Genomic DNA, 56,137 nt, shown 5'->3' with positions numbered 1-56,137 from the left:
CCCTGCGAAGCGGGGGGAGGTCGGGAGGGGGGCACCGCCGCAACCACTCACCCCACCCCACCCGTCGATCCCCGCGCCACGCAGGTCCCCGACAGCACCACCTTGCGCGTCGCCCGCTCCGGATCGTCGAGCCGTTCGAACAGCAGAGTCATCGCCGCCCGCCCGATCTCGTGGACCGGCTGTTCGATCACCGTCAGGCCGGGGCCGACCAGCTCCGTCCACGGCTCGTTGTCGAAGCCGGCGACCGCAAGATCGCCGGGAATCGTCAGCCCCAGCGTCCGCGTCGCCTTCACCACCCCCATCAGCAGCAGGCTGTTGCTGACCATCACCGCGTCCGGCATAGCGCCGGACCGCCGCGCCTCCGCCAGCCAGCGGGCGATCTCCGCCTCCGCCGCCTCGGCGGTCGGCGGGACGAAGCGGGCCTCCGCGTGCAGCCCGTGGGCGGCCAGCGCCGCCTGATAGCCGGCGTGGCGCTCCACCGCCGTGGTGCTGGTGTTGCCGAACAGGCCGGCGATGCGGCGGTAGCCCCGCGCGTGCAAATGATCGACCAGCAGGGCGGCGGCCTGCGGGTTGTCCAGCACCACCGAATCGAACCGCCCGGCGGGCGCGCTGCGGTCGATCAGCACCACCGGGAAGTCGAGGTCGGCCCGGTCGAGCTGGGCCAGCGTCGCGCGGGTCGGCGCGAAGATCAGGCCGGTCACCCGCTCCTCCTGCATCAGCCGCAGGTACATGGCCTCCCGCTCCGGGTTCTCGTCGGTGTTGCACAGGATCACCCGCATCCCGGCCTGGAAGGCGGCATCCTCCACCGCGCGGCTGACCGCGGTGAAGAAAGGGTTGCGGATGTCCGAGACGATCAGCCCGATGGTCTGGGAATGTTGCGAGCGCAGCCGCCGCGCCGACAGGTTCGGGCGGTAGCCGGTGGCCCGCACCGCGTCCTCCACCCGCGCGCGCAGCGCGTCGCTGACCGGGCCGTTGCTGAGCACCCGCGACACCGTGGCGACCGAGACGCCGGCCTCGCGGGCGACGTCTTTGATTCCGATGGCTTTGACGCTGTCGCCCATGATGATCCGGTCACCGATCCGTCGTGAAACTGTTTTTGAAATCGTTTCCATCCCTTAGGGCCAATCTACCGCCCCATACGACACAGTCTGCCCGAAGGAGTCGGCGGATTCAATGCAAACTCCGTTGACAGTGGCTGATGTAATCGTTTTCAATAACAGCGCTGCAAGGACGACACCCAAGACCGCCCGGCACCAAACCGAACGGAGGAGACGGACCCGCCATGGCACCCGACACCAACACCGCCATTATGCCCACCGGCCTGCCTCCTGACTTGCTTCGGCTGAACGCCAGCCCGGCCGGCAAGGAGGAGGCGATCCGCGAGGCCGCCCAGCTGCTGATCGCCGCGGGCTGCATCGATCCGGCCTACGCCGCCAGCATGCTGCGCCGGGAAGCGGTGGCGAACACCTTCCTCGGCCATGGCGTCGCCATCCCCCACGGCATGGTCGAGGACCGCGGCATGGTCCGCCGCAACGGCATCGCCGTTCTCCAGGTGCCGGGCGGCGTCGAGTGGAATCCCGGCCAGACGGCCCATCTGGTGGTCGCCATCGCCGCCCAGTCCGACGCCCACATCGCCGTGCTGCGCCGCCTGACCCGGCTGATGCAGGACGAGGCGCGGCTGACCGCCCTGTTCACCGTCACCGACCCCGCCGCCCTCGCCGCCGCCCTCGGCGAGGACGCGCCGGCGACCGCCCCCACCACGCCGGGCGGCGATCTGGCGGAGCGGTTCGACTGGGTGGTCGATTACCCCACCGGCCTGCACGCCCGCCCGGCCACCGCCTGGGTGGAGACGGCGCGCGCCTCGGCCGCCCGCATCCAGGTCCGCCACGGCGATCTGTTGGCCGACGCCAAGGCGCTGGTGGCTCTGCTCCAGCTCGGCCTGCGCGCCGGCGACAGCGTGGTCGTCTCGGCGGAGGGCGACGACGCCGTGGCGGCGCTCGCCCGCATGAAGGCGACCATCACCCGCCTGACCGCGCGCGAGAAGGCGGACGCCGCCGCCGCGGCGCAGAAGTCCCGCGCGCCCGCGCGCGGCTGGACGCCGCCGAACCCGCTGCCCGCCGTTCCGGGAATCGCCGCCAGCCCCGGCCTCGCCATCGGGCCGGTGCATGTGCTGCCGCGCGCCGTCGTCTCCGTTCCCGACGAGCCGGTCTCGCTGATCGAGGGCGGCGACCGCCTGCACGAGGCGCTGAGCCTGACCCGCCAGACCCTGAAGGCGCTGGCCGACGACACCGCCCGCCGCCTCGGGCCGTCGGAGGCGGCGATCTTCACCGCCCAGGCGGAGATCCTGAACGACACCGACCTCGTGACGCTGGCCTGCCAGCTGATGGTCGAGGGGCACGGCGTCGCCTGGTCCTGGCATCAGGCGGTGGAGCGCACCGCCGCCGGGCTGGCCGCGCTCGACAACCCGGTCCTGGCCGGGCGCGCCGCCGACCTGCGCGACGTCGGCCAGCGCGTCCTGGCGCGGATCGACCCGGCGCTGCGCACCGGCGGCGCGCCGGACCTGCCGGACACCCCCTGCATCCTGATCGCCGAGGACCTGTCGCCCTCCGACACGGCGGCGCTGGACATGGCGCGGGTGATCGGGCTGGCGACGGCGCAGGGCGGCCCGACCTCGCACACCGCCATCCTGGCGCGCACGCTGGGCCTGCCGGCCATGGTGGCGGGCGGCGCGGCGCTGATGGAGCTGGCGAACGGCACCCCGGCCATCCTCGACGGCCAGACCGGACGCCTGCACCTGTCCCCCGCCGAGGCCGACACCGCCGACGCCCGCGCCTGGATCGCGCGGGAGGAGGCCCGCAAGGCCGAGGAGGAGGCCCGGCGCGGCCTGCCCGCCCGCACCCGCGATGGCCACGAGGTGGAGATCGGCGCCAACGTCAACCGCCCCGATCAGGTGGCGGTCGCCCTGTCGCAGGGGGCGGAGAGCGTCGGCCTGATGCGCACCGAGTTCCTGTTCCTGGAGCGCGGCGACGCCCCCGGCGAGGACGAGCAGTACGAAACCTACCGCGGCATGCTGACCGCGCTGGAGGGCCGGCCGCTGATCGTCCGCGCGCTCGACATCGGCGGCGACAAGCAGGTGCCGCACCTCCAGCTCCCCCACGAGGAGAATCCCTTCCTCGGCGTGCGCGGCGCCCGCCTGCTGCTGCGCAGGCCCGAGCTTCTGGAGACTCAGCTCCGCGCCCTCTACCGCGCCGCCAAGGACGCCAAGGGCAAGGACGGAGGGGCCCTGTCGATCATGTTCCCGATGATCACGGCGCTGGGCGAGGTGCAGGTCCTGCGCGCCGCCTGCGACCGCATCCGGGCGGAGTTGGACGCCCCGGCCGTGCCGCTGGGCATCATGGTCGAGGTTCCGGCGGCGGCCATTCAGGCCGACGTGCTGGCCCGCCACGTCGACTTCTTCTCCATCGGCACCAACGACCTGACGCAGTACGCGCTGGCCATCGACCGCCAGCACCCCGAACTGGCGGCGGAGGCCGACAGCCTGCACCCCGCCGTCCTGCGGCTGATCCGCCTGACGGTGGAGGGGGCGGAGCGGCACGGGCGCTGGGTCGGCGTCTGCGGCGGCATCGCCGGCGACCCCTTCGGCGCGGCCCTGCTGACCGGGCTCGGCGTGAGCGAGCTGTCGATGACGCCACGCGACATTCCCGCCGTGAAGGACCGGCTGCGCGGCAGCGACCTGTCCGCCCTGAAGGACGCCGCGCAACGGGCGCTGGACTGCGAGACCGCCGACGCGGTGCGCGCGCTCGACGGAGACGAGGCATGAGCAGGCCCGAAGAGGACATCCGGCCCGTCGTCACCGTCACGCTGAACCCGGCCATCGACCAGACCATCACGGTGGAGGCGCTGCGCCCCGGCCATGTCCACCGGGCCGGCGCCGTGCGGCGCAACGCCGGGGGCAAGGGGGTGAACGTGGCGAGCTGCCTCGCCGACTGGGGCACGCCGGTCATCGCCACCGGCCTGCTGGGCGACGGCAACGCCGCGGCTTTCGAGGCGCTGTTCGCCGCCAAGGGCATCGCCGACCGCTTCGTCCGGCTGCCCGGCGAGACGCGCGTCAACGTCAAGATCGCCGACCTCGCCGCCGCCGACACCACCGACCTCAACCTGCCCGGCCTGACCGCCGACGCCGACGCGCTCGACCGCGTGCGCCGCACTTTGCGGGAGCTGGTCCTGCCGGGCACGCCGGTCCTGCTGGCGGGAAGCCTGCCGGACGGATTGCCAGCGGACAGCTACGCGACGCTGACCGCAGACCTGCGCGCCCAGGGCGCCCGCGTGGTTCTGGACAGCAGCGGCCCGCCCCTGGCGGCGGCGCTGGCCGCCCCGGACCTGCCCTTCTGCATCAAGCCGAACCGGCACGAGCTGGAAGCCTGGGCCGGAAGGCCCCTTCCCGCCACCGCCGACCTGCTGGAGGCGGCGCGCGGCCTGCATCGCAGCGGCGTCGCGGTGGTGGTGGTCTCGCTGGGGGCGGATGGCGCGCTGTTCGTGGCCGACGGCCCGGCGCTGCACGCACGCCTGCCGGCGGTCGACGCGCTGAGCACGGTGGGGGCCGGCGACGCCATGGTGGCGGGGCTGATCGCCGCCTTTGGAGCCGAGCTGCCACTGGAGGGCATCGCCCGCCTGTCCGTGGCCTTCGCCACGGCGAAGCTCGGCTGCTTCGGACCCAACCTGCCGGGGGCGGACGCGGTCCGCGCGCTGGCCGGACAGGTCGAACTCTCAACGCTTTAATGAACGGGGAGCGGGCGACCGCTCGGGAGGAAACCATGGCGAACATGCTGGCCGTGATCGCGGCGGGCGATCTCAGCACCCAGGCCGTCCTGGCCGCCGAAGCGCTGCGCAAGGCCGCGGCGGCGCTCGGTCACACCATCCAGGTGGAGGTGCGCTCCAGCCTCGGCGTGCGCAACACGCTGCCCGCCGGGGCAGCGCAGGGCGCGCAGGGGGTCATTCTCGTCGGCTCCGGCGATCTGGGCGAGGAGCGCTTCGCCGGGCTGAAGCGCAGCGCCGCGGCGCTCGACGCCGTGCTGCGCGACGCGCGGGCCGTGCTGGAGCAGGCTCTGGCACCCGCCCAGGCCCCGGCCCAAGCTCCGGCGCAAACGGGCACGAAGAAGATCGTCGCCATCACCTCCTGCCCCACCGGCATCGCCCACACCTTCATGGCGGCAGAGGGCATCCAGCAGGCCGCCCAGGCGCTGGGCCACACCGTGCGGGTGGAGACGCAGGGCTCGGTCGGGGCGCGCGACACGCTGACCGAGCAGGAGATCCGCGAGGCCGACGTCGTGCTGATCGCCGCCGACACGCAGGTGGACCTCGCCCGCTTCGCCGGCAAGCGCGTCTTCAAGAGCGGCACCAAGCCCGCCATCAACGACGGGCGCGCCCTGGTCGAACGCGCGCTGGCCGAGGCGCAGCCCCACGGCGCCGCCCCGGCGCGCGCCGACGGCGTGGCGGCGGGCAAGGCGGAGCCGGCGGCAGCGCAGCGCAGCGGCCCCTACAAGCATCTGATGACCGGCGTGTCCTTCATGCTGCCCTTCGTGGTGACCGGCGGCCTGCTGATCGCCATCGCCTTCGCGCTCGGCGGCATCTACGTGTTCGAGGACAGCCAGCAGGGCACGCTGGGCAACGCGCTGTTCCAGATCGGGGCCAAGGGCGCCTTCGCGCTGATGGTTCCGGCGCTGGCCGGCTACATCGCCTTCTCCATCGCCGACCGTCCGGGCATCACGCCGGGCATGGTGGGCGGCATCCTGGCCGCCAACCTCGGCGCCGGCTTCCTCGGCGGCATCGTCGCGGGCTTCATCGCCGGCTACGCCACCAGCTTCCTCAACCGCAACATCCGGCTGCACAAGAATCTGGAAGGGCTGAAGCCGGTGCTGATCCTGCCGCTGCTCGGCTCGCTGGTCACCGGCCTCGCCATGATCTATGTGGTCGGCGCCCCGGTGGCGGAGGCCCTGGCGACGCTCAGCGCCTGGCTGAAGGGCATGCAGGGCAGCAGCGCGATCCTGCTCGGCCTGCTGATCGGCGCCATGATGGCCTTCGACATGGGCGGGCCGGTCAACAAGGCCGCCTATGCCTTCTCCACCGGCCTGATCGCGTCCCAGGTCTACACCCCGATGGCCGCCGCCATGGCCGCCGGCATGGTGCCGCCGTTGGGCCTGGCGCTCGCCACCAAGCTGTTCGCCGACCGCTTCACTCGGGAGGAGCGGGAGGCCGGCAACGCCGCGGGCATCCTGGGCATCGCCTTCATCACCGAGGGCGCCATCCCCTTCGCCGCCCGCGACCCGCTGCGCGTCATCCCGGCGCTGGTGCTCGGCGCGGCGCTGACCGGCGCCATTTCCATGGGTATCGGGGCGGAGCTGAAGGTCCCGCACGGCGGCATCTTCGTCCTGCCCATCCCCAACGCCGTCACCCATCTGGCTGGCTACGTCGTCGCTCTGGTCGCCGGGACCGTCACCACGGCGGTCGCACTGCGCGTCCTGAAGCGTTCGGTCAGTACCGTGGTGACGGCGTAACAGCGCTGCGAAAACGTCGCCGAGATGAAAACGTTTACATAACCCCTGGACAGAACGCCTCGTCAGCCCTATCTTTCTTTTGCTGCCTCGGCAGCACGCTCTATAGGGCGTTTCCTCCCTAGACTCAGGCCACGCATGGTTTCCATGCGTGGCTTTTTTTCTGTCTGCTGTTCCATCCGGGGCCGGTCCCAAATCTCTCCCTTGCCCGGACCGGGCGAACCTGAGAAGCCGGAGACGAAACGCACGAGGACCCGAATGCCCCGCAACAGACCGATCATCGCAGCGCTGGCGGCCACCGCGGCCCTGGCCGCCGGATGCACCGATGTGAAGGAAAGCCTTCCGTCCCGGACCGCCACCGAACAGCTTCTGATCTCCAGCGCCGCCGACAACGCTGCCGACCGCCTGCGGCTGAATCTTCCGGCGGACAAGCGGGCCTTTCTGGACACCGGAAACTTCGACGGCACCGATTCCAAATACGCCGCCAGCGCAATCAAGGAATCGCTGCTGCGCCAGGGCATCCGCCTCGTCAACGATCGCGCCGCCGCCGACACGATCATCGAGATCCGGCTGGGCGCCCTGTCGGTGAACCAGAGCAAGACGGTGCTGGGCATCCCCCCGATCACTCTGCCCGGCACGATCACCCTGCCGGAGGCGTCGGTCTACAGCTCCACCGAGAACCAGGCGGTCGCAAAATTCTCCGCCTTCGCCTACGACAACCAGAGCGGCGCCCTGGTCGCCTCGACGGAGCCGGCCTACGGCCTGTCGGGCGAGCAGAGCTACCGGGCGATGACGCTGTTCTCCTGGCGCACCTCACCCCCCTACCCCGAAGACACCAACTGACGACACCAATTGACGCGGGCATTTCCGCGCAAATTTTGCGTCCAACCAAAGCCATAGCCGCATTCCCTGGCGCGGCTGGAGGTGGACGCGTAACATCCTGCGGCCCCGAGGGGCCACAGCATCAGGCGCAGAGGCAAAGGCATCGTGGACGACCACAGGGCGGGGGAGGACAGCGGCGTCCGACGATCGGAACGGCTGCTGTTCGCCCAGAACACCGCCCTGGGGCGGGCGATCGGCGGCGCCGGGCTGGACGAGGTGCTGGCCCTGCTGGTGCGGGCGGGCGCCGATCCGCTCGGCGCGCGGGCGGCCATCTTCCTGGTGAACGAAGGCGGCCTCACCCTGCGCTTCGCCGTGGCGGCGGGCCTGCCGGACTCCTTCACACAGGTGGTGGACGGGTTGGAGATCGGCCCGCAAGCCCCCTCCTGCGGTCTGGCCGCCCACAGCGGGGAACGGGTGGTCGTCGAGAATGTCGCCCTGGACCCGCGCTGGGCGCCCCACCACGCGCTGACGCGGGAGCATGGCATCGCCGCCTGCTGGTCCACCCCGATCCGCGCGGTCGGCGGCGCGATCCTGGGCGTCTTCACCATCTTCCACGCCGCCCCCTGCGTCCCCGGCCCGCTGGATCTGGAGACGGTGGATCGGCTGACCCACACCGCCGCCCTGTTGATCGAGCGGGACCGGACGGAGCGGGAGCGCCAGTCCAGCGAGGCGCTGCTGTCCTCGGTTCTGGAGCATCTGCCGGTCGGCGTCGCCGTCTACGACGCGCAGGGGCGCACCACCCGCAACAACCGGCTGATGCGCGACTACACCAACGGCTCCTTGCCATCCGCCGACGACCGGGAGGCTCCGCGTTGGCGCGCCTACCACCTCGACGGGCGGCCGGTCGAGCGCGAGGATTTCGCGGGCGCACGCGCCCTGCGCGGCGAGATCGTGGTGCCCGGCATGGACTTCCTGCACCGCGCCACCGACGGGACGGAGCATTGGACGCGCGTGTCGGCGGCCCCGTTGCGCGACGGCGGCGGGCGGATCACCGGCGTGCTCGCCGTGGTCAGCGACATTGACGCCGAGAAGCGGGCGGCGCAGGGCTTGGCCGCGGCGCTGGAGGAGGCCCGCCGCAGCGAGCTGGTGGCCCACGAGATGAGCCACCGCATCATGAACAGCTTCCAGCTTCTGCACGGGCTGGTGTCGATGCAGACCGCCACGGTCACCGACCCGGCGGCGCGCAAGGCGGTGGAGCAGGCCTTTTCCCGCATCCAGGCGATGGCGCTGGTGCAGCGCCGCCTGTTCGAGGCGACGCGCAACGACCTCGCCACGCTCGACGCGGCCGACTATCTGCAGCGGTTGGGGGAAAGCCTGACCGGCGCCTTCATCGATTCGGACCGCTGCACCCTGGTCATCGACGCCGCGCACGGAATCCCGATGCCCGCCGCGCAGGCCTCGTCCATGGGGCTTATCGTGACGGAACTGGTGCTGAACGCCCTGAAGCACGCCTTCGGCGCCCAGCAGCGGGGAACGGTGACGGTCCGCTTCGAAGCCTGCGGAGACGACCGCCGGCTGACGGTGACCGACGACGGAACCGGCCTGCCGGACGGTGCCGGCACGGTGAAGCCCGCCGGTTCGGGGCAGGGCATGGGCATGACGCTGGTGCACGGGCTGGTGCGCCAACTGGGCGGAAGGCTGGAGATCGACCGCCCCGATCGGGGCGGCCGCCCCGGAACCCGCTTCGTTCTGACTTCTCCAGCCTGACCCGTCCAGCGTGTCAGGCGTCGAAGCCACGGGGTTCCGGGATGGCGCGGCGTCCTGATCCTTAGGCGACGGCTTCCATCGGCTTTTCGACCTTGCCGCCGAACCCGTTCTCCAGCGCCCAGATCGCCGCCTGGGTGCGGTTGGAGGCGTTGATCTTGCGCAGCAGGCTCTTCAGGTGAACCTTCACCGTCGCTTCGGTGATGTTCAGATGATTGGCGATCATCTTGTTGCTGTCACCCTGCAGCAGGCGCTCCAGGATCTGCGTCTCGCGCTGCGACAGGCCCTTGGCCGCGGTCGGGCCGTTGGCGCTGCTGTTGGCGCCGGCCTTGCCGGTGATGAGAAGGGCGGCGAGATGGGTCGGGAAGACCTTTTCGCCGATCATCACCAGACGCAGCGACTGCGCCAGCGCGGCCGGGGAGATGTCCTTCATCAGGAAAGCGTCGGCGCCGGCCTGGATGGCGTTGGCCATTTCCTGGGCGTCGAGGTGGCTGGCCAGAAGGACGAGCCGCGCGGTCGGATACTGCTCCCGCAGGACGGTCACGGCCTGCACCGTGCCGTTGGCGGAAGCCGGGTCCATCATGATCAGTTCGGGCATGTCGCCCTCCATCATGCCCGGCGGCGGTACGTCGCTGAAACTGGCGGCCTCTTTCGTGATACGGAACTCCCCTTCCGAGAAGAGGGCCTTCATGCCTTCGCGGAAAAGTTTGTTGGCGTCGATCAGAAAGATGGAGACCGATTGCATCGTCCAGTCACTCTCGAAGGTGATTGAGATGAGTCACCCTACCCTATCGTTGGCGGGCCGGCTACCCGTCCGTTAGTAGAATATTAACCAATGAAGTCCGAGGCACGTCCTCCCATCGGGCATATGCCCCCCTCGGAAAGCCGGTCCAGGACGCTCCCGGATGCCCGGAAACCCAAAAAATCATGCCTGAACAGGCCACTACCCACTTTGCGCGGGAATCGGACGCCGTCTCGTTAATATCACGGCAACCATAATCGGCCATTGGTACAGTCATCGTAATTCATCGCTTGGATGGGTGCCCGATATGCCGATGGTGTCCATGTGGACGAAGATCAGTCCGTGTCACTTCGTGATGCAGGACTGTCACCGCCAGATCGAGATCCGTTACCACGCCACCGGCTCGCAGAGCGGCTGGGGCGTGTATGCCGACGGAACTCTGGTGCAGCAGCGCGCCGCCTTCACCGAAGCGCGCGGCATTGCCATGGGGCTGGCGACCGGTTCCTGAAACAGGTCTTGCCCGCCTGATGTCACAGCGCGGACGTCGGGCGGTTAACCGGCTCTTGAGACTGTTCCGCGCAGGATGGCCTTCGTCGCAGGAGGCCGTCATGACGTTCCGCCCACTTCCCCTTGCTTGGCGCCGGTTCGCGCTCTGCGCCCTTCTCGGCCTCATGGGGATCGCTTTCTGGGCTGCGCTGCAACCGCAGTTGGCGCCCAGCGGCCTTTACGGCTTCGACAAGCTGGTGCACGCTGGGGCCTTCGGGCTCTTGGCTCTTCTCGGCATCCTGGCCAGCGCCAGCCGCCGCGCCGCCGTCCTCGCGGTGCTGGCCGTCTTCATGCTCGGCGCCGCCATCGAGGTGGCGCAATCCTTCGTCCCGGGACGCGAGGCCAGCCTGTCCGATCTGGCCGGGGACGCCGTGGGAGTCGCGCTGGGAATCATGACCGTCCGGCTGGGACATCGGACCGCCGAACGCGCGCGCCGCGCGCGCCATGGAATAGTCACGCAGCCCACGGCGTTCGCGTCCTTATCGGAGTGAGGGGACGCAAGGTCCTGACCGGCAATCCCGAGCAGCTTCCTCCGTTTTTGGTTTTGTTCGTCTACCAAACCATGCTATGCCGAAAGGCAGAACATCTGGAGTAACGCTTATGGACTGGCATAACGAAAAGGCTAAGACCGGCGCGCGCGCCCTGGAATCCGCGTTCGGCGTGATGCTGACGGTCTGCGAGGCCACCGACGGCTGGTGGAACTGGCACGCGGAGCATGAGGGGCTGAGCTGGACCCCCGACGCCCGCTGGTTCGCCACCCGCCGCGAGGCGCAGGACGCGGCGGAGGAGTGGGCCTCCACCCTGGCGCCGCAGCATCTGGGCTTCCTCCACCGCGCGGCCTGACGCCGCAAGCCGGCACGATCGGGGCGGTGCCGTTGACCCGCCCCGCGTCCGCTTCCACAATGGCGACCGTGCCAAGGCGACGGGAAGCGGCTGCGATCATCCCTTGGGACTGTTCATCAGCCCCATCGCGGTGACGAGATGCAGCACGAGACGCCTCCCCTTCCCGGACTTCCGCTTCAAAAAGCCTTCCTGCCGCCCGAGGCGACTCTGGTGGCGGTCGGAACCGGTGCCGGGCGTTGGACCGACGCCGCCGCCGGCCGGAGATGCGTCGCCCTTCCGTCCTCCCTATCCAGCCTCGACGCGTGGTGCGGTCCGGTCGGGCCGCGCCACATCGACTGGCTGGTGCTGGACGGCTGCGGCGACACCCCGGCGGTGCTCGACGGCGCCGCCGATCTGCTGCGCCTGCGCCGCATCGACTTCCTCCAGTTCGAGGAGGCTGGGGCCGGCGACCAGCTGGCCGCGCTGTACGCGCGCCTGCAGGCCAACGGCTATTCGCTGTTCCGCTTCGCCGACCGCAATCTGGAGTTCCGCGCCTCTCCGCCGGAGGACGGGCGCGGCGGCACGCACATGGCGGTCGCCCCCCGGCACTGGAGCCGGCTGTTCGCGCGCAGCCAGGGCATGTTCCATTACAAGGACCTGTTTCCCCGCCACGGCGTCGCGCCGCGCGGCATCATCCATGTCGGCGCCCATGAGGGCGAGGAATACGTCAACTACCGGGAAGCTGGTTGCTCCCGCGTCCTGTTCGTCGAGGCGGACCCGGCGACCTTCGCCACGCTCCAGGCCCGTTTCGCCGGCAACGGCGACGTCGTCTGTCTGAACGCCGCGGTGTCCGACCGGGCCGGGCGGGCACGCTTTTCCCGCATGTCGAGCCGCCAGTCCAGCTCCCTCCTGGAGCCGACCGGCCATCTGACCGTCTATCCCCACATCACCGTCGACGAGGTCATAGAGGTGGAGACCCGGACCCTGCCGGACCTGCTGGCATCCCATGGCCTCGCGCCCGAGGGGTTCAACGTGCTGGCGATCGACGCGCAGGGGTCGGAATGCCGGATTCTCAACGGCTGCCGCAGCCTGCTGCCCCGGTTCGACGCAGTGGTGACCGAGGTGAGCTACGCGGAATTGTATGAGGGCTCGGGCCTCGCCGCCGATGTGGACGACATCCTGTTCGCCCACGGCTTCGACCGCGTCGCCGAAACCAGCCCCTACCATCACAGCTGGGGCGACGCGCTCTACGTCCGCCGTCCCCGCTGACGCCGGTCAGGGAAGCAGGACCGGGCCGTTCCAGGGATCGAAGGGCACCAGCCCCGCCGTCTTGCGGTCGGGGCGCAGGGCGGTGCGCAGCGCCGGGTTCAGCATCGCCGCCGTCACCGAGAAGGAGCTGTTGGACACGGCGACCCGGTCGGCCCGCGACAGAATCCAATGGTCGGTGAAGAATTCCGCCCCCGGCAGCGGCGCCCCCAGATCGCCGGCGAGGACGGGGCGGTAGCGGGCGAAGTGGTCCGCCAGTTCCGGCGCGTCGGTGGCGAGGTAGAGCACCGGCTGGTCCAGGCTGGGCCACACCCCGGCCAGCCAGTCGAGATACCAACCCTCCGGCGCGATCCAGAACCGGTCGTTCCGGCCGAAATCGCCGCGGCGCAGATGGATCGCCACCAGGGTCCGCCCACGCGCCCGCAACCCGTCCAGCGCCGCCGCGGCGCGCTCCGCCACTGCCCCGACCGGCGTGAAGAGAGTGCGGAACCGCGCGCGGTGCGGCATCAGGGGCGTGGTGTCGCCGCAGAAATAACCGACCACGTCGTGACCGCCCGCGCCCGACAGCGCCCGCCCGTCCAGCAGCGCCGGAACGCCGCAGTCCTCCTCGTGCAGGCTGGGCAGCGGCGGGCCGGGAAGCGGATCGTCCAGGCCGTAGAGATGGCGCCCGATCCATTCCGGCGTTTCCAGCTCCATCCCGTTCCGCTCCGCGCAGACGCGCAGACAACCGTATTGGAGGAGCTGGTTGCCGAAGCGTCCCGCATGACCGAGCGTGGACACCGACAGCCGCCGCTTGCCCGATGCTTGGCGCGGCGGCGGGGCGTCGCCCCCGGCCCGGCGCAGCAGAAGCATCGCCCGGCGGGAGAAGCCCGTGCCGAGGCCCGGTGCCGCGGCGATCGCCCGGTCATAGAGGGCCAGCGCCTCGCCATCGGCCCCTTGCGCCTCGCGGACCTCGCCGGCCAGCAGCAGGCCGGTGGGCAGGCCGGGGCCGAGCCGCAATGCCCAACGCGCGCAGCGCCAGGCCCACGCCGCATCACCCCGCCGCAGCGCGGCGCGGCCGAGCGCCACCCAGGAATCCGCGTCGTCCGGGCGCATGCCCAGCGCCCGTTGCAGCAGCGCCGCCGCCTGCTCCGCCAAACCGGCGCGCTCGCACAGCCGGCCACGCTCGGCCAGCGCTGCCGCGTCGTCGGGACGCAGCCGGCCGGCGCGGTCCAGCGCCCGCCCGGCCGCCGCCAGGGCGTGCAACGCGTCGAGCGCCGCGCCGAGGGCGAGGTGCAGCTCCGCCGAGGCGGGGTCGAGCGAAAGGCCGCGCCGCGCTGCTGCCAGCACCGGACGCGGCTTCTCGGCGATCTGCTGGGCGGCGGCGAGTCGGACCAGCAGCCCGGTGTCGGCGGGCACGGCCAGTGCCGCGCGCCGCCCCGCGACGACCGCCGCGCCGCGCTGGCCCAGGTCACTGCGCAACAGGCACAGGCTCGCCCAACAACCGCCTTGCGCGGGGTCCAAGGCCACCGCCGGACCAAGCGCGGCAATGGCCCGTTCCGTCTGGCCAAGCGCCCGCCGTGCTTCCGCCTCGGCCGTGCGGGCGCGCAACAGCGTCGGGTCGAGCCGGGCCGCGATCCCGGCCAGCCGGGCGGCCTCATGCAACCATCCAAGCCCCTTGGCGGCCATCGCCGCGTCGAAGGTGGCGGAAAGGTTTTGCGGATCAAGGGCCAGCACCCGTTCGTAAAGCGCCGCGGCGGAGGCCAGGGCGCCGGAATCGAATGCGGTCTCAGCCAACAGGCGGAGCGCCGGGGCCAGCCGCTCCGCCGCCTCCCCATGATCCGGCTGCAGGCGCAGCGTGGCGAGCCAGCTCGCCGCCGCCTCCGCGGTCTGCCCGAGCGCGTCCTGAACCTTCCCGCGGTTGAGGTGATAGGTCGGCGATGCCGGATCGCCGGCCACGGCGGCGTCGAGATGGGCGAGCGCCGCCGCGACCCGTCCGGTCTGGGCGAGCAGCAGCCCCATCAGATGGCTGGCGTCGGGATGACCGGGGACCGCCTCCAGAATTCGACCATAGAGGGTTTCCGCCTCCGCCACCCGCCCGGCGATGTGATGGTCGAGCGCGATGGACAGGGCTTCGGAGACGGTGGCCATGAGCCGGGGCAATCCGCGTGGGGCCGCTTCGGGATGGCGCCACAGTGGCCGCGCCACCCCGGACTGTCAACCGCCGCAGGTTTTTACCCAAGGCAGTGGCCCGCTCTATCCCCTCTCCCCTCTGGGGAGAGGGTTAGGGTGAGGGGGTTGCGCTTGTGCCGGACGTGCCGCCACGCGCACCCCCCTCACCCGGCCCTTCGGGCCACCCTCTCCCCAGAGGGGCGAGGGACTATAACGCATCGCCCACCCTCAATCCGTGCAGTCCAGCCGGCGCAGATGCAGCATGTAGAGCCGGGAGAAGCGCGTCACCAGATCGTGGAACGGCAGCGGCTTCACCGGAGTGAAGGGCAAGGCCAGCTCCGGCGCGCCCGTCCCCATCGCGTGGCGGGCCAGTTCGCGACCCACCGCGGTGCCCAGCGCCATGCCGCGCCCGTTGTAGCCCACCGCCCCGGTCACGCCGGGCGTCAGCTCGTGGAAATGGGGCCGGAAATCGGCGGTCATCGCCAGATGCCCGCTCCAGCTCCGCGCGATGGCCGGGTCGCCGGCCTGGGGGAAGACGCGGCGGATGCGCTCACGCGTGCGCTCCCGCGCCCGCCGTTCGGCGTCCGCCGACCGCACCAGCGTGCAGCCGGAAACCAGCCGGTTGTCGGCGGTCCAGCGGAAGAAATGCAGGTCGCCGCGGGTGTCGCTGCACGCCATGTCGGAGGGCAGCACGCTGGCGCGCAGGGCGGCGGGCAGCGGCTCCGTCACCATCTGGAAGTTCAGCACCGGCACGATGGAGCGGCCCAGCCCCGGCCACAGATCGTCGGTGTAGGCGTTGGTCGCCAGCACGACGCGGTCGGCAGTCACGCTGCCCCGCGGCGTGGTCAGCGTCCAGCCGCTGCCGGCGCGCCCGATGGACACCACCGGCGTGTCGCTGTGGAGGACGACGCCCAGCCCGAGGGCGGCCCGCGCCATCTCGCGGGCCAGCGACAGCGGGTTCACATGCCCGCCGGTCGGGGCGACCATGGCGCCGTGCCAGAAGCGCGTGCCCAGCGCCCGCTCCGTCTGCGCCGCGTCGAGCAGCGCGACCTCCGCCCCCAGCGCCCGCCATTGCGCGACCCGCTGCTCGGCCGCCTTCATGCGGCCGGGCCGGTGGGCCGGCTGGATCCAGCCCTTCTGCACGCCGTCGCAGCGCATCTGGTAGCGCTCGATCAGGTCGAAGACCAGCGCCGCCGAGCCGCCGACCATGCGGGCCAGCGCCGATCCCTTCGCCTCGCCATAGGCCGCCGTCAGGTTGGCGGGGTCGAGGCGCGACAGCGTCGGGATGATCTGGCCGTTGTTGCGGCCCGACCCGCCGAAGCCCGGCTCGCGCGCCTCCAGCACCGCCACGCGCACGCCCTGTTCGGCCAGATGGATCGCCGTGGACAGCCCGGTGACGCCCGCCCCGACCACCGCCACGTCCACCCGCACCGCCCCGTCCAGCGGGCCGGTTTCCGGCGCGGCGACGGCGCTCGCCGCCCAATGGGAGTCCGGCAGCGGCGCGTCCAGCAGCGGTTTGAGAAGCGCGCTCATCGCGTCCCCTCCTCCACCAGCAGCGTCTTCGCCAGCGCCACCCAATAGCTGGCGCCGATGGCCAGATTGGCGTCGTTGAAGTCGTAGCCGGGGTTGTGCAGCAGGCAGCCGCCGTCCGTCGGCCCGTTGCCCAGCCAGACGTAGCAGCCCGGCCGCTCCTTCAGCATGAAGGCGAAATCCTCGGCGCCCATGGAGGGCATCGGGTCGTGGTCGATGTTCTCCTCGCCGACCAGCGACGCGGCGACGCGGGCGCACAGCGCGGTCTCGGCGGCGCTGTTGACCGTCGCCGGGTAGCGCCGCTCGTAGCGCACGCTGGCGGTGCAGCCGAAGGCGGCGGCGGTGTGCTCGGCCAGCGCGCGCAGCCGCGCCTCGACCACGTCCTGCACCCCCTCCTTGAAGGCGCGGACGGTGCCGCGCAGCGTGACCTCCGCCGGGATGACGTTCCAGGTGTCGCCGCCGGTGATCCAGGTGGTGGAGACCACGGCGCTGTCCAGCGGGTGCAGGCTGCGCCCCGGAATGGTCTGCAGGGTGGTCAGCAGATGGCCGGCGGCGGTCATCGGGTCGTGGCCGAGATGCGGCATGGCGGCGTGGCTGCCCTTGCCGTGGACGGTCACCTCGAAGATGTCGTAGCTGCCCATCATCGGCCCCGGCCGCAGCGCGATCTGGCCCAGCGGCAGGCCCGGCCAGTTGTGCATGCCGTAGACGCCGTCGACCGGGAACCGCTCGAACAGCCCCTCCGCAACCATCTCGCGGGCGCCGCCCTCGTTCTCCTCGGCCGGCTGGAAGATGACGTGCAGCGTCCCGGCGAAGTCGGGATCGTCGGCCAGGACCTTGGTCGCCCCCAGCAGCATGGTGGTGTGGCCGTCGTGGCCGCAGGCGTGCATCCGCCCCGGATTGACCGAGCGATGGGCGAACGCGTTGGTTTCGTGGATGTGCAGCGCGTCCATGTCGGCGCGCAGCGCGATGGCCTGGCCGCCGGGGCGGCGGCCCTTCAGCGTGCCGACCACGCCGGTGCGCCCCAGCCCCGTCGTCACCTCCAGCCCGAAGGCGCGCAGCTTGTCCGCGACGAAGGCGGCGGTCTCGTGCTCCTCGAAGGCGGTTTCGGGATGGGCGTGCAGATGGTGCCGCCACTGCCGCATCTCCGGGGCCAGGGCCTCGGCGGCGGGGTGCAGGCGGACGTTCGCGGGGATGGTCATTCCGGAGACTCCTGGGGTCCGCCCGCCGGCAGGCTGTAGCGGAAGTCGCAGTGGCTGGCGCCCTGCATGATGGTCTGGGTGCGGGTGAAGCGGACGTCGGGGCGGTAGCCGCACATGAACTCGCCGTCCCGGTTGCAGGACAGGATGTCGCCGATCTCCTCCACGCCCATGGCGCGGTAGCTTTCGGCGTAGCGGCAGCGGGTGACGTTGAAGCCCAGCCGGTCGGGCGCGCTCTCGATCACCTCCAGCCGCAGGGCGTCGCCGGCGGTCCACAGGGCCAGCCGCTCGTGGAAGGTGGCGAGGTCGGCGGTGCCGCGGGTGGCGCGGTCCTCCGCCGCCATGGCGGCGCCGGCCTCGCGGGCCATCACCTCGATGGCGCGGGCGAGCACGGCGCGCGCCCGCTCCCGCCCGATCTCGGGCAGGAGCTGGTCGTAGAGCGCCTTGGCGAAGGCCGCTTCGATGCGCCGCCGCTCCAGGATGGGCAGGGGGGCAGAAGCGGGAGCGGGGGTCTCGTTTCCGGTGGTCATCGCTGTGATCCTTTTTCCGTCAGCCGCCGAGATAGGCCGCCCGCACGCGCGGGTCGGCGGCCAGATCGGCGGCGCTGCCCGAGAGTGTCACCCTTCCCGCCTCCATGACATAGGCGTGATCGGCGACGCGCAGCGCGGCGCGGGCGTTCTGCTCCACCAGCAGGATCGAGGTGCCCTCGCCGCGGATCTGGACCAGCAGGTCGAAGATCTGCTTCACCACCATCGGCGCGAGGCCGAGCGACGGCTCGTCGAGCAGCAGCAGGCGTGGCTTCGACATCAGGGCGCGGGCGATGCACAGCATCTGCTGCTCGCCGCCCGACAGCGAGCCCGCCTTCTGGGTCAGCCGCTCGCGCAGGCGGGGAAACAGCTCCAGCATCCGCTCCATCCGGGCGGCGCGGTCGTGGCGCAGCGTCCGCCCGCCCAGCAGCAGGTTCTCCCGCACCGTCATGGTGCCGAAAATCTGCCGCCCCTCCGGCGCCTGGGCGAGGCCGCGGCGCACCACCTCGTGGCTGGGGCTGTCGGTCATGTCCTCGCCGTCGAAGACGGTGGCGCCGCCGCTGGTGCGGTAGATGCCCGACAGCGCACGCATCAGCGTGGTCTTGCCGACGCCGTTGGCGCCCAGCACGGCGACGATGGCCCCCTCGGCCACATCGAGCGAGACGCCGCGCAGGATTTCCTGCGGCCCCATGCGCACCGTCAGGTCGCGGACCTCCAGGATGCGGCGGGTGGTGGCTTGGGCTCCGTCAAGCGGCATCGTCTTCCACTCCCAGATAGGCTTCGAGGACGGCGGGGTCGCGCTGGACCGCCTCCGGCGTGCCGTCGGCGATCTTGCGGCCGGACGCCAGGACGATCACGCGGCTGCAGCTTCCCATCACCAGCCCCATGTCGTGCTCCACCAGCAGAACGGTGACTCCGCCGGCGTGCAGGCGGCGGATGAAGTCGGCCAGCTCCGCCGTCTCGGTGTCGTTCAGGCCCGCCGCCGGCTCGTCGAGGATCAGCAGCCGGGGCGACGTCGCCAGGGCGCGGGCGATCTCCAGATACTTGCGCTTGCCGTAGGACAGGTTGGCGGCGATGTCCCCCGCCTGAGCGGTCAGCCCCACGCGCTCCAGCGCCTCCCAGCTCCGCTCGCTGACCGCGCGGCTGTGGGCGCCGCCGTTGACCAGCGCCCGCCAGGGCGACTGGCCGAAGGCGCCGACCGCCCCGACGGACACGTTGTCGAACACCGTCATGTTCGGGAAGACGCGCAGGTTCTGGAAGGTGCGGCCCATGCCCATGCGGGCGATCTGCCAGGGCTTGCGGCCCGTGATGTCCTGCCCGTCGAAGGTCACCGTGCCGTCCGACGGCGGGGTGAAGCCGGTGATCAGGTTGAACAGGGTGGTCTTGCCGGCGCCGTTGGGGCCGATCAGCCCGACCAGCTCGCCCTTGGCGATGGTGGCGCTGACGTCGCTGACCGCCAGCAGGCCGCCGAAGCGCCGGGTCAGCCCCTGGATGGAGAGAAGCGTGTTGCTCATGATCCGCCTCACTTCCAGCCGACGGGCGTGCCGCCGGCGATGGTGGCCCAGCCGCGGGAGAAGGAGCGGCGGACGAAGCCCAGCGCGGTGCCTTCGGCCAGCATGCCCTTGGGCAGCAGCAGGATGGACAGGAACATGGTCGCCCCGACGGCGATCATGCGGTAATCGCCGATGTCGCGCAGCGCCTCCGGCAGGACGATCATGAACAGGGCGCCGACGACCGCGCCGGGAAGGCTGCCCAGCCCGCCGACCACCACCATCGCCAGGATCAGGATCGATTCCATGAAGCGGAAGTTGTCCGGCGCGATGTAGGCGGAGGTGTGGGCCAGCAGCGCCCCGGCGATGCCGGCGAAGAAGGTGGCGACGACGAAGGACTCGATCTTCAGCCGCTCCACGTTGATGCCCATGCTGTCGGCGCACTGGTCGTCTTCGCGCAGAGCCCGCAGCGCGTTGCCGTAGTAGGAGTGGGTCAGCCGGTGCAGCACCCAGACGCAGGCGACGGCGATGACCGCGACCGCCAGATAGCGGCTGAGCAGCGTGTCAGCCTGCCAGCCGAACAGCTCGATCGGCGGGATGCCGCGGATGCCCATCGGGCCGCGGGTGAAGTCCACCCAGTTCAGCAGGATCACGTAGATCATCTCGCCGATGCCGAGCGTGGCGACGGCGAAGTAGATGCTGACCAGCCGCATGGTCGGCAGCGCCACCAGGAAGCCGAACAGCGCGGCGATCAGCCCAGCCGCCGGCAGCGTGACGATGAAGGGCAGGCCGAGCCTGGTCGACAGCAGCGCCGCCGCGTAGGCGCCGATGCCGTAGAAGGCGGCGTGGCCGATCGACAGCAGCCCGGCGGTGCCCGTCACATGGTTCAGGCTGGCCGACAGGATCACGAAGATCATCGTCGTGATGGCGATCTGGGCGAGGTAGCTGGACCCGGTGCCGACGATCGCGGCGGGCACGGCGCCGAAGGCGACCGCCAGCAGAAGGAGGGTCCAGGCGAACCGCCGGCCTCGCCCGGAAAACGCGGCGGGCGGCGCGAGGGTGGCCGGCATCAGCCGGGCGTCAGGCACGTTCACGTCCATGTCCGAACAATCCTTGCGGGAAGAAGACCAGCGTGATGACCAGAAGGCTGTAGGTGATCAGGTCCTTCCAGCCGCTCGACAGGAACTCGGTCGCGATGCTTTCCGACACGCCGAGCAGCAGGGCGCAGGCGACCGCCCCCGGAATGCTCGACAGGCCGCCCATCACCATGGCGACGAAGGCCTTGACGCCCGGCGCGAAGCCCATGTGCGGCGAGATCGCGCCGTCGTAGAGGCCGACCAGGATTCCGGCCGTGGCGCCCAGCATCGAGCCGACCGCGAAGGTGGTCACGATGGTGCGGTCGGTGTTGATGCCGACGTAGCGGGCGCCGAGCTGGTTGTTGGACACGGCACGGATGCCGAGGCCGGTCTGGGTGCGGTAGAGCAGGAACTGCAGCGCGCCCAGCATGACGGCGGAGGTGGCGAAAATGACCAGGCTGCCGCTGGCCACCATGATCGGCCCGATGGCGACCGGCTGCTGCAGCAGGTAGCCGGACGGGATGCCCTGCATGTCGCCGCCGAAGATGTGCATCATGACCTCGCGCGTCACAATCGACACGGCGAGCGAGGAGAGCAGCGTCGCCTCGCGCATGGCGCGGGACTTCTGGCTGGCCTCGTCGGTGAAGCGGCGGAAGGGGCGGAAGGCGATGCGCTCCAGCCCGACGCCGGACACCGCACCCACCGCCAGGACCAGCGGCACCACCGCTAGCAGCGGCGGGGCCATCGCGGTGATGACCATCAGCCCGACGAAGGCGCCGATGGTGTAGACCTCGCCATGGGCGAAGTTGACGACGTTCAGGACGCCGAAGATCAGCGTGAAGCCGATCGCCATCAGGGCGTAGACGCACCCGATGGACAGGCCGTTGATGACCTGCTGAAGGAAGAAGACATCGAAGACCATGGCGTGCTCCAGGCTTCGGGGAGCGCGCCCGCCGGTCCCGGCGGAGCGCGCACCACGGCGTGTGTCCCGAAAAGCGGATCGTGTGGAAAGCCCTGGGTCGTCCCTGGGGCGTCCTTAGACGGTACCGGTCAGGGACCGGTCACGACCTGGAAGCGGCCGTCCTTCACCATCATCTTGGCCAGCGCCTTCGCCGGCTCGCGGGTGACGGGGTCGAAGCTGGTGGCGCCGGTCACGCCGGGATAGCCGGTGGTGGCGGCCAGCGCGTCGCGCAGGCTCTCCCGCGTCACCGACGGGCCGGCCTTGGCGACGGCGTCCAGCATGATGCCGACCGCGTCGTAGGCCTGAGCGGCGAACATGCCGGGCTCCGACTTGAAGCGCGCGGCGTATTCCTTCACGAAGGTCTGCACCGCCGGGTCGGGGTTGTCCGGCGTGAAGGTGGTGGCGAGGTGCAGCCCCTCCACCGACTCGCGGCCCAGCTCGATCAGCTTGGGCGAGTAGAGGGAGCTGGTGCCGTAGAGCGGGATCTTGATGCCGAGCTGCTCGCGCTGCTGGGCGAAGGCGGCCCCCTCCTCGTAGAACATCGCGAGGTAGATCACGTCCGGCTTCTGCCGGGCGACCTTGGTCAGGATGGAGCGGAAATCGCGGTTGCCGGGGTTGAAGGCCTCGGTCGCGGTGATCTTGCCGCCCTTGGCCTTGAAGCCGCTGACGAAGCCGTCGAGCGCCGAGATGCCCCAGTCGTTCTGGATGTAGATCACCGCCGCCGTCTTCATGCCCGCCGCGATGATCCAGTCGGCGTTGTACGGGCCTTCGAAGGCCTGGGTGGTGATGTTGCGGAACTGCCAGGGGCTGAGCTTGGTGAAATCCGGGTGGGACGCGGTCTGGGAGAGCTGCGGCATCTTCTCGGCCGCGTAGATCTCGCCCGCCGCCATCGACACGGTGGAGGAGAAGTCGCCGATCACCCCGACGATCTTGGAATTGTCGAGGAACTTGTGCGCGATGTTGCGCGCCTCCTTGGGATCGTCCTTGCTGTCCTCGAAGGTGATGGCGACCTTGGCGCCGGCCAGCTTGCCGGAGGCGTTGAACTCCTCCAGCTTGATCTGGGCGGCGTTGCGGAACATCTCGCCATACTGGCTGCGGTCGCCGCTGAGCGGCGCCTGATAGCCGATGACGATCTCGCGGTCGGCGGCCTGGACGGCAGTGGCGGCGGTGCCGGCGGCCAGCATGGCGCCCAGAACGGTGCCGAGAACGGTGTGCTTCCTCATGGTTCGGTTCCCCTGTCGGCGAGGCTTGACGGTCAATTCGCGGCGGCCGGCGCGGCGGCGCCCGGCGTGATCGTCAGGTGGCAGCAGGTGCTGCGGCCCGGCTTCCAGGTGTCGACCTCGATCTCGAAGCCGGCGGTCTCGAAGGTGCCCTTGTCGACCGCGCCGGCGAGTTCGCAGAGCGTCTCCACCGTCTGCGCCGGCAGGTTGGCCTCCAGCCAGGCTTCCTTCAGCGGGCAGGTGTGGAAGCGGATCTCCAGCACCTCGTCGGTGCAGCGCACGACCTCCGGGCCGAACTGGGCCTCGGCGTCGGGGATGAACTTCAGGAAGGAGTCGCGCAAGCCGGCCAGATCGGCCGGGGCGTGGGGCGCGAAGTTGTGGGCGATGGCCGCACCCCGGCGATAGATGGTGCGCGCCATGATCTCCCGGGCCTTCTCCTCGCCGATCTCCTTGCGCATCTCGTCGAAGGCCGCTTCATAGACCATCGCGCGGCTCTTCATCGCGTTGCGCAGAAGTGTGCGAAACTCGTCCATCGGTGAATGCTCCTGTTTTTCTGCCAAGTGTCTTGCGGTGGCGATTTTTGTTTTTTTGAAAGCGCTGTTTTTCTGGTTCAGAGGGACGGGCCGCCCTGAAGGAAGGCCTCGATCCGCGCCTCGTCGGCGGCGGTGTCGAAACCGGCCCGCTCCATCCAGGCGTCGTCGTGGTAGGTGTTGCGGTAGCGCTCGCCGGAATCGCAGATCAGCGTCACCAGCGACCCGGCCCGCCCGGCGTCGCGCATCCGGCCGGCGATCCAGCACAGCCCGAAGAAGTTGGTCCCGGTGGACCCGCCGACCATCCGGCCCAGCCGCCGCGACAGCACCCGCATCGCCGCCAGCGAGGCCACGTCGGGCACCTTGATCATCTGGTCGACGACCTCGGGGATGAAGGACGGCTCGACGCGCGGCCGCCCGATGCCTTCGATGCGCGACCCGCGCTCGCAGGTCAGCGCGGCGTCGCGGTTGACGAAGCTCTCGTAGAAGACCGAATGCTCGGCGTCGGGCACGCACAGCCGGGTCGGCAGATGGCGGTAGCGGATGTGGCGCCCGATGGTCGCGGCGGTGCCGCCGGTTCCGGCGCTCATCACGATCCAGTCGGGCACCGGATGGCGCTCGCTGCGCATCTGGCCGAAGATCGACTGGGCGATGTTGTCGGTGCGCCAGTCGGTGGCGCGCTCGGCGTAGGTGAACTGGTCGAGATAGACGCCGCCCAGCCGCACCGCCAGCGCCGCCGCCTCGGCGTAGATCGCCTTGGAGGATTCGACGAAGTGGCAGCGCCCGCCGTGCAGCTCGATGGCGGCGACCTTCTCGTCCGAGGTGCCGCGCGGCATCACCGCGTGGAAGGGCAGGCCGAGCAGCCGGGCGAAATAGGCTTCCGACACCGCGGTGGACCCCGACGACGCCTCGATCACCGGCGTGCCCTCGCCGATCCGCCCGTTGCAGATGGCGAAGAGCAGCAGCGACCGCGCGACCCGGTGCTTCAGGCTGCCGGTGGGGTGGGTCGATTCGTCCTTCAGATAGACGTCGATCCCCGACAGCTCCGGCGCGTCGAGCTTGAGCAGCGGCGTGTCGGGCGACCGCGCCGCCTCGGTCTCCAACAGCTCGATCGCGCGCCGGGTCCAGTCGCGGCCGGTGGCCTCGGGCAGCGGGGTGTGTTCGAGGCGGAACGGCTGACGGATGGAACCGGCGCCGGGAGGAAACGGCACGGTCTGCGCGGAAGCGGTCATGTCACCCTCAAAGCGCGATGACGGCGTCGATCTCGACCGACGCGCCGAGCGGCAGAGCCGACACCTCGACGGTCGAGCGGGCGGGGAACGGCGCCTGGAAGAAGCCGGCATAGACCTCGTTCACCGCCTTGAACTGGGTGAGGTCGGTCACGTAGACGGTCATCTTCACCGCCTTCGCCAGGCTGGTGCCGGCGGCCTCGGCGATCGCCGCGATGTTGGTCAGGCTGCGCTCCGCCTGGGTCGGCGCGTCCGGGCCGGCGAAGGCCCCGGTGGCCGGGTCGATCGGCAGCTGGCCGGAGACGAACAGCAGCCCCCCGGCGACGCGGGCCTGGGCGTAGGGGCCGATGGCGGCCGGGGCTTTGTCCGTGGCGATGGTGTCGCTCATCTTCCTGATCTTTCCTGGTTTGGCCCTGTGGTGGCGACCGTCGCCCGTGCTCAAAGGCCGGGCGGTCTGCCCGCGATGGCGGCATGCGGGTGCATGCGAAATCCTCAAAACGAAAAAGCTTTTCTCCAGACCGGCCGAATGAGCAAAATCATCCGTCCCAACCGTGAAGGCCGTGAGCAACCCCGATGACCATCGACGCCACCGACCGGAAGATCCTGGCCGCCCTTCAGGCCGACGCGACCCTGTCGCTCGCCGACCTCGGCAAGCAGGTCGGCCTGTCCGCCACCCCCTGCTGGCGCCGCGTGCAACGCCTTGAACAGGAAGGTTATGTCCGCCGCCGCGTGGCGTTGCTGGACCGGGCCAAGCTGAACGTCGACGTGACCGTCTTCGTGGCCGTCCGAACCAGCAAACACTCGGCGGAATGGCTGGAGGAGTTCCGCCGCGTGGTGGCCGACATACCGGAGGTTGTCGATCTCTACCGTTTGAGCGGCGAAATCGACTATCTGCTGAGGGTGGTCATTCCGGACATCAAGGCCTACGACGCTTTCTATCGAAAGCTCATCGAGCGCATCGAGCTTCAGGATGTCTCGTCAATGTTCGCCATGGAGGAAATGAAGTCGACAACGGAAGTCCCTCTTTCTTACGTAAAAACCCAGAACGGCTAGGATTTTACTTGTTGGTTTTCTTTTTAGACTCATGCTTCGGCACTTTTTGCGAAGCCCCTGTAGTGATTCTCAATATCGCATGGTTCGTATGAGAATTTTTCACTTTTTTGGCTGGGAACGCGCCTCGCTGTAGAAAATATTTTCATGATTGAAGCATCTCATAGAAAATTCATTTCTCATGGCTGCCGGTAGGTGAATGGATCGGGCGTTTGGCCTCTATAACCCTCTCCCCCCTGGGGAGAGGGTGGCCCGGAGGGCCGGTGAAGGGGATGTGCTTGATGGTGGGTCCGGCAAAAGCACCCCCCTCACCCTAACCCTCTCCCCAGGGGGGAGAGGGGACTTCAAATGCCGTCACCCCGCGCGCAGCGACCGTTGTCTATTGCCTGCGCAAAGCGGCCGGTCTATATGCGTCATGTCTCACTCAATGAGACGCTGAAACCGCCAGGACGGGCGAACCTTGAAGACGCGCAGCACCCAGCCCCCCGACACGTCGGACGACGCGGCCAAGCCGAAGGCCGCCGCCACCGACCGGACATTCGCCATCCTGGAACTGGTCGCATCGGCCTCCGGGCCGCTGGCGGTCAAGGCCATCGGGGCGACGCTCGGCCTGCCCAAGCCAACCGCCCACCGCCTCGTCAACAGCCTGATCGAGAAGGGGCTCCTGGCGCGGGACCTGGAAACGCGCGACGTCATCATCGGTGTCGAGGCGGCGCGGCTGGCGGTCGGCATCCTGCGGGCCTCGCTGTCCCGCGCGCCGGTCCGCTCCGTGCTGCGCGCGGTCAGCGCCGAGCTGGGGGAAACCTGCAACGTCGGCGTCCTCGACGGCGGCGACGTCGTCTATCTCGACCGCGTCGAGGTCGAGCACTGGCCCCTGCGGCTCCAGTTCGGCGTGGGCTCGCGCGTGCCGATGCACTGCACGGCCATGGGCAAGCTGTTCCTCGCCACCCTGCCGGACGGCATGCGCAGCCGCCTTCTCGCTTCCGGCCCCTTCTCCGCGCAGACCGCCCACACCCTCACCGACCCGCAAGCCCTGGCCGCCGAGCTGGAGCGCATCGCCGCGCGCGGCTATTCGCTCGACGACGAGGAGTATGTGGTGGGCGTGTTCTGCGTGGCGGTGCCGATCCTGTCCTCCACAGGCCGGACGGTGGCGGCCATCGCGGTGCAGGCCCCGAAGGTCCGGCTGTCGCACGACCGGGTTGAGCGGGTCCTGCCCGTCCTCCGCCGCGGCGCCGAGGCCCTGTCCGCGCAGTTCGGATAGCTTCCCTCCCCCCATCGTTCTTCAAAACCGCAAGTTTCATCGCCCGAGCCGCGGGAAGCCGGCCGGGCATGCCCCCGTATGCATGGATAATTGGGTACACGAACTTTTTGGGCTTGCGCGACTCAGGGTCCTGTGAGTTAATGATACAAATCGTATCGCTGAATGAGACCAACAGGCCAAGCGATACGCTTCCAGTCACGGGGAGGAACGATGACGCGGAAGATCGCCTTGGGCTCCGCTCCGTTGCAGGAGCCCCGCGAACCGCCAACCGAAGACGCCGCCGACAACAGCTCCGGTGACCGTCGGCCGCTCGCCGACCGCGTCCTGGCCTTGCTGGACGCGGTGGCCGGGGCGGGGCAGCCGATGGCCGTCAAGGACATCGCCGAGAAGCTGGCCCTGCCGAAACCGACCGCGCACCGACTGATCGCCATGCTTGAGGAACGCGGCTTCCTCGCCCGCCCGTTCGACGGCCGGCTGGTGACCGTCGGCCCGAAACTGCGCACCCTGGCGCTCAACACGCTGCGCAGCTCCCTGGCCCAGGCGCCGTCGCACGCCCGGCTGCGGGCGCTCAGCCTGGAGTTGGGGGAGACCTGCAACATCGGCGTGCTGGAGGGCGGCGACGTCGTCTATCTCGACCGCGTCGAGGTGGAAGGCTGGCCCCTGCGGCTGGAATTCGGCGTCGGCTCGCGGGTGCCGCTGCACTGCACGGCGATGGGCAAGCTGTTCCTCGCCTTCCTGCCGGAATTGCCGCGGCGGCGCCTGCTGGATTGCCTGCCGCTGCCCCGGATGTCCGCGGCGACGCTGTGCGACCCGGCGCTGTTCCGCGCCGAACTGGAGCGCATCGCCGCCTGCGGCCATTCCTTCGACGACGAGGAATACATGCCGGGCGTCTTCTGCGCGGCGGTGCCGATCCGCGACGGTGCGGGACGGATGGTCGCCGCCCTGGCGGTGCAGGCCCCGAAGGTGCGGCTGTCGCGGGAATCGGTGGCCGACCGCCTGCCGGTCCTGCACCGCGCCGCAAGCGACATGGCCCATGCGCTGGGCATCGACGCCGCCCCGGCCGAACCGGCCCTCTCACCTTAAGGAAGACGGACGCCATGGCAAGGACGCTTGAGACGACCACCGCCGGATGCCCGGCCCGGCTGATGGCGCGCAGCGCCGCCCTGGAGCCGGTTCCCACGGCGGTGGTCGCCGCGGGTTCGCCGGTCGCGCTGGAAAGCGCGCGGCGCGCCACCGCCCTCGGCCTCATCGAGCCGGTCCTGGTCGGCGATCCGGCGGCCATCGCCGACAGTGCCCGCCGCATCGGCTGGACGCTCCACGGCGCCTGCGTGGTTCCGGCCAGGGACGACGCGGCGGCGGCACGGATCGCGGTGGCGCTCGCCCGCTCCGGCGACGTCGGCGCGCTGATGAAGGGGCACATCCACACCGACACGCTGATGCTGGCGGCCCTCGACCCGAAAAACGGGCTGCGCACCGGGCGCCGTTTCACCCACGCCTTCCATATGACGCTGCCGGGGTCGGGCCGCGAGCTGGTCATCACCGACGCGGCGATCAACGTGGCGCCGTCCCTGACGACCCAGCTGGACATCATCCGCAACGCCGTGGAACTGTGGCGGCTGGTCGGCGGCAACGACCCGCGCGTGGCGCTGCTGTCCTGCACCGAGGAGGTGACGGAGCGCGTGCCCTCCAGCATGGACGCCGACCGGCTGACCCGCCTGTGCCAGCAGGAGGTGCCGGGCGCGACGGTGTTCGGGCCGCTGGCCCTCGACCTCGCGGTGTCCGCCGAGGCGGCGCGGATCAAGAACCTGTCCCACCCCTGCGCCGGGGCCGCCGACATCCTGGTGGTGCCGAACATCGAGACCGGCAACGCCCTGTTCAAAGCGCTGGTGCATTTCCTGGACGCGGTCGCCGCGGGCATCGTGCTCGGCGCCTCGGTGCCGATCGTCCTCACCTCGCGCGCCGACCCGCCGGCGGCCCGCATCGCCGCCGCCGCCATCGCCCAGATCGTCGCCGGGCGCCGCCGCTCCGCCACGCCGGGCGCGCCCTACCCCGCCACCGCAGCCAAGGGAGGCGCCGCACCCGGCCTGCACGCCTGACAGTTCCAAAAAACAATCCCTGGGAGGGAATGCAAATGCTCCGCAACGCCTTGACGCTCACCGCGGCGGTGGCCGCGCTGCTGTCACCCGTCCTGTCATCCGACCCCGCGCGCGCCGACGATTACCCGTCGCGCCCCATCGAGGTCATCGCGACCTTCGGGGCCGGCGGCGGCGCCGACCTGATGGCGCGCCAGTTCGCCCGCCTCGCCGAACCGCATCTCCGCGTCGCCATGCCCGTCGTCAACGTGTCCGGGGCGTCGGGCAACGCCGGCCTGACGCGGGTCCTGACCAACCCGGCCGACGGCTACACGGTCGGCACGCTGATCGCCCTGTCCGTTTCCTCCTGGGCGTCGGGCCTGGGCACGGCGAAGCCGGACAATTTCGTCTATGTGGCGATGATGCAGAACTCGCCCTCGATGCTCTACGTCTCGAAGAACAGCCCCTTCAAGACCTACGAGGAGTTCGCCGCCCACGCCAAGGACAACCCCGGCAAGCTGCGCGTCGCCACCTCCGGTTACGGCACGCAGGACGACATCACGCTGAAATATCTGGGCACCCAGGGCGTGCCGGTGACCAACGTCCCCTTCGCCCGCCCGTCGGAACGCTACGCCTCGCCGATCGGCGGCCACACTGACGCCATCTACGAGGAGCCGGGCGACGTCGCCCAGTTCCTGAAGTCCGGCGACCTGCTGCCCATCGTCGTCTTCGACAAGCAGCGTCACCCCTCCTTCCCCAACGTGCCGTCCTCGGCGGAGCTGGGTCTGGACATCGGCGACCTGCCGAACTTCCGCACGCTGGCCGTACCCGCCAGCACTCCGCCCGAGCGCGTGCAGAAGCTCCACGAGGCCGCCGCCAAGGTGCTGGCGAGCCCGGAATGGAAGACCTTCTGCGCCGACACCTACACCTGCGTCGACACGGTGGTGACGCCGGACCAGGCCAAGGAGGAGGTCAAGGCCTTCTACGAGACGGTGAAGGGCTATCTGGACCGCTTCGCGACCAAGACCGTCGGCCAGACACCGGGCTGAGTCCGGTTCCGCATTCGCCCCACCCGTTTCATCGTTCTTCAGGGAGGGAACCGTGACTCCCCTGTCCCACGGTCTTCGCCGGCTGGCGACGCCCGCGGCCCTGCTCGCCGGGTCGCTTCTTCTCTCGCAACACATCGTGCGCGACAGCACCATGATCGCCGGCCTGCCGGACCCGGTGGGACCGACGGGCTGGCCCCGGCTGATGCTGGGCGCGGTCGGGCTGTGCGCCCTGATCTGGATCGCCAGGGAACTCCTGGCGCTGCGGCGCGCGGTCCACCAGCAGAAACCGGTCGACGAGGAATACGAAGGCTACGCCCATGGCCGGGCCATGATCGGGCTGGGGCTGGTGATCCTGTACGGCATCGCCCTGCCGCAGCTCGGCTTCCCGATCGCCACCCTGGCCTTCGTCGCCCTGTGGTGCGTCATCGGGGGCATCCGGCGGCCGCTCACTCTGGCGCTGGTCACCGGGATCGGCTGCGTGGTGCTGCTCTACGTCTTCGTCCTCCTCGCCCAGATGCCGCTGAGCCGCGGCCACGGCGTCTTCGATGATTTCACCGTCGCGCTCTACCGCCTGCTCGGCATCTACTGAGCCGGCCACCGGAAGGATCGTCCCATGGATATCCTCGCCAATCTGGCCGGTGGCTTCGCCGGCGCCCTCGATCCGTACAACTTCGTCCTCCTCGTGTCGGGCCTGATGATCGGGGTGGTGGCCGGCGCGCTGCCGGGCATCTCCTTCGTCAACGCCATGGCCATCGCCCTGCCCTTCACCTACCTGCTGCCGCCGGTCACCGCGATGTCCTTTCTCGGCGGCATCTATGTGGGTGGCGTGTTCGGCGGCTCGATCTCCTCGATCCTCATCAACATCCCCGGCACGCCGGCCTCGCTGCCGAGCTGCTGGGACGGCTACCCGATGACGCGCAAGGGCCTGTCCTCGCGGGCGCTGAGCATCGCCATCACCGCCTCGGCCTTCGGCGGGCTGGCCAGCGCGTTGCTGCTGACCTTCGGCGCCCCGCCCTTCGCCAGCTTCGCGCTGAAGTTCGACCAGCCGGAGTTCTTCGCGGCCACCATCCTCGGCCTCGTCAGCGTCATCGCCATCGCCAAGCACGCGCCGCTGATGAGTGCCGTCTCGATGTTCCTCGGCCTGCTGATCGGGACGGTCGGCGTCGATCCGATGTACGGCATGCCCCGCCTGACGCTGGGCGTGCCCGACCTGGAGAGCGGCATCAACTTCACCGTCGTGATGATCGGCCTGTTCGCCATCGGCGAGGTGGTGGACCTGATCTGCAAGCGGGCCGGCGGCGCCCGCTCCATCGCCACGAAGCCCGGCAAGCAGATCGGCCTGGCGGACCTGTGGCGGGTCAAATCCTCCATCCTGCGCGGCACCGGCCTCGGCTGCACCATCGGCGTCATCCCCGGTGCCGGGGCCACGGTGGGGTCGGTCATCGCCTACAGCGTGGAGAAGCAGGCGTCGGGCAAGGGCGACCGTTTCGGCACCGGCGTGGAGGAGGGGCTGGCGGCACCGGAGGCGGCCAAGAACGCCACCACCGGCACCGCGATGATCCCGCTGCTGACGCTGGGCATCCCCGGCAGCGCCGCCACGGCGATCATGCTGGCCGCCATGCTGATCCACGGGCTGAACCCCGGCCCGCTCCTCTTCACCTCGAACGCCTCGCTGGTCTACACGATCTTCGCCAGCATGCTGATCGCCAACCTGCTGATGATCGTCGCGGCGATGGGCGTGGCGCGGGTCTTCTCGACGCTGATGCGCGTGCCGCCGGCCATCCTCGGCGCCTTCATCATCGTGCTGAGCGTCGTCGGCGCCTACGGCGTGCGCAACAACCTGTTCGACGTCTATGTCTGCCTCGCCTTCGGCATCGCCGGCTACGTCATGAAGCGCACCGGCTTCCCGCCGGCCCCGCTGGTGGTCGGCGTGATCCTGGGGCCGCTGTGCGAGCGCTACTTCCTCACCTCGCTCGCCAACTACGACGGCAACATGGCGGTCTTCTTCAGTCGCCCGATCAGCGGCACGATCCTGGCCCTGGCCGCCGCCTTCCTCGTCTGGTCGATGTGGCCGTCGGGCAAGCCGCTGCTCCGCCGTCCGCCGAAGGACCCGACCCACGGCGGTCCGGCTTCCAAGGAACCGCCCCACCGGGTGCTCAAAGCCTGACCGTCCGAACCAACGAACGAACCTTCAGGGAGAGAGACAAACACAATGGACAACATCATGCTCGACCGAACGCCGGCCAGCGCCGACCGGGAGGCCGTCGCCGCCCTCCTCGCCCGCGCCCGCGCCGCCCAGCGCGCCTTCGCCGACGCGACGCAGGAGCGGGTGGACGACGCCGTCGCGGCCCTCGCCTGGGCGATCTACGAGCCGGGCCGCGCCCGCGCCCTGGCCGAGCTGGCGGTGGCCGACACCGGCCTCGGCAACGTCGCGGACAAGATCACCAAGAACCAGCGCAAGACCTTCGGGACGCTGCGCGACCTGATGCGGGTGCGCACCGTCGGCGTGATCGAGGAGGACACCGCCAAGGGCATCGTGAAGATCGCCAAGCCGCTGGGCGTCGTCGGTGCCGTCACGCCCTCCACCAACCCGGCGGCCACGCCGGTCAACAAGGCGATGATGGCCGTCAAGGGCCGCAACGCCATCATCATCGCCCCCTCCCCCATGGGCTCCGCCGCCACCGGCCGCACGGTCGAGCTGATGCGGGCCGAGCTGGCGCGCATCGGCGCGCCGGAGGATCTGGTGCAGATGATCCCCACCCCCATCACCAAGGGCCTGACCCAGGCGCTGATGGAGGCGGTCGACCTCGTCGTCGTCACCGGATCGCAGGACAACGTGCGCCGTGCCTATTCCAGCGGCACCCCGGCCATCGGCGTCGGGGCCGGCAACGTCCCGGTCATCGTGGACGAGAGCGCCGATCTGGCCGAGGCGGCGCGCAAGATCTGCGCGTCCAAGACCTTCGACAATTCCACCTCCTGCTCGTCGGAGAACGCGCTGGTCGTTCTCGACTCCGTCTACGACGCGACCATCGCGGCGCTAGCGGAAGCCGGCGCCCACCTCTGCACCCCGGAGGAGCGGGAGCGCGTGCAGTCGCGCCTGTGGGAGAACGGCAAGCTGAACCGCAAGCTGATCGCCAAGGACGCCGCCATCCTCGCCGAGGCGTTCGAGCTGGCGCCCAAGGCGCGCGAGGCCCGCTTCTTCCTGGTGGAGGAAACCGGGGTCGGCAAGGCGCACCCCTTCTCCGGCGAGAAGCTGTCGCTGGTGCTGGCGGTCTACCGGGTGCCGGACTTCGACGCGGCGGTCGATCAGGTGCGCAAGATCCTCGATCACCAGGGGCGCGGGCATTCCTGCGGCATCCACACGCGGGACGAGGCGCACGCCAAACGGCTGGCCGACGAGCTGGACGTTGTGCGCGTGCTGGTCAACTTCGCCCACACCTTCGGCAACGGCGGCGGCTTCGACAGCGGGCTGAACTTCACCCTCTCCATGGGCTGCGGAAGCTGGCAGAAGAACTCCATCTCCGAGAACCTGAGCTGGAAGCACTTCGTCAACATCACCCACCTCGTCCGCCCGATCCCGGAGGACAAGCCGAGCGAAGAGGCCCTGTTCGGCCCCTTCTGGTCCCGCCACGGACGCTGACGGAGGCGACGATGAACTTCGAGGAACAAGCCGGAAAATCCGTGCTCGCCCGCGCCGGGGTGAGCGTTCCGCAGGGACGCCTCTGCGCCAGCGCGCAGGAGGCCGAGGAGGCCGCCCGCGCCATCGGGCCGGTGGTCGTCAAGGCGCAGGTGCCCACGGGCAAGCGCGGCAAGTCGGGCGGCGTCAAGCTGGCCGCCACGCCGGAGGAGGCCGCAGCATCCGCGCGGGCCATCCTGGGCATGGAGATCGGCGGCTTTCCGGTCGCCCGCGTGCTGGTCGAGGAGCAGGCCGCCATCGCCCGCGAATTCTACGCCGCGGTTCTGAACGACCCGGCCAGCCGCAGCCCGCTCGTGCTGTTCTCCACCGAGGGCGGCATGGACATCGAGGAGGTCGCGGCGACCCGGCCCGAATCCCTGCGCCGCATGGCGGTGGACATCCGCAAGGGCTTCGGCCCGGCGGACGCGCGCCGCCTGCTGCTGGGGCTCGACCTCGGCGAGGCCGCAGCACCGGTGGCGGCGATGCTGGTCGATCTCTACCGCGTCTACCGCCAGCACGACGCCGAGCTGCTGGAGATCAACCCGCTGGCCCTGCTCGCGGACGGCCGCGTCGTGCCGCTGGACTGCAAGCTGACGGTGGACGATGCCGCCCTCTACCGGCAGACCGACATCGCCGAACTGGGCGCCAAGGAACCCCTGTCGGCGCTGGAGGAGCGCGGGCGGGCGCTCGACCTCAAATACATCGAGCTGGAGGGCAACGTCGGCGTGCTGGCGAACGGCGCCGGGCTGACCATGACGACGATGGACGTGGTCAGCCACGCCGGCGGGCGCCCCGCCAATTTCCTGGAGATCGGCGGCGAGGCCTATACCAAGGGGACGGAGGCGCTGGACCTCGTGCTGTCCAACCCCGGCGTCAAAAGCCTCGTCGTCAATTTCTGCGGCGCCTTCGCCCGCACCGACGTGATGGCCGGCGGCGTGATCCAGGCCTGGAAGACGCTGAACCCCACCATCCCCGTCTTCTTCTCCATCCACGGCACCGGCGAGGACGAGGCCGTGCGCATGGTGCGGGAGGAGCTGGGGATCGAACCCTACGACCGGATGGAAGACGCCATCTCGGCAGCCGTGGAGGCCGCGCGATGATCGTACGCAAGAGCGACCGGGTCCTGGTGCAGGGCATCACCGGCAAGCAGGGCACCTTCTGGACCGAGCAGATGCAGGCCTACGGCACCACCGTGGTCGGCGGCGTGAACCCGAAGAAGGCCGGGCAGAGTCATTGCGGCGTGCCCATCTTCGCCACCGCGAAGGAGGCCATGGCGAACGGCGGCTTCGACGTGTCGGTGATGTTCATCCCGCCCGCCGCCGCCAAGGCCGCCGCCATCGACGCCATCGAGGCCGGGGCGAAGACCGTCGTCTGCCTGACCGAGCACATTCCGTCGCACGACGTGATGGAGATGCACGCCGCCGCCGCGGAGCACGGCACCCGCATCATCGGGCCGAACACCGCCGGCATCGTGACTCCGGGGGAATGCTTCGTCGGCATCATGCCCGCCTTCAACCCGCGCGTCTTCCAGCCGGGCCGGGTCGGCGTCATCTCGCGCAGCGGCAGCCTGGGCACGCTGGTCTGCCTGAACCTCGTGCGCGGCGGGTATGGCCAGTCGGCCTTCCTCGGCATCGGCGGCGATCCGATGATCGGCACGACGACCAAGGACGCGCTGGCCGCCCTGATCGACGATCCGGGCACCGACGCCATCGCGCTGATCGGCGAGATCGGCGGCAGCATGGAGGAGGAGGCGGCGGAGCTGGTGGCGAAGACGGACAAGCCCGTCGTCTCCTTCATCGCCGGCCGCGCCTCCCCGCCCGGCAAGAAGATGGGCCATGCCGGGGCCATCGTGACCGGCGACCGCGGCAGCCACGCCTCCAAGCGCGGCGCGCTGGAACGCGCCGGGGCCGTGGTGGTGGACGTGCCCGGCGACCTGCCGGCGGCCCTCGACGCGCTGATGGCCGAGGCCGCGAAACGGTCGGGCGCGCAGCGGCTCGCGGACTGACCGCGCAGCCGCCCTTTTGAAGAACGGCACGGCAGCACCGCCCCCTCTCCCGGCCCCCGCCGGGAGGGAACGGGGGAGGCATACCGGAAGGAACGGAACGACATGGCGAAGATCGACGACGTCGGCGGCCAGCGCGCGCGCGGGTTCGCCTTCACCCAGGGCCGGGGCTTCCAGCGAAGGAACGGGCCGGCGGCGCCCGAGGACGCGCGCGGCTGGCTCGACCGCTACCAGTCGCCGCGCGAGGACATCGACCCCTCGCCGACCCTCTCCGACACGGTCAAATACACCACCTGCTACATGTGCGCCTGCCGCTGCGGCATCAAAGTGCACATCAAGGACGGTAAGCTCCGCTTCATCGAAGGGAACAAGGACCATCCGGTGAACCACGGCGTGATCTGCGCCAAGGGGTCCGCCGGCATCATGACCCAAAACTCCCCGGCCAAGCTGCGCAAGCCCCTGCTGCGCACCGGGGAGCGCGGCACCGGCGAGTTCCGCGAGATCGAGTGGGACGAGGCGCTGACCATCCTGACCGAGCGTCTCGGCAAGATCCGCGACAGCGACCCCAGCAAGCTCGCCTTCTTCACCGGGCGCGACCAGAGCCAGTCGCTGACCGGCTTCTGGGCGGCGCAGTTCGGCACGCCCAACTTCGCGGCGCACGGCGGCTTCTGCTCCGTCAACATGGCGGCGGCGGGCATGTACACGCTGGGCGGCAGCTTTTGGGAGTTCGGGGAGCCGGACTGGGACCACACCCGCTACCTGCTGCTGTTCGGCGTGGCCGAGGACCATGACAGCAACCCGATCAAGATCGGCCTGTCGAAGATGAAGGCGCGCGGCGCCAAGATCGTCTCCGTCAACCCGATCAAGACCGGCTATTCCGCCATTGCCGACGAGTGGGTCGGCATCCGTCCGGGCAGCGACGGGCTGTTCGTCTTCGCCCTGATCCACGAGCTGCTGCGCGCCGACCGCATCGACGCCGAGTATCTGGTCCGCTACACCAACGCCCCCTGGCTGGTGATCCAGGACCCCGGCGCCCCCGACGATGGCCTGTTCGCCCGCGACGCCGACGGCGCCCCGCTGGCCTGGGACGCGGTGGAGCAGCGCGCCGTTCCGGCGACCGCGGCCGGTATCCGGCCGGCGCTGGTCGGCGCCGTCACCCTGCCGGACGGGCGGCGGGCCGTGCCCTCCTTCCATCTGCTGGCCGAGCGCTACCTCGACCCGCAGCACGCGCCGGAAGCGGTGGCCGAGCGCTGCGGCGTCCCCGCCGACACCATCCGCCGCATCGCCGCCGAGATGGCCCACCTCGCCTTCCAGGAGACGCTGACCATCGAGCAGCCCTGGACCGACTGGGCCGGGCGGCGCCACGAGCGGATGGTCGGGCGGCCCATCGCCATGCACGCCATGCGCGGCATCTCCGCCCATTCCAACGGCTTCCACACCTGCCGGGCCATCCACATCCTGCAAATCCTGCTGGGCACCATCGACGTGCCGGGCGGCTGGCGCTACAAGTCGCCCTACCCCCGCCCCGCCCCGCCGGGTCCCAAGCCCGCCGGCAAGCGCGGCGAGACCGGCCCCGGCAAGGCCATCCACGGGATGCCGCTCGGCTACCCGATGGGGCCGGAAGACCTGCTGGTCGGCGAGGACGGCGAGCCGCTGCGCATCGACAAGGCCTTCAGCTGGGACGCGCCGCTGTCGGTGCACGGGCTGATGCACATGGTGGTCGCCAACGCCTGGGAGGGCGACCCGTACCGCGTCGACACGCTGTTCATGTACATGGCCAACATGGCCTGGAACTCGTCGATGAACACGTCCGAGACCATGCGGATGCTGGCCGACAAGGACCCGGACACCGGCGAGCACCGCATCCCCTTCATCGTCTATTGCGACGCCTACGCCTCGGAGATGGTGGCCTACGCCGATCTCGTGCTGGCCGATACCACCTACCTGGAACGGTGGGACTGCATCTCCCTGCTCGACCGCCCGATCGGCAGCGCGCACGGCCCCGGCGATTCGATCCGCCAGCCGGTGCTGACCCCCGACCGCGACGTGCGGCCCTTCCAGGACGTGCTGATCGAGCTGGGCGCCCGTCTCGGCCTGCCCGCCTTCGTGCGGGAGGACGGCAGCCCGCGCTACCCCGGCGGCTATCCCGACTACATGACCAACCACGAGCGCAAGCCCGGCATCGGCCCGCTGGCCGGCTGGCGCGGCGCCGACGGCAAGGAGGCCGGCAAGGGCGCGCCCAACCCGGACCAGCTCGACCGCTACGTCCGCAACGGCTGTTTCTGGCACTTCGAGCTGCCGCCGGAGCAGCACTATTTCAAGCACGCCAACCAAGCCTATCTGGAGACCGCCACCCGCATGGGCTTCCTCGACAAGCCGGAGCCGGTGATCCTCCAGCTCTACGTCGAGCCGCTCCAGAAATTCCGCCTCGCCGCGCGCGGGCACGGCGCGGTGGTGCCGCCCGCTGACAAGCGGCAGCGGGTGGAGACCTACTTCGACCCCCTGCCCTTCTGGTACCCGCCGCTGGAGGAGGAGGGGCTGGACGAGGGCGCCTTCCCACTGCACGCGGTCACCCAGCGCCCGATGCCCATGTACCATTCCTGGGGGTCGCAGAACGCCTGGCTGCGGCAGATCATGGCCCGCAACAGCCTGTACATCGCGCGGTCCACCGCGGAGCAACTCGGCCTAGCCGACGGCGACTGGGCCTGGGTGACCAGCCCGACCGGGCGGATCCGGGTGCCGGTCCAGCTGATGGACGGGGTGGAGGCCGGGACGGTGTGGACCTGGAACGCCATCGGCAAGCGCTCCGGCGCCTGGAACCTGTCCACCGACGCGCCGGAGGGGACCAAGGGCTTCCTGCTCAACCACCTGATCTCGGAGCTGCTGCCGGAACGCAACGGCTACCGCCACGCCAACGCCGACCCGGTGACCGGACAGGCCGCCTGGTACGACCTGCGCGTCCGCGTCGAGAAGGCGCCGCCGAAGGAGCGGGCCGAGACGATGCCGCGCTTCCCCGCCCAGGCCATGCCGCCGGGCATCGAGCCGCCGCCCGCCATCCTGCGCACCGGCGCCGCCTTCCGGCCCACATCTCGGGGAGTCCGGTCATGACGAGCCTTCCCAACCGCGAACCCGGCGCCCCCCGGCTGGGGCTGGTCATCGATCTCGACACTTGCGTCGGCTGCCACGCCTGCGCGGTCGCCTGCAAGCAGTGGAACGACGGCGGCCACATGGCGCCGCTGACCGATTACGACGCCTACGGTGCCGGCCCGGACGGGGTGTGGTTCAACCGCATCCACAGCTTCGAGGCCGGAACCGGGGAGAGCGGCTGCGGGTCGCGCACCACCAACTTCCCGCGCTCCTGCCTGCATTGCGAACAGCCCGCCTGCGTGACCGTCTGCCCGACCGGCGCCTCCTACAAGCGCGCCGAGGACGGGATCGTTCTGGTCAACGAGGATCTGTGCATCGGCTGCAAGCTGTGCTCCTGGGCCTGCCCCTACGGCGCGCGGGAGTTCGACCAGGACGTCGGCGTGATGAAGAAATGCACCCTGTGCATCGACCGCATCCACAACGAGACGCTGGCGGAGGCGGAGCGGGTGCCGGCCTGCGTCATGGTCTGCCCGACCTCCGCCCGCCATTTCGGCGACCTCGCCGACCCGGCCTCCGCCGTCTCGAAGCTGGTGGCGGAGCGCGGCGGCTACGACCTGATGCCGGAGCTGGGCTACGAGCCGACCAACAAGTACCTGCCGCCCCGGCCCCGCCCCACCCTGGCGCTTGACGAGCGCGTCACCAAGGACAGCGCCAACGACGATTTGCCGCTCCACGGCCTGCTGAAATGGGCCGACCGCATCCTGGCGCGCTGAGGGAGGGATTCTCATGCATCCGGCCTTCTCCATCATCTTCTTCACCAGCGCCGCGGGCGCCGGCTACGGCCTTCTCGCCCTGCTCGGCCTGCTGGCGCCCTTCGGCCTGCTGCCGGCGAGCCCGCTGTTCGGCCTCGCCGCCCTCGCCCTCGCCCTGGGGCTGGTGGTGGCCGGACTGTTGTCCTCGCTGGCCCATCTCGGCCGGCCGGAGCGGGCGTGGCGGGCGCTGTCGCAATGGCGCAGCTCCTGGCTGTCGCGCGAAGGCGTGGCGGCGGTCGCCACCTTCCTGCCGACGGGCGTCTTCGCCATCGCCTGGATCGTCCTGGCGACCAGCGGCGGTATCGTTGGAATCGCCGGCTGGATCACCGCGGCGATGGCGGCGGTCACTGTCTACTGCACGGCAATGATCTACGCCTCGCTGAAGCCGATCCGCCAGTGGGCCAACCCCTGGGTGCCGCGCACGTACTTGGCTCTGTCGCTGATGACCGGGGCGCTGCTGCTGAACGCGCTGCTCGGCGTGGTCGGGGAGGCGGCGGGCTGGTCCTCCCTGCTGGCGCTGGCGTCGGTGGCGCTGGCCTGGGCGGCCAAGGAAGGGCATTGGCGCCACTGCGCCACCGCCCGCCCCGTCAGCACGGCGGAGACGGCGACCGGGCTCGGTCATATCGGGCGGGTCCGCCTGCTCGACGCCCCGCACAGCGAAGACAACTACCTGCTCAAGGAAATGGGTTTCCGCGTCGGGCGCCGCCACGCCGTCCGCCTGCGCCTCATCACCCGCCTCGCCGCCTTCGCCCTGCCGGCGGCGCTGAGCCTCGGCGCGCTGGTCGCCGGTCCCGGCGCCCTGTCCGGCACGCTGGCGCTGCTGGCCGCCGCCGCCGCCGCGCTGGGGGTGATCGCCGAACGCTGGCTCTTCTTCGCCGAGGCGAAACACACCGTGACCCTTTTCTACGGCGCCGGGGAAGCCTGAACCCGCCTCTTCACCCCTCAATCGGGAAAGGAGCAGACATGCCGCAAGACCACGCCGATCACGGCCCCGCCCTGGCCCTCCTGATGACCCGCGCCAAGGCGATGGACGCCCGGAGCCTCTACATCTGTGGCTCGCCCTCCTGCCCCCGCGTGGGCTTCCGCTCCGGTCCGGCCATTGTCTACGAGCCTTTGCCTGCCGGCCTCGCCGGACGCCTGATCGACCGCTTCGCGGTGGACGGGCGCGGCCTGAGCCAAGGGCTGCTCGTCTGGAGCGGGCGCCATTACCGCTGGTTCAGCATGCCGATGCCGGAGGGGGACGACAGCTACGCCCCCCTGATCGCCGTGCACCGGCCCGCCATTTGTCCCGGCCCCGGCGAGCGGGCCATGCCGCGCGTGATCGCCGGCTGACCGCCCCGCCCTCCCCTTCATTCCACACCACCCATCCATGAAACGAGGATGCGCACCATGAAAATGACCACCGAGGAAGCGTTCGTGAAGGTCCTTCAGATGCACGGCATCCGGCACGCCTTCGGGATCATCGGATCGGCCATGATGCCGGTCTCCGACCTCTTCCCCAAGGCCGGCATCCGGTTCTGGGATTGCGCGCACGAGACCAACGCCGCCCTGATCTGCGACGGCTACAGCCGGGTCACCGGCGAGATGGCCATGGCCATCGCCCAGAACGGACCCGGCGTGACCGGGTTCGTCACCTCCATCAAGACGGCCTATTGGAACCACACGCCGATGCTGCTGGTGACGCCGCAGGCCGCCAACAAGACCATCGGCCAGGGCGGTTTCCAGGAGGTCGAGCAGATGGCCATGTTCAGGGAGATGGTCTGCTATCAGGAGGAGGTGCGCGATCCCAGCCGCATGGCCGAGGTGCTGAACCGCGTCATCGAGAAGGCGTGGCGTGGCTGCGCCCCGGCGCAGATCAACGTGCCGCGCGATTACTGGACCCAGGTGATCGACGTCGAGCTGCCGCAGATCGTCCGGCTGGAACGCTCGGCCGGCGGACGGCAGGCCATCGCCGAGGCGGCCCGCCTGCTGTCGGAGGCGAAATTCCCGGTCATCCTCAACGGCGCCGGGGTGGTGATCGGCGGGGCCATTCCGGACAGCATCGCGCTGGCGGAACGGCTGGACGCGCCGGTCTGCTGCGGCTACCAGCACAATGACGCCTTCCCCGGCAGCCACCCGCTGTCGGTCGGGCCGCTCGGCTACAACGGCTCCAAGGCGGCGATGGAACTGATCGCCAAGGCCGACGTCGTGCTGGCGCTCGGCACGCGGCTCAACCCCTTCTCCACCCTGCCCGGCTACGGCATCGACTATTGGCCGAAGGGCGCGCAGATCATCCAGGTGGACATCAACCCCGACCGCATCGGCCTGACCAAGAAGGTCTCGGTCGGCATCTGCGGCGACGCCAAGCAGGTCGCGCAGCAGATCCTGGCGCAGCTCGCCCCCGGCGCCGGGGACGCGGGCCGGCTGGAGCGCCGGGCGCTGATCCATCAGACCAAGTCGGCGTGGCTTCAGCTCCTGTCCTCGCTCGACCATGAGGAGGACGATCCCGGAACGAGCTGGAACGCCGAGGCGCGCGAGCGCGAGTCCGACCGCATGTCGCCGCGTCAGGCGTGGCGGGCCATCCAGGCCGCCTTGCCGGCGGACGCCATCCTCTCCACCGACATCGGCAACAACTGCGCCATCGGCAACGCCTACCCCACCTTCGAGGAGGGGCGGAAGTATCTGGCGCCGGGCATGTTCGGCCCCTGCGGCTACGGCTTCCCGTCGATCGTCGGCGCGAAGATCGGCTGCCCGAGCACGCCGGTCGTCGGCTTCGCCGGTGACGGGGCCTTCGGCATCTCGATGAACGAGATGTCCTCGATCGGGCGCGAGGGATGGCCGGCGGTCACCATGGTGATCTTCCGGAACTTCCAATGGGGGGCGGAGAAGCGCAACACGACGCTGTGGTACGACAACAACTTCGTCGGCACGGAGCTGAACCCCAAGCTCAGCTACGCCAAGGTGGCCGAGGGTTGCGGCCTGAAGGGCGTCACCGCGCGCACCCAGGATGAGGTGACCGCCGCCCTGCGCCAAGCCATCGAGGACCAGGGACGCGGCATCACCACCTTCGTCGAGGTGATCCTGAACCAGGAGCTGGGCGAGCCGTTCCGCCGCGACGCCATGAAGAAGCCGGTGGCGGTCGCCGGCATCGACCCGGCGGACATGCGCCCGCAGCAGGCCTTGTAAGGCGGGGCTCGGCACCGTTTGCGTGGTGCGTCTGTCATGAGTTGTAGGGGCTTTGCCCCCACCCTAGCCCTCCCCCGCTAACGCAGGGGAGGGAACTTTTTTGCCCCCTCCCCTGCGCAGCGGGGGAGGGTCGGGGTGGGGCAACACTGTCCAAAATTGACACCCTGGGGCATGTCACGTTTCGACTTCGAAAGCCCTCATAAGTTGCCTAATTTACGAAATCACACAACCTTAAGGCGCTTTCGATTTCGAAAGCGGTCACTCTCCCAGCAGGTCGTCGATGCGCATCCGCAAGTCCCGCAGCAGCTCCCGATGCTCCTTCTGCATCGCGGTGCTGACCGCGTCGATGGCCTTCAACTCCTTCTCGATACGGTTGATCGAGCGGCCCAGCACGCGCATCGGCTCCGCCGTTCCCGGCGCCTTGGACGCCCGCGCCGCGCGCACCGACTGCACCGTCAGCCCGCCGGTGCGCGCCGACTGCCACAGCCGCCGCACCTCCCCTTCGTCGCCGACGAAGGCCAGCTCGACCAGGGCGGAACGGGACACCGCGTCGGGGTTCTCCCGGTACTCGCGGAGGATGTCGGTCGGCAGGTCCAGCACCTTCAGCCGCTTCGACACCTCGGCCTCCGAACAGCCGAGCACCGCGGCGACCTCCGCCTGGGCGTAGCCGTGGCTGTCGATGAGCTGGCTCAGGCCCCGGGCGAGATCGATGGCGTCCAGGTCCACGCGCTGGACGTTCTCGATCAGCGCGATCTCCTCGGCTTTGCCTTTGGTGATGATGGCGGCGATGGTCGGGCGGCCGAGCATCTGGTGGGCGCGCAGGCGGCGTTCGCCGGCCACGAGGCGGTAGGCGCCCTTCTCCGCGGTCTCCTGCACCAGCACCGGCTGCTGAAGCCCATGCCGCTCGATGGAAGCGGCCAGCGAGGCGAGTGCGGTCTCGTCGAAGACGGTGCGCGGCTGGTTGGGGTCGGTGCGGATGGCGGCGACGTCGGCCTCGATCAGCCGGGGCAGGGCGCCGGTCAGCCCGAACAGCCGGTCGGTCTCCGGGGCCGGGGCGGTGCTCTTTGCTTGCAGGACGGTGGTAGCGGTCTGGCGGGTCAGCTTCTTAGGCGGCATCGGACGACTCCCGGATGCGTCCGGTGGCCTTCAGAAGGGCACCGGCGATGGCGGCATAGCTTTCCACGCCCGGCGCGCCGATGTCGGCGTCCAGCGTGATGACGTTGGCCCCGGCGGCCTGCGCGTAGATCGTCGCGCGCGGCACCGGCGGGAAGACCCGATAATCCTCTCCCCACAGCCGGCCGATGTCCTCCAGCGAGGAGCGGTCCTGGGTCTGGCGGGGATTCAGCATGGTCGGCAGCACGCCCAGAATCCGCAGGTTCGGGTTCAGCCGCCGCTGGATCTTCGTCACCGTGTCCAGGAAGGCGTTCACGCCCAGGATGGCGTGCGGCTCCGCCTGGCAGGGGATCAGCACATAGTCCGCCGCGGTCAGCGCGTTGATGGTGACCGCCCCCAGGTTCGGCGCGCAGTCGATCAGGATGAAATCGTAATCGCCCCGCACCGCGTCCAGCATCTCCGCCATGGCGGTCTGAGCGTTGGTCAGGTTGCCGGGCAGCTCGGTGTCGGCGCTGGCGAGCGCGATGCTCGACGGCACCACATGCAGACCCTCGACGCTGGTCGGGCGGATGACCTCGGCCAGCTTCGCCTTGCCCATCAGCGCGTGGTAGAGCACCCTGCCCTGCTCCGTCAGCGCCACCACGTCGGTCTGCGGCACGCCGACATGCACCGTGGCGTTGCCCTGCGGATCGGCGTCCACCAGCAGCACGCGGTTCCCCGACCGGGCCAGCATGAAGGCGACGTTGATCGAGGTCGCCGTCTTGGCCGTGCCGCCTTTTTGCAGGCCGACGGCGATGGTCGTGCCGGCCCGCGGCGCCTCGGTCGCCGGCTGCTCCAGGGACAGCAGCAGCAGACGACCCAGCACGTCGCGGGGCAGGGGCTCGCGCCCCGTCTCCCACTTGCTGAGCCGCTGCTTGTCGTAGCGGCGGCCGGTCAGTTCGTTCACGAACGCGGCCATCTGCGTCTGGGTGAGGCCGCGCTTCTCGCGCAGCAGCTTCAAATCGTCGCCGGTCATTGCCCCCTCGTCGCCACATTTGCCGGAGTCGTCTGGGAAGCTATCAAGTCGTCCCAACCCCCGCAATGGGTGTCTACCCGAGATCCGGAGCAGCCGGCACTGGCGGAACATGGCCTCTCCGGTGCATAACTAAGGTATGCGGGGCCGGAGGCGGCGCCGGGGCTGTGGGGTTGCGCGGATGGCGGCGAACTGGTCGGTGCGGCAACTGGTGTGTCAGGCGCATGGCTGCGAACTGGCCGTGTCGTGGCGGACCGATGGACGCTGGACCTGGACCGTGTCGGTCGCCGGGGAGCGCATCGCCGTGGGGATCGCCCAGTCGCAGGAGGGCGCCCAGGACGCCGCCGCCAACGCGGCGGAACGCCACGCCCGCGCGGACGGCATCATCCAACTGACCATGTTCTGAACAGGCAGAGATCCGGGAACCGCCTTCAGGCGTCGAATTGGGCGTATTGCGCCGCAACATAACCGTCGATACGGGCTTAGCCCATACAATCTCCAGAAAAAGCGCTTAGCCACAGAGAATAATCCAGCGGGATTTTGCGCGAACCCATCAGGGTTTCTGTGATTTTCCCGTGCGCCCCCTATTGTTTGTGGACGATCGCAAAGACCGTAGGCCGCGCGAGATCCGCCTAAGACCTTCCGCGGAGCTTCGACCTTTGACGATGCGACGGCCTTGGCCTCCGGCCAGGGAAGCGGGACGGGCGGGGTTCCACGTCCGCTCCGATTGTGCCCATTCGACCAACCACGCGAGAGGTTCGACGTGACTTCGCTGGGGAAACGCCAGATTCACACCGACGCATTTGGGGGCGATTGCCTGGACGCTTCACCGGCTGTCGAGATCGACCGTATGGACCGCGGCGGTTGGTACGCCGTCATGAGCGGCTTCGACGACGCCAACATCTTCCAGACCTGGGATTTCGGACGCATCGCCCATCCCAACCGCGACCTCAGCCACATCGTGCTGCGCCGGGACGGCCAGCCAATCGCCGCGGCCCAGCTGCTGGTCCGCCGGGTGCCGGGCATCGGCGGCATTGCGCTGGTCATGTGGGGACCGCTGTGGCGCCCCAAGGGCCGCCGGGCCGATCCGGACGCGTTCCTGGCCATCATGGATGCGATGAAGGCCGAGTACAGCGTCAGGCGCGGGCTGTTCCTGCGCGTCCTGCCGCGCATCGAGGACGGGGCAGGGGAGGGCGCCCGTGCGCTGTCCGCCATGGAGGCGCTGGGGATGCGGCACAGCGACGCCAAGGCCCCTTACCGCACCTTCATCATGGACCTGACCCGCGACGAGGCGACGATCCACAAGGACCTGTCCCGCCACTGGCGCCGCGGCCTCGCCAAGGCCGAAGGGGCAGGGCTGGAGATCGTCGAGGGCTCCTCGCCGGAGATCCTCGACGCCATCGACGACCTGTTCATCCAGACGCAGCGCCGCAAGGGCTTCCGCGCCTTCGACAGCCGCACCCTGACGAAGGTTCACCGCGCCCTGCCGGACGGCATGAAGATGCACGCCGTGATGGCCTCCCACAACGGCGAGCCGGTGGCCGGCGTGGTGGTGTCGCTGCTCGGCGACACGGCGCTGATGCAGAATTCGGCCACCGCCGAGGCCGGACTGCCGCTGAACGCCGCCTTCCTCGTCCACTGGAAGGCCATGCAATGGGTGAAGGCCAGCGGCGGGAAGCGCTACGACCTGCACGGCGTCAACGCCCAGGCCAACCCCGGCGTCCACCTGTTCAAGCGCGGCTTCGCCGGCAAGGGGGAGGAGGAGCGGGTCTTCATCGGCACCTTCGAGGCGCCCGGCCCGATGCTCAGCCGGCTTCTCGTCGAAGGCGGCCAGACGGTGCGCACGCTGGCCGCGACCTGCACCGCGCAGGCGAGCCAGATGATGGCGATGGCGATGAACAAGGGGCCGGCCGAACGCGCCGACGCCACCACCCCCTCCAACCCGGCGTAAGCGCCAGACATGCAGAACGCCCGGTCCATGGCCTGGACCGGGCGTTTCGTTTGCGGGTTACCGTGTAAGCGTTACTGGGTGCGTGCGATCACCGGCACGCCGTCCAGATCCTTGGGAAGATCGTCGGGGATGCCCGACGCGAAATTGACCGCGATGGCGTAGTCGTCGGACAGCTTCGTGACTTCGGCGCGGGTCATACCGGGGTACCCGCTGAGGATCGCCAGATAACGGTCACGGGCGGCTTCGGCAGCCTCTTTCGGCACGGGCATACGGACCTCCCTTTCGTCATAGGATGCCATAATCATTTATGGATTGTTGGCTCCATAAACAATACCCCGATGCGACCTTTTACCGCAAATCCGCCGCTCAGAGTCGGTGAGCGAGCCCGTGCAGGTCGCCGACCACCGTAACGTCGGGCGGGAAGGGGTTCGGAAGCCCTTCCGACACCACCCCGACGAAGCCCGTGCCGGCCTTGCGGGCGGCCTCCAACTCGGTCAGGGAATCGCCGATGGCGAGCGCCCGCGCCGGATCGTGCCCACCCTCCGCGACGATGCGCGCGAAGACTTCCGCCTTCACGTTGGGGGAGCCGGTGATGCTGCGGAAATGCCGCTCCAGCCCCTTGGCGCGCACAGTGCCCATCAGCACGTCGTGCGGCGTGCCCGAGACGAGGTGGCAGGGCGTGCCGTCCAGCCGGTCCAGCACCGTCTCCGCGCCGGCGATCAGCGCGCAGTCGGGAACGCGCGGATCGACGATCTCGGCGTAGCGGCGGGCCAAATCGTCGATCTCCGCCGGGCCGGGGTCGCGCCCGAACATTTCCCGCTCCAGGATCGCCAGCATCTTGAAGCGGCTGAGGCCGCCGTTGCGCCAGATCGTCTGGCGCATCCGCTCCTCGGTCTCCGCATCGTCGATGCCGTAGAGGATGGCGAAGCCGCCGTTCTTGGTGGGCACGGAGTCGATGATGACGCCGTCGAAATCGAAGATCACGACCTCCGGGTCCAGCCGGTCGGGTGTCTGAAGCATTGCGCCGTCTCGCATCGTTGTGGTGGCCCCGCACGGAACAGGGGCGGGTGCCGGAAAAGGCGTCGGAGGATCGTACAGGAAATCCCCCGTGCCTCAACGGTTCGGGCGGAAGAAAGAGCCTTTCGGAAAAGCTGTCTCACAGTGTGGCGCAGGCCACAGCGGGGGAGGGCGGCGGGGCGTAGTGTCTGGTCATCGAACAGGCCGGGCCCCGACGCAGACGGAACCGGCAGACACCCCAGAAGCCAACTCCCCAGACACCGGAAGGAAACCACACCATGCGCCGCACCACCCTGATCGCCGCCGCCGTCGCCGTCCTGGGCTCCGCCGCCTCCTTTGCCCCGGCCTTCGCCGGCGACCTGATGACCGGCGGCATCCCGCTCGGCAACGCCAGCAACCTGGGCGTCATCTCCAACACCGCCGCGGGTATCCAGAACAAGGCGCAACAGCAGGTGATGGGCGTGCAGGCCGGTGGCGGTCTGGCCGGCCCCTTCGGCACCGCCTCCAACCTGGGCAACGTTTCCAACCTCGCCGCCGGGGTCGGCAACAAGGCCAAGCAGCAGGTCTTCGGCGTCCAGACGGGCGGGATGGGCGGCGGGGTGAAGGCGCCCTTCGCTCTGGGCGGCTTCAACAGCAACGCCGGCACCGTCAGCAACAGCGCGGTCGGCATCGGCAACACCGCCCAGCAGCAGGTCAAGGCCATGCAGTTCGGCGCGCCGGGCGCCCTGTTCAACCAGAACCTCGGCACCGTCTCCAACCTTTCCGCCGGCATCGGCAACAAGGCCCAGCAGCAGGTCATCGGCATCCAGAAGTAAGGCTCCCCCGCTTCGCGTCCCTCCCTCCCCGAACCTCGCGGCCGGCAGAACCTCTGCCGGCCGTCTTTTTGCGTGGCGCAGGAAACGGGTGGCCCTCCGTCGCGGCATCCGCGACGATCCCGGCTTCAGGATCGGGAGGACGCCATGGACGAGGACGCGATGTGGAGCGCGGTGATGCGCCGGGAGCGGGATGGTGACGGGCGCTTCGTCTACGCGGTGCGCACCACCGGCGTCTATTGCCGGCCGTCCTGTCCATCGCGACGGGCCAAGCGGGAGAACGTCGCGTTCCACCCGGACGCCACGACGGCCCAGGCGGCGGGCTTCCGCCCCTGCAAGCGCTGCCACCCCGACGCCCCGTCCTCCACGCTCACATGATTCCCAGCAGGCGGATCAGACCCAGCCCGATGGCGCCCAGTGCGGCCAGCGACAGCACCACCGCCGCGGTGACGCGCAGCCCCGCCCGTGACAGCATCCGTACATCCACCCCCAGCCCCAAGGCGGCCATCGACAGCACCGTCAGGACGCCCGCCGCGGTCTGGCTGGCCGCCAGGGCGGCCTCCGGGATCAGCCCCGCCGCCCGCAGCCCGGCCAGCGCCAGGAAGCCGAGGATGAACCACGGCACCAGCCGGCGCAGCGGGGGGCGAATCTTGGCGCCCCCTTCCCGAGCAGCCCCTTCCGGCTTCGCCATCAGGGCCAGCCCCACCACCACCGGCCCCAGCATCAGCACGCGCAGCAGCTTCACCAGCGTCCCGACCTGGACGCTCAGCGCGCCGACCGGCGCCGTCGCCGCCAGGATCTGCGGCACCGCGTAGACGGTCAGCCCGGCGAACACGCCATACTGCATGGGGGTGAGGCCGAGCAGCGGCACCAGCAAAGGCAGCCCCAGCACCACCAGAACACCCAGCACCGCCGTGAAGGCGATGGCCGCGGCCACGTCGTCGCCGTGGGCCCCGATCACCGGCGCCGTCGCCGCGATGGCCGAGTTGCCGCAGATCGAATTGCCGCAGGCGACCAGCACCGCCATGCGCGGCGGCAATCCCAGCAGGCGCCCGATGCCGTAGCTGACCGCCAGGGCCAGGGCGACCACCCCGGCGATCCCCGCCACCAGCCCCGGCCCGGCCGCCAGAATCGTCTCCGGATCGATGGAGGCGCCCAGCAGGAGCACCGCGACCTCCAGCAGGGTCTTGGCGCTGAAATCCGTCCCCGCCTTCCAGCGCCGCCCCGGTGCCCAGACGCTGCGCAGGGCCACCCCGAGCAGGATCGCCAGGACCAGCGCCTCCAACCAAGCCTGTCCGAAGACCCGCACCTCCAGGCTTTGCAGGGCCAGTGCCGCGCCGCTCACGCCGGAGCAGAGCAGAATCCCCGGCAACAGGGCGCCCAGGGTCGGGCGGGGCGATGAAACAGCGTGGTTCGGCATGACGTCCTCGATTTCCATGCCGGGAAGCTGCGCCCTCTGGACCATTCGTTCCAACGGATTATAATTGACGAATCGTTCGATAGAACCGAACGTTTGAAGGGACAAGGGGCCGGATGACTCTCGAACAGCTCCGCATCTTCGTGGCGGTGGCCACGCAGCAGCATGTGACGCGGGCCGCCGCCGCCCTGAACCTGACGCAGTCCGCGGTCAGCGCAGCCGTTTCCAGTCTTGAGGCACGGCACGCCGTCCGCCTGTTCGACCGGGTGGGCCGCCGCATCGAGCTGACGGAGGCCGGGCGCCTGTTCCTGGGCGAAGCCGTCGCGGTGCTCGCCCGCGCCGAGGCGGCGGAGCGCATGCTGGCCGACCTGTCGGCGCTGAAGCGCGGGCGCATCGCCATCCACGCCAGCCAGACCATCACCGGCTATTGGCTGCCCGAACGGCTCGTGGCGTTCCACCAGCGCTATCCGGACGTCGACGTCGCGGTGAAGGCCGCCAACACCGCCCAGGTCGCCAAGGCGGTGCGGGACGGCGCCGCCGATCTGGGGTTGGTGGAAGGGGAGGTGACGGACCCGCTGCTCGACCAGGACCGGCTGCCCGGTGACCGCCTGCTGCTGCTGGTGGGCAACCATCACCCCTGGCGCGGGCGGGGCGATCTTCCGGCGGAGGAGCTGCACCGCTCCTCCTGGGTCCTGCGGGAGGCCGGGTCGGGCACCCGCTCCGAATTCGAGGAGGCGTTGCGCGGGCAGGGCAGGGCGCCGGAGGAGTTGCCGGTGGCGCTGGAACTGCCGTCGAACGAAGCGGTGCTGTCGGCGGTCATGGCCGGGGCGGGGGCCACCGCCCTGTCGGATCTGGTGGCCCGCGGCGCGCTGGCGGCCGGCCACCTGCACCGCGTTCCCTTTCCGCTGCCCGAGCGTCCCTTCCGCCTGCTGCGCCACCGCGAGCGCGGGTTGAGCCACGCCGCCCGCACCTTCCGCGATCGGCTGCTCGATGAGTAGGGAAGGGGAGGGGGGTCAGACCACCTCGTCGAACTCGACCCTGGGAATGTCGATCCAGCTTTCCGGCTCGCCGGCGTCCTTGCGCCAGAAGATGACCGGCAGATCGGCGTTCAGCACGCGGGCGATGGTGGCGCCGCGCGCCGTCATCAGCTCCTTGTACTCCGCGGTTTCGACGATGCGCACGCCGTAGCCGGGAATGCGGTCGGCCTGGAGCACGGGGCCGAGCGCGTTCTTGAACTTGCGCAGGTCGTTGTCGGAGCCGACCCGCTTGCGCAGCGGCTCCAGCGCCATCCAGAAGGCGTTGCCGTGGCCCAGATGGGCGCGGGCGATCTCGTAGAGCCGTTTCTCGATAGGCTTCAGCGCGAAGTAGTCTTCCGAATAGGTCAGCAGGTTGTTGCCCAGCGCCGCGCGCACCACCCAGTTCGACAGGACCAGGGTCAAGCCGCGGACTTGCCGCTCGCCGTCCTTCTTGCCGCGGCGGTAGAGCAGCTTGTAATCGGAAATCCAGGAGAAGGCGCCGCTCTCGCCCTCGCCCCCGGCCTCCAGGTTGGTCTTGATCTGGGTGCCCTGGAGCCGTTCCAGCGCCCCTTCGATCTTGTCGTAGGCGCTGCCCCCGGCGGTCTTCCCGACGATGCGCTGGAGGTCGCTGGTGGTGAAGTGCAGCTTCCCCACCTCCGGCCCCATCTTGCCCTCCGCCATCTTCTCGCGCAGCAGCGAGACGGCGTAGATCAGCACCGACTTGTCCCAGATCGTCGCAACGCCGACGTCGCGCGGGGCGCGCACCTCGATCTTCACCTTGCCGTCGTCGTAGGTGGGAAGGCTTTCCACCTTGTCCTTGGACAGGCCGAACAGCGAATAGGCCATCAGCGCCCGGTCGTTGTTCACGTCGCCGCGCAACGGCGAATCCAGCCGCAGCGCCAGCTGAACCGGGCGGTCCAGCAGTTCGGCGTTTTCCTGGTCGGTCTTGTGGTCGTCCATGCACCCAATCTCCCCGGCCCCGCCGCTGGCGGTTACGGTATTGATTCCCGATACGCCCGGCATGTTCCACAGCGCAGGCGCAAACGTCGCCATTCTGCCGAAAGATTCCTCACCGGCCGGAAACGACGCTGTGACCGTGCGGACGAATGTCGCCGTTCTGCCAGTTTCCCCGGACGCTGTGCCCCGCCGGGGCGCTGCCCTGCCGAAAGCGTCCGCGTTCTGACGGTCCGGACTCCCGACAAGCCGGAAAATGGCGCTGAAAGGCTTGGATTCCCTGACTCTTTCTGGACTCCTCGGGGTCCGGAGGCCGCTGCGGGAGGAGCACATTGGCAGAACGGCGACACTCGGTTGCGCGAGTCGGAGTCCGATTCTCGGTCGATTCCCGGAGTCACCGAGGGGCCACAGCCCAGATTATTCGGCAGAACGGCGACATCCGGCGGACTCCGACGTCCCGGCGCGCCGCCCCGTGCGCTGGAATCTTTCGGCAGAACGGCGACGTTTTCCACCCGGTTTCTCGGCAGAACGGCGACACCCAGCCGGTCCCAGCCACCGCCCCAGGGGGCTCAAAGCCTTGATTCCACTGACTCCACGCCCCCGCATCGGCGCAACCGGAGCGATTCCGACGCACGCATTTGAATCGTGGACAGCCTGTTGGGGCCACGACAACATCTTGCGTAACGGGCTCACCGAAGCCCGAACCGGTAGCTTTTGGATCATGGTTTTCGGGCCATGGATTTGACCTGCGGCTCCGAACAGCCGCGACACGCCGAAGAAGGCGACGATAAGGAGGCGACGATGACGTAACGGAGGACACGACCTCCGGAAACACAAAGGGCACAGGTTTGGCGACCTGTGCCCTCGTGCACACCGAAGTGTCGAAAACCGATGGAAGACCGGGAGAACCGGACCCCGCATCAGCGGTTTGGCGACTTCATGATGCCAGGGTAGGTCCGGAAAACCAAGTGGAATCGCGGATTCCACTGACGCTCCCGCTTTGTCTTCCGCCGGGATCGAAGCGCTGGATCATGGGAAGACAATGACTCCGTACACGACCTTGTACCGGCGATGGATCGCTGCGCCTGGCGTGGGAGCCGCGGAAATCGCGGTGCTCTCCGGCCTCTACGCGCGTGCGGATTCCGCCGGCGTCTGCACCGGCCTGGTCCAGGACGAGCTGGCCGCCGAACTCGGCAGGAGCCGTCCCTGGCTGTCCGCCGTGCTGACGAAGCTGCAGGCGCCGGACCTCTCCCTGGTGGAAGCCCGCCGCGAACGCGGTTTCCGCGGGATGGTCTACGCCCTGGCGGGTGTGCAGGACACCGACTCTTCCGGTCGGCCGGCCGACTCCACCGGTCAGCCGGCTGACGGACTCCTAAGGACAGGGAATCCCCTGAATCCTGAATCTCAAAACTCCTCCTCCTTCCGGGCGGGGGGATCGGTTGGGCCTTCGGGCATCAGGAACCGGGACGCCCTCGCTGAAGACTGGCAGCCGGACGCCGCCGATCTGGCCTGGGCCGCGGACACCCGCCCGGAGGTCGATCCGGCCACGGTGACCCGCAAGTTCGTGTCCTGGTGCCGCAAGGCCAACATCCGCAACGGCTACAGCCCGGCCGACCCGTCCGGCGCCTGGCGCAAATGGGTGGCCCGCGAGCTGGTCGCCCCCGCAACGGCGCCAGCCGATGAAAAGCCCGAAGGCACCGTGGTTCCCTTTGCAACCGTTTTCCGCCACCCCTCCAACCGGAGCGACCAGAATGACCGTCACAGCCCTGATCGCCAACCGTCCGAGCCTTCCCGTCAGCGTCGCCCCGCAGACGCCGGACATGGCGTGGCTGCCCGCAACGCCGGCGTCCTCTCTGCCCTGCGCGATCGCCTCGCTCGCCCGACTTGAGCGCGCCGACCTGCGTTTCGAGATCGCGGACTGCGCGCCGGAGGAGATCGGGGCGCTGGCCGAGCGGGTGGAATCCGCCCTTGAGACCGTCTGCCCGGCCATCGGCGTGGAGAATGTGCTGACCGGCATCGAGAAGCTGGCAGCCCGCTTCGGCCTGGAGCTTCCGGACGCCGACGTGCTGGAGGCCGATGTTCTCGAGATGGCCGGCTGGCCAGCCGAGGAATGGATTGCTGGTTTCCGCGGCGTCTGGTCTTCCTTCCGGTCCGGCTACCGGCGCTTTCCCACGATCGGAGACTTCCGCGCCGCCGCCGGTCAGACGTCGGTGACCGGCGGAACGGCGGCGCTGCGCCGGCTGGCCCTGGCCCTGCGCCAGGAACAGCAGATCCGCGTCCGCGAGATTGCCCATCGCCGTCGCCAGAAGGAGAAGGAGGCGGAAACCGCTCGCCGTCAGCAGGCGATGGCTCTCGTCGCTCCGATGACGCCGGCGGTCCCGGCGCGTCCGGCCCCGGGTTCCACCCCGGTGCCCGACCTGGCGTCCGCCGTTGAGGACAACCCGCAAGTCGAGTTGGTTCCGGTGCAACCCCGGGCTCAGACGACACCGACCGCATCAAAGAGCTTCCAAAAGGATCGTCCCACCATCGCTCCTCATACCAGGGTATGTGAAGGACAACGTCCTATAGTTTTCAATAAGCGGCCACATACGAAAAATTCAACCAGAGAAGTCATGCGCTCTCATGACTGTGGACGAGGTCGAGGGGGTGGAGCGAAAGCTTGGCAGGCCCTTCAACATTCCAACAGGGTAACGCCTATATAATCAGCCTTATCCCATCGTTTCAGATTCCGGTGGCGAAGCACGAAAGGGCGGAGCAAGATGCGATAATATGTTCGTGCCTCGAACCTTTCGGATTGTCCATCCATGCCGCTGAAGACGGTATCCCGTCAGCAACCGATGACTCTGCACGGGTACCTGCTGAGGCTTGTGCTGGTGACGCTGGTGCCGATGCTCCTGCTTGGCGGCATGCTTATCGGATGGCTGGTGCAGCAGCAGCGGGAAGCCGTCGAAGACAACATGTCCGACACGGCGGAGGCGCTGGCCCTGATCGTGGACCGGGAGTTGGAGGCGACCATCGATGCTCTGCGGGCGCTGTCCCGCGCGGATGCGCTGGCCGCCGACGATCCCGCCGGCTTCTATGAGCGGGCGACGCTGGCGCTGACGCAGCATCCGTCCTGGACCAACATAGCGCTGGTCGACCCGTCGGGGCGGCAGATCGTCAATACGGCGGTCAAGCTCGGCGCCCCGCTGCCGGACGTGCCCCAGCGCGACGCGCTGCAACGGCTGATCGCGACCCGCCAGCCGGCGGTGTCCGATCTGGTGACCGCGACGGCGGCGGAGCGCCCGACGATCGCCGTGATGGTGCCGGTTCTGCGCGACGGCAGCCTGCGCTACGTCCTGTCGGCGGTGGTCGATCCGCGGACCTGGAGCAATCTGCTGGAGGGTTTCGAGACCCGCTCCGGACTGATCGCCGCAATCATCGACGGCCGGAACCGCATCGCCGCGCGGTCGCGCGATCATGCGGAATATCTGGGGCGGGCGGTGCCGGATTGGTTCCTGGCGGCGCGCGGCACGGCCGACACCGGCAACTACCGCGGCGCCACCCTGGACGGGGTGGAGATCATCGGCGCCTTCCACCACGCGCAGCGCGCCGACTGGACCCTGGTGGCGGCGACGCCCACGGAAGCCGTGCTCAACCCGCTGAACCGCACGGTGGTTCTGGCGCTGGGGCTGGGCTTGGTCCTGCTGGGCGTCTCGCTGGCGTCGGCAGCGGTCTTCGCGCGGCGGCTCGCCCATCCCGTGCGCGAGTTGGCCGCCCATGGCGGCAGCCTGATGGAGGGGCGCGCCATCCGCTACGACGGCGGTGTACCGGTGCGCGAGATCGACGAGCTTCACCGCGTCCTCGCCGAAGCCAGCGCCGCGCTGGTCGGCGCCAGCGAATCCGCCGCCCATGCGGAGGCGCGCTACCGTTCCATCGTGGACACGGCGGTGGACGCCATCGTGGTCATCGACCGGGCCGGCACCCTGCATGGCTTCAACCGCGCCGCCGAACGGATCTTCGGCTACGCCGCGGAGGAGGTGATGGGCCGCAACGTCAGCATGCTGATGCCCGATCCCGACCGCAGCGCGCACGACGGATACTTGAAGCGCTACCACCGCACCGGGGAGCGCCGGATCATCGGCATCGGGCGCGAGGTGACGGGTCAGCGCAAGGACGGGTCGGTGTTCCCGCTGGAACTGTCGGTCGCCGAATGGAAGGCCGACGGCGAGGTGCGCTTCACCGGCATCGTGCGCGACATCACCGCCC

The 56,137-nt window shown here is 69.8% G+C and carries 52 protein-coding genes (1 of these 52 running past the window's edge); 32 read left to right on the top strand and 20 right to left on the bottom strand.

Annotated features, from left to right (window positions below; genetic code table 11):
- Positions 1-47: 47 nt before the first annotated feature.
- Positions 48-1,061 carry a LacI family DNA-binding transcriptional regulator gene (locus AC1DVI_RS17875; RefSeq protein ID WP_476959102.1) on the bottom strand — a complete coding sequence of 338 codons (1,014 nt, stop codon included), beginning with the start codon at positions 1,059-1,061 and terminating at the stop codon, positions 48-50.
- Positions 1,062-1,282: 221 nt separating this feature from the next.
- On the opposite strand from AC1DVI_RS17875, the gene ptsP reads away from it, so the two are divergent.
- The 5 genes from ptsP to AC1DVI_RS17850 all read left to right on the top strand — a co-directional run bounded on the left by ptsP (position 1,283) and on the right by AC1DVI_RS17850 (position 9,140).
- The gene (gene ptsP, locus AC1DVI_RS17870) at positions 1,283-3,820 is read left to right on the top strand and encodes a phosphoenolpyruvate--protein phosphotransferase (RefSeq protein WP_476959101.1); all 2,538 of its coding nucleotides are present in this window, start codon (positions 1,283-1,285) and stop codon (positions 3,818-3,820) included.
- A complete protein-coding gene (gene pfkB / locus AC1DVI_RS17865) occupies positions 3,817-4,779 on the top strand; it encodes a 1-phosphofructokinase (protein ID WP_476959100.1) in 963 nt (320 codons plus the stop codon). The genes ptsP and pfkB overlap by 4 nt, the downstream gene beginning before the upstream one ends.
- A gap of 35 nt (positions 4,780-4,814) precedes the next feature.
- A complete protein-coding gene (locus tag AC1DVI_RS17860) occupies positions 4,815-6,554 on the top strand; it encodes a fructose-specific PTS transporter subunit EIIC (protein WP_476959099.1) in 1,740 nt (579 codons plus the stop codon).
- Positions 6,555-6,809: 255 nt separating this feature from the next.
- Positions 6,810-7,394 carry a DUF6655 family protein gene (locus AC1DVI_RS17855; RefSeq protein ID WP_476959098.1) on the top strand — a complete coding sequence of 195 codons (585 nt, stop codon included), beginning with the start codon at positions 6,810-6,812 and terminating at the stop codon, positions 7,392-7,394.
- Positions 7,395-7,538: 144 nt separating this feature from the next.
- On the top strand, positions 7,539-9,140 hold the full coding sequence (locus AC1DVI_RS17850; protein WP_476959097.1) for a sensor histidine kinase: 1,602 nt from the start codon (positions 7,539-7,541) through the stop codon (positions 9,138-9,140).
- 61 nt (positions 9,141-9,201) lie between these two features.
- On the opposite strand, the gene AC1DVI_RS17845 is transcribed toward AC1DVI_RS17850, so the two are convergent.
- A complete protein-coding gene (locus AC1DVI_RS17845) occupies positions 9,202-9,882 on the bottom strand; it encodes a LuxR C-terminal-related transcriptional regulator (protein ID WP_145626229.1) in 681 nt (226 codons plus the stop codon).
- A gap of 304 nt (positions 9,883-10,186) precedes the next feature.
- Here AC1DVI_RS17845 and AC1DVI_RS17840 point away from each other — a divergent pair, with 304 nt between their 5' ends.
- The 4 genes from AC1DVI_RS17840 (at position 10,187) to AC1DVI_RS17825 (ending at position 12,516) form a co-directional block, all read left to right on the top strand.
- On the top strand, positions 10,187-10,387 hold the full coding sequence (locus AC1DVI_RS17840) for a hypothetical protein (protein ID WP_476959096.1): 201 nt from the start codon (positions 10,187-10,189) through the stop codon (positions 10,385-10,387).
- Between the two features lie 100 nt (positions 10,388-10,487).
- Complete coding sequence (locus tag AC1DVI_RS17835; protein WP_476959095.1) at positions 10,488-10,916, top strand: VanZ family protein; 429 nt, start codon at positions 10,488-10,490, stop codon at positions 10,914-10,916.
- 109 nt (positions 10,917-11,025) lie between these two features.
- Positions 11,026-11,268, top strand: a complete 243-nt coding sequence (locus tag AC1DVI_RS17830) for a hypothetical protein (RefSeq protein ID WP_040137885.1) — start codon at positions 11,026-11,028, stop codon at positions 11,266-11,268.
- A gap of 138 nt (positions 11,269-11,406) precedes the next feature.
- The gene (locus tag AC1DVI_RS17825; protein WP_476959094.1) at positions 11,407-12,516 is read left to right on the top strand and encodes an FkbM family methyltransferase; all 1,110 of its coding nucleotides are present in this window, start codon (positions 11,407-11,409) and stop codon (positions 12,514-12,516) included.
- A gap of 6 nt (positions 12,517-12,522) precedes the next feature.
- On the opposite strand, the gene AC1DVI_RS17820 is transcribed toward AC1DVI_RS17825, so the two are convergent.
- From AC1DVI_RS17820 to AC1DVI_RS17765, 12 genes are all read right to left on the bottom strand, one after another.
- A complete protein-coding gene (locus AC1DVI_RS17820; protein WP_476959093.1) occupies positions 12,523-14,643 on the bottom strand; it encodes a tetratricopeptide repeat protein in 2,121 nt (706 codons plus the stop codon).
- A gap of 249 nt (positions 14,644-14,892) precedes the next feature.
- Positions 14,893-16,197, bottom strand: coding sequence for an NAD(P)/FAD-dependent oxidoreductase (locus tag AC1DVI_RS17815; RefSeq protein WP_476959092.1), 1,305 nt, complete (start codon positions 16,195-16,197; stop codon positions 14,893-14,895).
- A complete protein-coding gene (locus tag AC1DVI_RS17810; RefSeq protein WP_476959091.1) occupies positions 16,194-17,393 on the bottom strand; it encodes a M20 aminoacylase family protein in 1,200 nt (399 codons plus the stop codon). The genes AC1DVI_RS17815 and AC1DVI_RS17810 overlap by 4 nt, the downstream gene beginning before the upstream one ends.
- Complete coding sequence (locus AC1DVI_RS17805) at positions 17,390-17,920, bottom strand: L-2-amino-thiazoline-4-carboxylic acid hydrolase (RefSeq protein ID WP_476959090.1); 531 nt, start codon at positions 17,918-17,920, stop codon at positions 17,390-17,392. The genes AC1DVI_RS17810 and AC1DVI_RS17805 overlap by 4 nt, the downstream gene beginning before the upstream one ends.
- Positions 17,921-17,939: 19 nt before the next feature.
- A complete protein-coding gene (locus AC1DVI_RS17800; RefSeq protein ID WP_174446105.1) occupies positions 17,940-18,674 on the bottom strand; it encodes an ABC transporter ATP-binding protein in 735 nt (244 codons plus the stop codon).
- Entirely contained in the window at positions 18,664-19,431 is a 768-nt protein-coding gene (locus AC1DVI_RS17795; protein ID WP_476959089.1) for an ABC transporter ATP-binding protein, read from the bottom strand. The genes AC1DVI_RS17800 and AC1DVI_RS17795 overlap by 11 nt, the downstream gene beginning before the upstream one ends.
- A gap of 8 nt (positions 19,432-19,439) precedes the next feature.
- Positions 19,440-20,507: a branched-chain amino acid ABC transporter permease gene (locus AC1DVI_RS17790; protein ID WP_476959088.1), complete on the bottom strand. Its 1,068-nt coding sequence runs from the start codon at positions 20,505-20,507 to the stop codon at positions 19,440-19,442.
- Positions 20,488-21,405 (bottom strand): branched-chain amino acid ABC transporter permease, encoded by a 918-nt coding sequence (locus AC1DVI_RS17785; RefSeq protein WP_145679036.1) that lies wholly within the window; start codon positions 21,403-21,405, stop codon positions 20,488-20,490. Before AC1DVI_RS17785 ends, AC1DVI_RS17790 begins: the two co-directional genes overlap by 20 nt.
- 128 nt (positions 21,406-21,533) lie before the next feature.
- A complete protein-coding gene (locus AC1DVI_RS17780) occupies positions 21,534-22,667 on the bottom strand; it encodes an ABC transporter substrate-binding protein (protein ID WP_476959087.1) in 1,134 nt (377 codons plus the stop codon).
- A gap of 32 nt (positions 22,668-22,699) precedes the next feature.
- Positions 22,700-23,197, bottom strand: coding sequence for an L-2-amino-thiazoline-4-carboxylic acid hydrolase (locus AC1DVI_RS17775; RefSeq protein ID WP_237907784.1), 498 nt, complete (start codon positions 23,195-23,197; stop codon positions 22,700-22,702).
- 77 nt (positions 23,198-23,274) lie between these two features.
- The gene (locus AC1DVI_RS17770) at positions 23,275-24,426 is read right to left on the bottom strand and encodes a PLP-dependent cysteine synthase family protein (RefSeq protein ID WP_476959086.1); all 1,152 of its coding nucleotides are present in this window, start codon (positions 24,424-24,426) and stop codon (positions 23,275-23,277) included.
- Positions 24,427-24,433: 7 nt separating this feature from the next.
- Positions 24,434-24,811 (bottom strand): Rid family detoxifying hydrolase, encoded by a 378-nt coding sequence (locus AC1DVI_RS17765; RefSeq protein WP_476959085.1) that lies wholly within the window; start codon positions 24,809-24,811, stop codon positions 24,434-24,436.
- Positions 24,812-24,996: 185 nt separating this feature from the next.
- Here AC1DVI_RS17765 and AC1DVI_RS17760 point away from each other — a divergent pair, with 185 nt between their 5' ends.
- The 15 genes from AC1DVI_RS17760 (at position 24,997) to xsc (ending at position 42,597) form a co-directional block, all read left to right on the top strand.
- Positions 24,997-25,476 carry an Lrp/AsnC family transcriptional regulator gene (locus tag AC1DVI_RS17760; protein WP_476959084.1) on the top strand — a complete coding sequence of 160 codons (480 nt, stop codon included), beginning with the start codon at positions 24,997-24,999 and terminating at the stop codon, positions 25,474-25,476.
- Between the two features lie 457 nt (positions 25,477-25,933).
- Complete coding sequence (locus AC1DVI_RS17755) at positions 25,934-26,734, top strand: IclR family transcriptional regulator (protein ID WP_476959083.1); 801 nt, start codon at positions 25,934-25,936, stop codon at positions 26,732-26,734.
- A 210-nt stretch (positions 26,735-26,944) separates the two neighbouring features.
- Positions 26,945-27,817 (top strand): IclR family transcriptional regulator, encoded by an 873-nt coding sequence (locus AC1DVI_RS17750; protein ID WP_476959082.1) that lies wholly within the window; start codon positions 26,945-26,947, stop codon positions 27,815-27,817.
- Between the two features lie 14 nt (positions 27,818-27,831).
- Positions 27,832-28,830, top strand: coding sequence for a bifunctional enoyl-CoA hydratase/phosphate acetyltransferase (locus AC1DVI_RS17745; RefSeq protein WP_476959081.1), 999 nt, complete (start codon positions 27,832-27,834; stop codon positions 28,828-28,830).
- Positions 28,831-28,865: 35 nt separating this feature from the next.
- Positions 28,866-29,855, top strand: a complete 990-nt coding sequence (locus AC1DVI_RS17740; RefSeq protein WP_476959080.1) for a Bug family tripartite tricarboxylate transporter substrate binding protein — start codon at positions 28,866-28,868, stop codon at positions 29,853-29,855.
- 52 nt (positions 29,856-29,907) lie between these two features.
- Positions 29,908-30,444, top strand: coding sequence for a tripartite tricarboxylate transporter TctB family protein (locus AC1DVI_RS17735; RefSeq protein WP_476959079.1), 537 nt, complete (start codon positions 29,908-29,910; stop codon positions 30,442-30,444).
- A gap of 24 nt (positions 30,445-30,468) precedes the next feature.
- The gene (locus AC1DVI_RS17730; RefSeq protein ID WP_476959078.1) at positions 30,469-32,022 is read left to right on the top strand and encodes a tripartite tricarboxylate transporter permease; all 1,554 of its coding nucleotides are present in this window, start codon (positions 30,469-30,471) and stop codon (positions 32,020-32,022) included.
- A gap of 57 nt (positions 32,023-32,079) precedes the next feature.
- Positions 32,080-33,495: an acylating sulfoacetaldehyde dehydrogenase gene (sauS, locus tag AC1DVI_RS17725; RefSeq protein WP_476959077.1), complete on the top strand. Its 1,416-nt coding sequence runs from the start codon at positions 32,080-32,082 to the stop codon at positions 33,493-33,495.
- An 11-nt stretch (positions 33,496-33,506) separates the two neighbouring features.
- Positions 33,507-34,631: an ADP-forming succinate--CoA ligase subunit beta gene (gene sucC / locus AC1DVI_RS17720; protein WP_476959076.1), complete on the top strand. Its 1,125-nt coding sequence runs from the start codon at positions 33,507-33,509 to the stop codon at positions 34,629-34,631.
- Entirely contained in the window at positions 34,628-35,536 is a 909-nt protein-coding gene (locus AC1DVI_RS17715) for a succinate--CoA ligase subunit alpha (RefSeq protein ID WP_476959075.1), read from the top strand. The genes sucC and AC1DVI_RS17715 overlap by 4 nt, the downstream gene beginning before the upstream one ends.
- A 102-nt stretch (positions 35,537-35,638) precedes the next feature.
- Positions 35,639-38,641, top strand: coding sequence for a molybdopterin oxidoreductase family protein (locus AC1DVI_RS17710; protein ID WP_476959074.1), 3,003 nt, complete (start codon positions 35,639-35,641; stop codon positions 38,639-38,641).
- Positions 38,638-39,393 carry a 4Fe-4S dicluster domain-containing protein gene (locus tag AC1DVI_RS17705; RefSeq protein WP_476959073.1) on the top strand — a complete coding sequence of 252 codons (756 nt, stop codon included), beginning with the start codon at positions 38,638-38,640 and terminating at the stop codon, positions 39,391-39,393. Before AC1DVI_RS17710 ends, AC1DVI_RS17705 begins: the two co-directional genes overlap by 4 nt.
- Positions 39,394-39,406: 13 nt before the next feature.
- The gene (locus AC1DVI_RS17700) at positions 39,407-40,357 is read left to right on the top strand and encodes a dimethyl sulfoxide reductase anchor subunit family protein (protein WP_476959072.1); all 951 of its coding nucleotides are present in this window, start codon (positions 39,407-39,409) and stop codon (positions 40,355-40,357) included.
- Between the two features lie 38 nt (positions 40,358-40,395).
- Positions 40,396-40,764, top strand: a complete 369-nt coding sequence (locus AC1DVI_RS17695) for a hypothetical protein (RefSeq protein WP_476959071.1) — start codon at positions 40,396-40,398, stop codon at positions 40,762-40,764.
- A 57-nt stretch (positions 40,765-40,821) separates the two neighbouring features.
- On the top strand, positions 40,822-42,597 hold the full coding sequence (gene xsc / locus AC1DVI_RS17690; RefSeq protein WP_476959070.1) for a sulfoacetaldehyde acetyltransferase: 1,776 nt from the start codon (positions 40,822-40,824) through the stop codon (positions 42,595-42,597).
- 258 nt (positions 42,598-42,855) lie between these two features.
- Here xsc and AC1DVI_RS17685 read toward each other — a convergent pair whose 3' ends face one another.
- Positions 42,856-43,713 carry a ParB/RepB/Spo0J family partition protein gene (locus AC1DVI_RS17685; RefSeq protein WP_476959069.1) on the bottom strand — a complete coding sequence of 286 codons (858 nt, stop codon included), beginning with the start codon at positions 43,711-43,713 and terminating at the stop codon, positions 42,856-42,858.
- Positions 43,703-44,725 carry an AAA family ATPase gene (locus tag AC1DVI_RS17680; RefSeq protein WP_476959068.1) on the bottom strand — a complete coding sequence of 341 codons (1,023 nt, stop codon included), beginning with the start codon at positions 44,723-44,725 and terminating at the stop codon, positions 43,703-43,705. Before AC1DVI_RS17680 ends, AC1DVI_RS17685 begins: the two co-directional genes overlap by 11 nt.
- 178 nt (positions 44,726-44,903) lie before the next feature.
- Between AC1DVI_RS17680 and AC1DVI_RS17675 the strand changes: the two genes are divergently transcribed.
- The gene (locus tag AC1DVI_RS17675) at positions 44,904-45,128 is read left to right on the top strand and encodes a hypothetical protein (protein WP_014200230.1); all 225 of its coding nucleotides are present in this window, start codon (positions 44,904-44,906) and stop codon (positions 45,126-45,128) included.
- Positions 45,129-45,572: 444 nt separating this feature from the next.
- Positions 45,573-46,673, top strand: coding sequence for a lipid II:glycine glycyltransferase FemX (locus AC1DVI_RS17670; RefSeq protein WP_476959067.1), 1,101 nt, complete (start codon positions 45,573-45,575; stop codon positions 46,671-46,673).
- Between the two features lie 71 nt (positions 46,674-46,744).
- On the opposite strand, the gene AC1DVI_RS17665 is transcribed toward AC1DVI_RS17670, so the two are convergent.
- Together AC1DVI_RS17665 and AC1DVI_RS17660 are read right to left on the bottom strand one after the other, a co-directional pair.
- Positions 46,745-46,942 (bottom strand): hypothetical protein, encoded by a 198-nt coding sequence (locus AC1DVI_RS17665; protein ID WP_035683083.1) that lies wholly within the window; start codon positions 46,940-46,942, stop codon positions 46,745-46,747.
- A gap of 97 nt (positions 46,943-47,039) precedes the next feature.
- The gene (locus AC1DVI_RS17660; protein WP_476959066.1) at positions 47,040-47,693 is read right to left on the bottom strand and encodes an HAD family hydrolase; all 654 of its coding nucleotides are present in this window, start codon (positions 47,691-47,693) and stop codon (positions 47,040-47,042) included.
- A 275-nt stretch (positions 47,694-47,968) separates the two neighbouring features.
- On the opposite strand from AC1DVI_RS17660, the gene AC1DVI_RS17655 reads away from it, so the two are divergent.
- Positions 47,969-48,505 (top strand): hypothetical protein, encoded by a 537-nt coding sequence (locus AC1DVI_RS17655; RefSeq protein WP_476959065.1) that lies wholly within the window; start codon positions 47,969-47,971, stop codon positions 48,503-48,505.
- A gap of 144 nt (positions 48,506-48,649) precedes the next feature.
- The gene (locus AC1DVI_RS17650) at positions 48,650-48,880 is read left to right on the top strand and encodes an Ada metal-binding domain-containing protein (RefSeq protein WP_476959064.1); all 231 of its coding nucleotides are present in this window, start codon (positions 48,650-48,652) and stop codon (positions 48,878-48,880) included.
- Here AC1DVI_RS17650 and AC1DVI_RS17645 read toward each other — a convergent pair.
- The gene (locus tag AC1DVI_RS17645) at positions 48,873-49,967 is read right to left on the bottom strand and encodes a YeiH family protein (RefSeq protein WP_476959063.1); all 1,095 of its coding nucleotides are present in this window, start codon (positions 49,965-49,967) and stop codon (positions 48,873-48,875) included. The two genes, AC1DVI_RS17650 and AC1DVI_RS17645, sit on opposite strands and share 8 nt — an antisense overlap.
- Positions 49,968-50,035: 68 nt before the next feature.
- Here AC1DVI_RS17645 and AC1DVI_RS17640 point away from each other — a divergent pair, with 68 nt between their 5' ends.
- Positions 50,036-50,917, top strand: a complete 882-nt coding sequence (locus tag AC1DVI_RS17640; protein WP_476959062.1) for a LysR substrate-binding domain-containing protein — start codon at positions 50,036-50,038, stop codon at positions 50,915-50,917.
- A gap of 15 nt (positions 50,918-50,932) precedes the next feature.
- On the opposite strand, the gene AC1DVI_RS17635 is transcribed toward AC1DVI_RS17640, so the two are convergent.
- Positions 50,933-51,895 (bottom strand): replication initiator protein A, encoded by a 963-nt coding sequence (locus tag AC1DVI_RS17635; protein ID WP_145626265.1) that lies wholly within the window; start codon positions 51,893-51,895, stop codon positions 50,933-50,935.
- Between the two features lie 1,036 nt (positions 51,896-52,931).
- On the opposite strand from AC1DVI_RS17635, the gene AC1DVI_RS17630 reads away from it, so the two are divergent.
- From AC1DVI_RS17630 to AC1DVI_RS17620, 3 genes are all read left to right on the top strand, one after another.
- A complete protein-coding gene (locus AC1DVI_RS17630) occupies positions 52,932-53,777 on the top strand; it encodes a hypothetical protein (RefSeq protein WP_476959061.1) in 846 nt (281 codons plus the stop codon).
- Positions 53,659-54,591, top strand: a complete 933-nt coding sequence (locus AC1DVI_RS17625; RefSeq protein ID WP_476959118.1) for a hypothetical protein — start codon at positions 53,659-53,661, stop codon at positions 54,589-54,591. The genes AC1DVI_RS17630 and AC1DVI_RS17625 overlap by 119 nt, the downstream gene beginning before the upstream one ends.
- Positions 54,592-54,693: 102 nt before the next feature.
- Positions 54,694-56,137, top strand: the 5' portion of a protein-coding gene (locus tag AC1DVI_RS17620) for a PAS domain S-box protein (RefSeq protein WP_476959060.1). 1,199 nt of this gene lie beyond the right edge of the window; 1,444 of the gene's 2,643 nt are visible here — the first part of the coding sequence; it begins with the start codon at positions 54,694-54,696; its stop codon lies beyond the right edge, outside the window.

This window comes from Azospirillum sp. P4_B5 (assembly GCF_056402275.1).
Note: the sequence above shows the minus strand (reverse complement) of the source record. Positions and strands in the feature narration are given on the sequence as shown.

Coding starts and splice junctions, on each gene's coding strand:
- AC1DVI_RS17875 (WP_476959102.1), bottom strand. CDS start 1,061: ATGGGCGACAGCGTCAAAGCCATCGGAATCAAAGACGTCGCCCGCGAG.
- ptsP (WP_476959101.1), top strand. CDS start 1,283: ATGGCACCCGACACCAACACCGCCATTATGCCCACCGGCCTGCCTCCT.
- pfkB (WP_476959100.1), top strand. CDS start 3,817: ATGAGCAGGCCCGAAGAGGACATCCGGCCCGTCGTCACCGTCACGCTG.
- AC1DVI_RS17860 (WP_476959099.1), top strand. CDS start 4,815: ATGGCGAACATGCTGGCCGTGATCGCGGCGGGCGATCTCAGCACCCAG.
- AC1DVI_RS17855 (WP_476959098.1), top strand. CDS start 6,810: ATGCCCCGCAACAGACCGATCATCGCAGCGCTGGCGGCCACCGCGGCC.
- AC1DVI_RS17845 (WP_145626229.1), bottom strand. CDS start 9,882: ATGCAATCGGTCTCCATCTTTCTGATCGACGCCAACAAACTTTTCCGC.
- AC1DVI_RS17840 (WP_476959096.1), top strand. CDS start 10,187: ATGCCGATGGTGTCCATGTGGACGAAGATCAGTCCGTGTCACTTCGTG.
- AC1DVI_RS17835 (WP_476959095.1), top strand. CDS start 10,488: ATGACGTTCCGCCCACTTCCCCTTGCTTGGCGCCGGTTCGCGCTCTGC.
- AC1DVI_RS17830 (WP_040137885.1), top strand. CDS start 11,026: ATGGACTGGCATAACGAAAAGGCTAAGACCGGCGCGCGCGCCCTGGAA.
- AC1DVI_RS17825 (WP_476959094.1), top strand. CDS start 11,407: ATGCAGCACGAGACGCCTCCCCTTCCCGGACTTCCGCTTCAAAAAGCC.
- AC1DVI_RS17820 (WP_476959093.1), bottom strand. CDS start 14,643: ATGGCCACCGTCTCCGAAGCCCTGTCCATCGCGCTCGACCATCACATC.
- AC1DVI_RS17815 (WP_476959092.1), bottom strand. CDS start 16,197: ATGAGCGCGCTTCTCAAACCGCTGCTGGACGCGCCGCTGCCGGACTCC.
- AC1DVI_RS17810 (WP_476959091.1), bottom strand. CDS start 17,393: ATGACCATCCCCGCGAACGTCCGCCTGCACCCCGCCGCCGAGGCCCTG.
- AC1DVI_RS17805 (WP_476959090.1), bottom strand. CDS start 17,920: ATGACCACCGGAAACGAGACCCCCGCTCCCGCTTCTGCCCCCCTGCCC.
- AC1DVI_RS17800 (WP_174446105.1), bottom strand. CDS start 18,674: ATGCCGCTTGACGGAGCCCAAGCCACCACCCGCCGCATCCTGGAGGTC.
- AC1DVI_RS17795 (WP_476959089.1), bottom strand. CDS start 19,431: ATGAGCAACACGCTTCTCTCCATCCAGGGGCTGACCCGGCGCTTCGGC.
- AC1DVI_RS17790 (WP_476959088.1), bottom strand. CDS start 20,507: ATGGACGTGAACGTGCCTGACGCCCGGCTGATGCCGGCCACCCTCGCG.
- AC1DVI_RS17785 (WP_145679036.1), bottom strand. CDS start 21,405: ATGGTCTTCGATGTCTTCTTCCTTCAGCAGGTCATCAACGGCCTGTCC.
- AC1DVI_RS17780 (WP_476959087.1), bottom strand. CDS start 22,667: ATGAGGAAGCACACCGTTCTCGGCACCGTTCTGGGCGCCATGCTGGCC.
- AC1DVI_RS17775 (WP_237907784.1), bottom strand. CDS start 23,197: ATGGACGAGTTTCGCACACTTCTGCGCAACGCGATGAAGAGCCGCGCG.
- AC1DVI_RS17770 (WP_476959086.1), bottom strand. CDS start 24,426: ATGACCGCTTCCGCGCAGACCGTGCCGTTTCCTCCCGGCGCCGGTTCC.
- AC1DVI_RS17765 (WP_476959085.1), bottom strand. CDS start 24,811: ATGAGCGACACCATCGCCACGGACAAAGCCCCGGCCGCCATCGGCCCC.
- AC1DVI_RS17760 (WP_476959084.1), top strand. CDS start 24,997: ATGACCATCGACGCCACCGACCGGAAGATCCTGGCCGCCCTTCAGGCC.
- AC1DVI_RS17750 (WP_476959082.1), top strand. CDS start 26,945: ATGACGCGGAAGATCGCCTTGGGCTCCGCTCCGTTGCAGGAGCCCCGC.
- AC1DVI_RS17745 (WP_476959081.1), top strand. CDS start 27,832: ATGGCAAGGACGCTTGAGACGACCACCGCCGGATGCCCGGCCCGGCTG.
- AC1DVI_RS17740 (WP_476959080.1), top strand. CDS start 28,866: ATGCTCCGCAACGCCTTGACGCTCACCGCGGCGGTGGCCGCGCTGCTG.
- AC1DVI_RS17730 (WP_476959078.1), top strand. CDS start 30,469: ATGGATATCCTCGCCAATCTGGCCGGTGGCTTCGCCGGCGCCCTCGAT.
- sauS (WP_476959077.1), top strand. CDS start 32,080: ATGCTCGACCGAACGCCGGCCAGCGCCGACCGGGAGGCCGTCGCCGCC.
- sucC (WP_476959076.1), top strand. CDS start 33,507: ATGAACTTCGAGGAACAAGCCGGAAAATCCGTGCTCGCCCGCGCCGGG.
- AC1DVI_RS17715 (WP_476959075.1), top strand. CDS start 34,628: ATGATCGTACGCAAGAGCGACCGGGTCCTGGTGCAGGGCATCACCGGC.
- AC1DVI_RS17710 (WP_476959074.1), top strand. CDS start 35,639: ATGGCGAAGATCGACGACGTCGGCGGCCAGCGCGCGCGCGGGTTCGCC.
- AC1DVI_RS17705 (WP_476959073.1), top strand. CDS start 38,638: ATGACGAGCCTTCCCAACCGCGAACCCGGCGCCCCCCGGCTGGGGCTG.
- AC1DVI_RS17700 (WP_476959072.1), top strand. CDS start 39,407: ATGCATCCGGCCTTCTCCATCATCTTCTTCACCAGCGCCGCGGGCGCC.
- AC1DVI_RS17695 (WP_476959071.1), top strand. CDS start 40,396: ATGCCGCAAGACCACGCCGATCACGGCCCCGCCCTGGCCCTCCTGATG.
- xsc (WP_476959070.1), top strand. CDS start 40,822: ATGAAAATGACCACCGAGGAAGCGTTCGTGAAGGTCCTTCAGATGCAC.
- AC1DVI_RS17685 (WP_476959069.1), bottom strand. CDS start 43,713: ATGCCGCCTAAGAAGCTGACCCGCCAGACCGCTACCACCGTCCTGCAA.
- AC1DVI_RS17680 (WP_476959068.1), bottom strand. CDS start 44,725: ATGACCGGCGACGATTTGAAGCTGCTGCGCGAGAAGCGCGGCCTCACC.
- AC1DVI_RS17675 (WP_014200230.1), top strand. CDS start 44,904: ATGGCGGCGAACTGGTCGGTGCGGCAACTGGTGTGTCAGGCGCATGGC.
- AC1DVI_RS17670 (WP_476959067.1), top strand. CDS start 45,573: ATGGACCGCGGCGGTTGGTACGCCGTCATGAGCGGCTTCGACGACGCC.
- AC1DVI_RS17665 (WP_035683083.1), bottom strand. CDS start 46,942: ATGCCCGTGCCGAAAGAGGCTGCCGAAGCCGCCCGTGACCGTTATCTG.
- AC1DVI_RS17660 (WP_476959066.1), bottom strand. CDS start 47,693: ATGCTTCAGACACCCGACCGGCTGGACCCGGAGGTCGTGATCTTCGAT.
- AC1DVI_RS17655 (WP_476959065.1), top strand. CDS start 47,969: ATGCGCCGCACCACCCTGATCGCCGCCGCCGTCGCCGTCCTGGGCTCC.
- AC1DVI_RS17650 (WP_476959064.1), top strand. CDS start 48,650: ATGGACGAGGACGCGATGTGGAGCGCGGTGATGCGCCGGGAGCGGGAT.
- AC1DVI_RS17645 (WP_476959063.1), bottom strand. CDS start 49,967: ATGGTCCAGAGGGCGCAGCTTCCCGGCATGGAAATCGAGGACGTCATG.
- AC1DVI_RS17640 (WP_476959062.1), top strand. CDS start 50,036: ATGACTCTCGAACAGCTCCGCATCTTCGTGGCGGTGGCCACGCAGCAG.
- AC1DVI_RS17635 (WP_145626265.1), bottom strand. CDS start 51,895: ATGGACGACCACAAGACCGACCAGGAAAACGCCGAACTGCTGGACCGC.
- AC1DVI_RS17630 (WP_476959061.1), top strand. CDS start 52,932: ATGACTCCGTACACGACCTTGTACCGGCGATGGATCGCTGCGCCTGGC.